This is a genomic window from Phenylobacterium deserti (assembly GCF_003254705.1).
Classification (GTDB): domain Bacteria; phylum Pseudomonadota; class Alphaproteobacteria; order Caulobacterales; family Caulobacteraceae; genus Phenylobacterium; species Phenylobacterium deserti.
This window is the reverse complement of record NZ_QFYR01000001.1, coordinates 493,912-549,170: the sequence shown is the minus strand read 5'-3', so window position 1 is coordinate 549,170 and position 55,259 is coordinate 493,912. Positions and strand designations below refer to the sequence as shown.

At 67.4% G+C, this 55,259-nt stretch carries 51 protein-coding genes and 1 tRNA gene (2 of these 52 only partly in view); 18 read left to right on the top strand and 34 right to left on the bottom strand.

What is annotated here, in order from left to right; genetic code table 11:
* On the bottom strand, window positions 1-316 hold the start of the coding sequence (locus DJ018_RS02710) for a 2-keto-4-pentenoate hydratase (RefSeq protein ID WP_111513346.1). It extends 560 nt beyond the left edge of the window; the window shows 316 of its 876 coding nt (coding positions 1-316); the start codon lies at window positions 314-316; its stop codon lies beyond the left edge, outside the window.
* A gap of 215 nt (window positions 317-531) precedes the next feature.
* On the opposite strand from DJ018_RS02710, the gene kduI reads away from it, so the two are divergent.
* Window positions 532-1,380 (top strand): 5-dehydro-4-deoxy-D-glucuronate isomerase, encoded by an 849-nt coding sequence (gene kduI, locus DJ018_RS02705; RefSeq protein WP_111513344.1) that lies wholly within the window; start codon window positions 532-534, stop codon window positions 1,378-1,380.
* Window positions 1,381-1,387: 7 nt separating this feature from the next.
* Window positions 1,388-2,146 carry a 2-dehydro-3-deoxy-D-gluconate 5-dehydrogenase KduD gene (gene kduD, locus DJ018_RS02700; RefSeq protein WP_111513342.1) on the top strand — a complete coding sequence of 253 codons (759 nt, stop codon included), beginning with the start codon at window positions 1,388-1,390 and terminating at the stop codon, window positions 2,144-2,146.
* A 111-nt stretch (window positions 2,147-2,257) separates the two neighbouring features.
* On the opposite strand, the gene DJ018_RS02695 is transcribed toward kduD, so the two are convergent.
* Window positions 2,258-3,832 carry a carboxylesterase/lipase family protein gene (locus DJ018_RS02695; RefSeq protein ID WP_111513340.1) on the bottom strand — a complete coding sequence of 525 codons (1,575 nt, stop codon included), beginning with the start codon at window positions 3,830-3,832 and terminating at the stop codon, window positions 2,258-2,260.
* 91 nt (window positions 3,833-3,923) lie between these two features.
* Between DJ018_RS02695 and DJ018_RS02690 the strand changes: the two genes are divergently transcribed.
* A complete protein-coding gene (locus DJ018_RS02690; RefSeq protein ID WP_420849489.1) occupies window positions 3,924-5,522 on the top strand; it encodes a pectate lyase in 1,599 nt (532 codons plus the stop codon).
* Here the strand turns inward: DJ018_RS02690 and DJ018_RS02685 are convergent, their stop codons facing one another.
* Window positions 5,523-6,494 (bottom strand): alpha/beta hydrolase, encoded by a 972-nt coding sequence (locus DJ018_RS02685; RefSeq protein WP_111513338.1) that lies wholly within the window; start codon window positions 6,492-6,494, stop codon window positions 5,523-5,525.
* 59 nt (window positions 6,495-6,553) lie between these two features.
* Here DJ018_RS02685 and DJ018_RS02680 point away from each other — a divergent pair, with 59 nt between their 5' ends.
* Window positions 6,554-7,531 (top strand): DUF885 family protein, encoded by a 978-nt coding sequence (locus DJ018_RS02680; protein ID WP_111513337.1) that lies wholly within the window; start codon window positions 6,554-6,556, stop codon window positions 7,529-7,531.
* On the opposite strand, the gene DJ018_RS02675 is transcribed toward DJ018_RS02680, so the two are convergent.
* The 3 genes from DJ018_RS02675 to DJ018_RS02665 all read right to left on the bottom strand — a co-directional run bounded on the left by DJ018_RS02675 (window position 7,528) and on the right by DJ018_RS02665 (window position 13,498).
* Complete coding sequence (locus DJ018_RS02675) at window positions 7,528-8,889, bottom strand: glycoside hydrolase family 28 protein (protein ID WP_111513335.1); 1,362 nt, start codon at window positions 8,887-8,889, stop codon at window positions 7,528-7,530. The genes DJ018_RS02680 and DJ018_RS02675 overlap by 4 nt on opposite strands.
* A gap of 1 nt (window position 8,890) precedes the next feature.
* Window positions 8,891-10,321, bottom strand: coding sequence for a glycoside hydrolase family 28 protein (locus DJ018_RS02670; protein ID WP_111513333.1), 1,431 nt, complete (start codon window positions 10,319-10,321; stop codon window positions 8,891-8,893).
* A 75-nt stretch (window positions 10,322-10,396) separates the two neighbouring features.
* On the bottom strand, window positions 10,397-13,498 hold the full coding sequence (locus DJ018_RS02665; RefSeq protein ID WP_165842777.1) for a TonB-dependent receptor: 3,102 nt from the start codon (window positions 13,496-13,498) through the stop codon (window positions 10,397-10,399).
* A 260-nt stretch (window positions 13,499-13,758) separates the two neighbouring features.
* Between DJ018_RS02665 and zwf the strand changes: the two genes are divergently transcribed.
* The 4 genes from zwf (at window position 13,759) to DJ018_RS02645 (ending at window position 20,208) form a co-directional block, all read left to right on the top strand.
* The gene (gene zwf / locus DJ018_RS02660) at window positions 13,759-15,204 is read left to right on the top strand and encodes a glucose-6-phosphate dehydrogenase (RefSeq protein ID WP_111514640.1); all 1,446 of its coding nucleotides are present in this window, start codon (window positions 13,759-13,761) and stop codon (window positions 15,202-15,204) included.
* Window positions 15,197-16,228, top strand: a complete 1,032-nt coding sequence (gene glk / locus DJ018_RS02655; RefSeq protein WP_240609434.1) for a glucokinase — start codon at window positions 15,197-15,199, stop codon at window positions 16,226-16,228. Before zwf ends, glk begins: the two co-directional genes overlap by 8 nt.
* A 113-nt stretch (window positions 16,229-16,341) precedes the next feature.
* A complete protein-coding gene (locus tag DJ018_RS02650; protein WP_111513328.1) occupies window positions 16,342-17,364 on the top strand; it encodes a LacI family DNA-binding transcriptional regulator in 1,023 nt (340 codons plus the stop codon).
* A 312-nt stretch (window positions 17,365-17,676) separates the two neighbouring features.
* Window positions 17,677-20,208 carry a glycoside hydrolase family 3 protein gene (locus DJ018_RS02645; RefSeq protein WP_111513327.1) on the top strand — a complete coding sequence of 844 codons (2,532 nt, stop codon included), beginning with the start codon at window positions 17,677-17,679 and terminating at the stop codon, window positions 20,206-20,208.
* A 57-nt stretch (window positions 20,209-20,265) separates the two neighbouring features.
* Here the strand turns inward: DJ018_RS02645 and DJ018_RS02640 are convergent, their stop codons facing one another.
* From DJ018_RS02640 to DJ018_RS02625, 4 genes are all read right to left on the bottom strand, one after another.
* Entirely contained in the window at window positions 20,266-21,210 is a 945-nt protein-coding gene (locus tag DJ018_RS02640; RefSeq protein WP_111513326.1) for a cation diffusion facilitator family transporter, read from the bottom strand.
* A 97-nt stretch (window positions 21,211-21,307) separates the two neighbouring features.
* Window positions 21,308-22,423 carry a Gfo/Idh/MocA family protein gene (locus DJ018_RS02635; RefSeq protein ID WP_111513325.1) on the bottom strand — a complete coding sequence of 372 codons (1,116 nt, stop codon included), beginning with the start codon at window positions 22,421-22,423 and terminating at the stop codon, window positions 21,308-21,310.
* 62 nt (window positions 22,424-22,485) lie between these two features.
* Window positions 22,486-23,865, bottom strand: a complete 1,380-nt coding sequence (locus DJ018_RS02630; protein ID WP_111513324.1) for a Gfo/Idh/MocA family protein — start codon at window positions 23,863-23,865, stop codon at window positions 22,486-22,488.
* Window positions 23,866-23,922: 57 nt separating this feature from the next.
* Complete coding sequence (locus DJ018_RS02625) at window positions 23,923-25,044, bottom strand: Gfo/Idh/MocA family protein (RefSeq protein ID WP_111513322.1); 1,122 nt, start codon at window positions 25,042-25,044, stop codon at window positions 23,923-23,925.
* 126 nt (window positions 25,045-25,170) lie between these two features.
* Between DJ018_RS02625 and DJ018_RS02620 the strand changes: the two genes are divergently transcribed.
* On the top strand, window positions 25,171-25,605 hold the full coding sequence (locus tag DJ018_RS02620; protein WP_111514639.1) for a cupin domain-containing protein: 435 nt from the start codon (window positions 25,171-25,173) through the stop codon (window positions 25,603-25,605).
* 35 nt (window positions 25,606-25,640) lie between these two features.
* On the opposite strand, the gene DJ018_RS02615 is transcribed toward DJ018_RS02620, so the two are convergent.
* Window positions 25,641-25,730, bottom strand: a tRNA-Ser gene (locus DJ018_RS02615).
* A 152-nt stretch (window positions 25,731-25,882) separates the two neighbouring features.
* Here DJ018_RS02615 and msrA point away from each other — a divergent pair.
* Window positions 25,883-26,536: a peptide-methionine (S)-S-oxide reductase MsrA gene (msrA, locus tag DJ018_RS02610; protein ID WP_111513320.1), complete on the top strand. Its 654-nt coding sequence runs from the start codon at window positions 25,883-25,885 to the stop codon at window positions 26,534-26,536.
* A gap of 7 nt (window positions 26,537-26,543) precedes the next feature.
* Window positions 26,544-26,879, top strand: a complete 336-nt coding sequence (locus DJ018_RS02605; protein ID WP_111513318.1) for an MmcQ/YjbR family DNA-binding protein — start codon at window positions 26,544-26,546, stop codon at window positions 26,877-26,879.
* Here DJ018_RS02605 and DJ018_RS02600 read toward each other — a convergent pair.
* The 8 genes from DJ018_RS02600 to lepA all read right to left on the bottom strand — a co-directional run bounded on the left by DJ018_RS02600 (window position 26,876) and on the right by lepA (window position 32,562).
* A complete protein-coding gene (locus tag DJ018_RS02600; RefSeq protein WP_111513316.1) occupies window positions 26,876-27,643 on the bottom strand; it encodes a DUF599 domain-containing protein in 768 nt (255 codons plus the stop codon). The two genes, DJ018_RS02605 and DJ018_RS02600, sit on opposite strands and share 4 nt — an antisense overlap.
* Before the next feature lies 1 nt (window position 27,644).
* Entirely contained in the window at window positions 27,645-28,958 is a 1,314-nt protein-coding gene (locus DJ018_RS02595; protein ID WP_111513314.1) for an MFS transporter, read from the bottom strand.
* A gap of 110 nt (window positions 28,959-29,068) precedes the next feature.
* Window positions 29,069-29,227 carry a DUF3309 family protein gene (locus DJ018_RS02590; protein ID WP_111513312.1) on the bottom strand — a complete coding sequence of 53 codons (159 nt, stop codon included), beginning with the start codon at window positions 29,225-29,227 and terminating at the stop codon, window positions 29,069-29,071.
* A 75-nt stretch (window positions 29,228-29,302) separates the two neighbouring features.
* On the bottom strand, window positions 29,303-29,698 hold the full coding sequence (locus DJ018_RS02585) for a DUF983 domain-containing protein (RefSeq protein WP_111513310.1): 396 nt from the start codon (window positions 29,696-29,698) through the stop codon (window positions 29,303-29,305).
* 87 nt (window positions 29,699-29,785) lie between these two features.
* Window positions 29,786-30,013, bottom strand: coding sequence for a hypothetical protein (locus tag DJ018_RS02580; protein ID WP_111513308.1), 228 nt, complete (start codon window positions 30,011-30,013; stop codon window positions 29,786-29,788).
* 61 nt (window positions 30,014-30,074) lie between these two features.
* Window positions 30,075-30,212 carry an entericidin A/B family lipoprotein gene (locus DJ018_RS02575; protein ID WP_111513306.1) on the bottom strand — a complete coding sequence of 46 codons (138 nt, stop codon included), beginning with the start codon at window positions 30,210-30,212 and terminating at the stop codon, window positions 30,075-30,077.
* Between the two features lie 33 nt (window positions 30,213-30,245).
* Entirely contained in the window at window positions 30,246-30,716 is a 471-nt protein-coding gene (locus DJ018_RS02570; protein WP_111513304.1) for a DUF5615 family PIN-like protein, read from the bottom strand.
* Between the two features lie 40 nt (window positions 30,717-30,756).
* Complete coding sequence (gene lepA, locus DJ018_RS02565; RefSeq protein WP_111513302.1) at window positions 30,757-32,562, bottom strand: translation elongation factor 4; 1,806 nt, start codon at window positions 32,560-32,562, stop codon at window positions 30,757-30,759.
* A 149-nt stretch (window positions 32,563-32,711) separates the two neighbouring features.
* Here lepA and DJ018_RS02560 point away from each other — a divergent pair, with 149 nt between their 5' ends.
* Window positions 32,712-33,392, top strand: coding sequence for a DUF1134 domain-containing protein (locus DJ018_RS02560; RefSeq protein WP_111513300.1), 681 nt, complete (start codon window positions 32,712-32,714; stop codon window positions 33,390-33,392).
* Here the strand turns inward: DJ018_RS02560 and DJ018_RS02555 are convergent.
* The 5 genes from DJ018_RS02555 to rpmI all read right to left on the bottom strand — a co-directional run bounded on the left by DJ018_RS02555 (window position 33,389) and on the right by rpmI (window position 38,261).
* Complete coding sequence (locus tag DJ018_RS02555) at window positions 33,389-33,967, bottom strand: hypothetical protein (RefSeq protein WP_111513298.1); 579 nt, start codon at window positions 33,965-33,967, stop codon at window positions 33,389-33,391. The genes DJ018_RS02560 and DJ018_RS02555 overlap by 4 nt on opposite strands.
* Before the next feature lie 53 nt (window positions 33,968-34,020).
* Window positions 34,021-36,444 (bottom strand): phenylalanine--tRNA ligase subunit beta, encoded by a 2,424-nt coding sequence (pheT, locus tag DJ018_RS02550; RefSeq protein ID WP_111513296.1) that lies wholly within the window; start codon window positions 36,442-36,444, stop codon window positions 34,021-34,023.
* Between the two features lie 13 nt (window positions 36,445-36,457).
* The gene (gene pheS, locus DJ018_RS02545) at window positions 36,458-37,567 is read right to left on the bottom strand and encodes a phenylalanine--tRNA ligase subunit alpha (protein WP_111513294.1); all 1,110 of its coding nucleotides are present in this window, start codon (window positions 37,565-37,567) and stop codon (window positions 36,458-36,460) included.
* A gap of 120 nt (window positions 37,568-37,687) precedes the next feature.
* A complete protein-coding gene (rplT, locus tag DJ018_RS02540; protein WP_111513292.1) occupies window positions 37,688-38,044 on the bottom strand; it encodes a 50S ribosomal protein L20 in 357 nt (118 codons plus the stop codon).
* Window positions 38,045-38,060: 16 nt separating this feature from the next.
* Complete coding sequence (gene rpmI, locus DJ018_RS02535) at window positions 38,061-38,261, bottom strand: 50S ribosomal protein L35 (protein ID WP_111513290.1); 201 nt, start codon at window positions 38,259-38,261, stop codon at window positions 38,061-38,063.
* Window positions 38,262-38,464: 203 nt separating this feature from the next.
* Here rpmI and DJ018_RS02530 point away from each other — a divergent pair, with 203 nt between their 5' ends.
* The gene (locus tag DJ018_RS02530; RefSeq protein WP_111513288.1) at window positions 38,465-39,196 is read left to right on the top strand and encodes a sialate O-acetylesterase; all 732 of its coding nucleotides are present in this window, start codon (window positions 38,465-38,467) and stop codon (window positions 39,194-39,196) included.
* Between the two features lie 59 nt (window positions 39,197-39,255).
* Here the strand turns inward: DJ018_RS02530 and infC are convergent, their stop codons facing one another.
* The 3 genes from infC to DJ018_RS02515 all read right to left on the bottom strand — a co-directional run bounded on the left by infC (window position 39,256) and on the right by DJ018_RS02515 (window position 42,035).
* The gene (gene infC, locus DJ018_RS02525) at window positions 39,256-39,777 is read right to left on the bottom strand and encodes a translation initiation factor IF-3 (RefSeq protein WP_111513287.1); all 522 of its coding nucleotides are present in this window, start codon (window positions 39,775-39,777) and stop codon (window positions 39,256-39,258) included.
* Window positions 39,778-39,885: 108 nt separating this feature from the next.
* A complete protein-coding gene (locus DJ018_RS02520) occupies window positions 39,886-40,872 on the bottom strand; it encodes a glycosyltransferase family 9 protein (protein ID WP_111513285.1) in 987 nt (328 codons plus the stop codon).
* Window positions 40,872-42,035: a glycosyltransferase family 4 protein gene (locus tag DJ018_RS02515; RefSeq protein WP_240609433.1), complete on the bottom strand. Its 1,164-nt coding sequence runs from the start codon at window positions 42,033-42,035 to the stop codon at window positions 40,872-40,874. Before DJ018_RS02515 ends, DJ018_RS02520 begins: the two co-directional genes overlap by 1 nt.
* Before the next feature lie 84 nt (window positions 42,036-42,119).
* Between DJ018_RS02515 and DJ018_RS02510 the strand changes: the two genes are divergently transcribed.
* Together DJ018_RS02510 and DJ018_RS02505 are read left to right on the top strand one after the other, a co-directional pair.
* Window positions 42,120-42,860, top strand: a complete 741-nt coding sequence (locus DJ018_RS02510) for an alpha/beta fold hydrolase (protein ID WP_111513284.1) — start codon at window positions 42,120-42,122, stop codon at window positions 42,858-42,860.
* Between the two features lie 20 nt (window positions 42,861-42,880).
* On the top strand, window positions 42,881-43,789 hold the full coding sequence (locus tag DJ018_RS02505) for a DMT family transporter (RefSeq protein ID WP_111513282.1): 909 nt from the start codon (window positions 42,881-42,883) through the stop codon (window positions 43,787-43,789).
* On the opposite strand, the gene DJ018_RS02500 is transcribed toward DJ018_RS02505, so the two are convergent.
* From DJ018_RS02500 to DJ018_RS02490, 3 genes are all read right to left on the bottom strand, one after another.
* Window positions 43,761-44,621: an SDR family oxidoreductase gene (locus DJ018_RS02500; RefSeq protein WP_111513280.1), complete on the bottom strand. Its 861-nt coding sequence runs from the start codon at window positions 44,619-44,621 to the stop codon at window positions 43,761-43,763. The two genes, DJ018_RS02505 and DJ018_RS02500, sit on opposite strands and share 29 nt — an antisense overlap.
* A gap of 3 nt (window positions 44,622-44,624) precedes the next feature.
* Window positions 44,625-45,836 carry an NAD-dependent epimerase/dehydratase family protein gene (locus tag DJ018_RS02495; RefSeq protein WP_111513279.1) on the bottom strand — a complete coding sequence of 404 codons (1,212 nt, stop codon included), beginning with the start codon at window positions 45,834-45,836 and terminating at the stop codon, window positions 44,625-44,627.
* Window positions 45,837-45,939: 103 nt separating this feature from the next.
* A complete protein-coding gene (locus DJ018_RS02490; protein ID WP_111513277.1) occupies window positions 45,940-46,809 on the bottom strand; it encodes a UTP--glucose-1-phosphate uridylyltransferase in 870 nt (289 codons plus the stop codon).
* A gap of 239 nt (window positions 46,810-47,048) precedes the next feature.
* Between DJ018_RS02490 and DJ018_RS02485 the strand changes: the two genes are divergently transcribed.
* Window positions 47,049-47,435: a hypothetical protein gene (locus tag DJ018_RS02485; protein ID WP_111513275.1), complete on the top strand. Its 387-nt coding sequence runs from the start codon at window positions 47,049-47,051 to the stop codon at window positions 47,433-47,435.
* A gap of 61 nt (window positions 47,436-47,496) precedes the next feature.
* Here DJ018_RS02485 and glmS read toward each other — a convergent pair whose 3' ends face one another.
* Window positions 47,497-49,317: a glutamine--fructose-6-phosphate transaminase (isomerizing) gene (glmS, locus tag DJ018_RS02480; RefSeq protein ID WP_111513273.1), complete on the bottom strand. Its 1,821-nt coding sequence runs from the start codon at window positions 49,315-49,317 to the stop codon at window positions 47,497-47,499.
* Between the two features lie 125 nt (window positions 49,318-49,442).
* Between glmS and glmM the strand changes: the two genes are divergently transcribed.
* On the top strand, window positions 49,443-50,795 hold the full coding sequence (gene glmM / locus DJ018_RS02475; protein WP_111513271.1) for a phosphoglucosamine mutase: 1,353 nt from the start codon (window positions 49,443-49,445) through the stop codon (window positions 50,793-50,795).
* Between the two features lie 174 nt (window positions 50,796-50,969).
* Window positions 50,970-51,125, top strand: coding sequence for a hypothetical protein (locus tag DJ018_RS19090; protein ID WP_165842776.1), 156 nt, complete (start codon window positions 50,970-50,972; stop codon window positions 51,123-51,125).
* A gap of 7 nt (window positions 51,126-51,132) precedes the next feature.
* Here the strand turns inward: DJ018_RS19090 and DJ018_RS02470 are convergent, their stop codons facing one another.
* The 3 genes from DJ018_RS02470 to pgm form a co-directional block, all read right to left on the bottom strand.
* On the bottom strand, window positions 51,133-52,437 hold the full coding sequence (locus DJ018_RS02470; RefSeq protein WP_111513269.1) for a UDP-glucose dehydrogenase family protein: 1,305 nt from the start codon (window positions 52,435-52,437) through the stop codon (window positions 51,133-51,135).
* A 76-nt stretch (window positions 52,438-52,513) separates the two neighbouring features.
* On the bottom strand, window positions 52,514-54,016 hold the full coding sequence (locus tag DJ018_RS02465; RefSeq protein WP_111513268.1) for a phosphomannomutase/phosphoglucomutase: 1,503 nt from the start codon (window positions 54,014-54,016) through the stop codon (window positions 52,514-52,516).
* Between the two features lie 85 nt (window positions 54,017-54,101).
* Window positions 54,102-55,259: the 3' portion of a phosphoglucomutase (alpha-D-glucose-1,6-bisphosphate-dependent) gene (gene pgm / locus DJ018_RS02460; RefSeq protein WP_111513267.1), read on the bottom strand. It continues 483 nt past the right edge of the window; only the last 1,158 of its 1,641 coding nucleotides appear in the window; its start codon lies off the right edge, out of view; it ends in the stop codon at window positions 54,102-54,104.

The following is a 55,259-nucleotide window of genomic DNA, read 5'->3' as shown; positions in this document are numbered from 1 at the left end:
CCGGGATGACCGGAAGGATGACGGGGCCATCGCCAGCCCGCCAGACGCGGCCCGGAAAGATTGGGCCGGCGACCCGCTCGGCGCCGAGCTCGGCTTGCAGGTCATCGGGAATCCGGCCGACTTTCCAGCCGGCGATCTCCTCGCCCCAGAGCCCGATCGCCACGTCCTGGCAGGCGTAGCCGGCGGCAAGGTCGGCTGGGATCTGGCCGCCCGGAAAGGCGTCGAGCGCCACGGCGGTGCGCCGCGCTTGCACGAAGGCGCGGGCGACGGAAGTCGGGTCAGGGGAGGGCGAGCTCGCCGCCGCTTGGAAGGTCACGCCTGGGTCGTTCCTCTATTCGTACCGAATAACTCTGGGTTATTCGGCTCTGTATTGGAAACCGGTGTCAGCGGCAAACCTGAGCGGAGCGGGTGATGACACGATCATGCGCCCCGACCTAAGCGGCCGAAACCGATTGCGCCATGATATGACACCGGTTACCTCGTTCCGCCAAGCCAACAATTCGACTACCGCGGACGCAGGGAGGAACGACCATGTTCAAGAAGACCTACCACGCGACCCACCCCGACATGATGAAGGGCGTGGACAACGACACGCTGCGCGATCGCTACCTGGTCTCCGATCTGTTCGCGGCGGGCGAGATCGTCCTCAACTACACCCACTACGAGCGCTTCGTGATCGGCGGCGCGATGCCGGTCGGTGGGCCTGTGCGCCTCCCCGACCAGACTGAGCCGGCCTCGGCGGCCGGCCATCCGTTCCTGGAACGTCGCGAACTGGGCGTCGTCAACGTTTCCGAGGGCGGCGGCAAGGTCACGGTGGACGGGCAGGTGTTCACCCTGGCCCCCAAGGACGGCCTCTACGTTCCGATGGAATCAAAGGAGGTCGTGTTCGAGTCCGACGACGCCGCGAACCCGGCCAAGTTCTATCTGGTCTCCACCCCGGCCCATGCCCGTTTCGAGGCCAAGCACATCTCGATCGCCGACGCCGTTCCGCTGGAGCGCGGCAGCCTGGAGACGTCCAACGAGCGGACCATCTACCAGTACATCGTGCCGGCGACCTGCCGCTCGGCGCAGCTGCTGCTCGGCCTGACGATCCTGAAGACCGGCAGCGTGTGGAACACCATGCCGCCGCACCTCCATGACCGCCGCTCGGAAGTCTACTTCTACTTCGGCCTGAAGCCGGACGAGCGCGTGTTCCACTTCATGGGCGAGCCGGACTCCGCCCGGCACATCGTCATGGCGAACGATGAGGCGGTGATGAGCCCGCCCTGGTCGATCCACATGGGCTCGGGCACGTCCAACTACGCCTTCATCTGGGCGATGGGCGGCGAGAACCTCGACTACACGGACATGAACGTCCTCGACATCTGTCAGCTGAAGTAGGACCGCCATGGCCAATCCCTTCAGCCTCGAGGGCAAGGTCGCCCTGGTCACCGGCGCCAACACGGGCCTTGGACAAGCGATCGCCGTGGGCCTCGCCGAAGTCGGCGCCGACATCGTGGCGGCGGGCCGCAGCGCTCCGGACGAGACGGCCGAACTGGTCGCCAGGACCGGCCGGAAGCTGCACGCCGTCAAGGCCGACTTCAGCTCCACCGGGCCGATCGCCGGGGTGGTGGAAGAAGCGTTCGCCAAGGCAGGTCAGGTCGACATCCTGATCAACAACGCCGGCATCATCCGCCGCGCCGACACCCTCGACTTCACGGAAGAGGACTGGGACGCGGTGATGGACACGAACCTGAAGTCCGTCTTTTTCCTGACCCAGGCCGTGGCTCGAAAGTGGGTGGCGGCCAGCCGCGGCGGCAAGGTGGTCAACATCGTTTCGATGCTGTCCTTCCAGGGCGGCATCCGAGTGCCGTCCTACACGGCCTCGAAGAGCGGCCTTGCGGGCCTGACGAAGCTCATGGCGTGCGAGTGGGCGTCCAAGGGCATCAACGTCAACGCCATCGCACCCGGCTATTTCGCCACCAACAACACCGCCGCCCTGCAGGCCGACGAGGAGCGCAATGCCGCAATCCTGGCCCGCATCCCTGCGGGTCGCTGGGGGGAGCCTTCGGACCTGGCAGGAGCCGCCGTGTTCCTGTCCAGCCGCGCGGCGGACTACATGCACGGGTCCATCGTCAACGTGGACGGCGGCTGGCTGGCGCGCTGAGGCTAAGTCCTCTCCTCTCCCCACGCGGTGGGGAGAGGCCGGGTGAGGGGCCGCTCGGCGGATCGCCCCTCACCTAACCTCTCCCCACCGCGTGGGGAGAGGGATTTCGGCCTAGGTGCCCGCCTGAACGAAGGGGACCTTCTCGAACAGCCGGCGCTCGGCGCCGCGCGGATCGTCGACCAGCTTCGACGGGACGTCGAACACCATGGTCGCGCGGCGGGGCAGGGTGAAGGCGTCCCAGCGCGGGATGGCCGCGCAGTTCGGATCACCCGTACGCGCAAAGGCGATGAAGGCCTCGCTCATCTGGTCGGCCATCGGCTGCGCCGTCGGGCCTTCCGCCGTGGCGCCGGGCTTGGCGATGTTGTCGAACACCAGCTGGATGTCGGACGCGTGGGGCGCGCCGAACCTGCCGCCGTCGCGGGGCGTGGCCCAGTCGAGCTGGTAGGCCCAGGTGGGGTGGCCGGCCTTGGCGCGCTCTTCCAGCTCGATGATCGCGCCGCGCCAGGATCGTGCGGCCGTTGTCGCGGCGAACAGCACGTCGCTCGGCGAATAGGCCGGGTAGAGCCGGCGGTATTCGGCGATCACGGTGGCGGGGTCGATGTCGACCCGCATGTTGGCCTGGCTGAGCTTGCCCGGCAGGTCGTCCCACGTCAGGGCGAAGTTCTTCGGATCGCCGCCCAGGAAGGCGCGGGTCTCGTCGCGCGTATTGCCGATGATCATCGGGATGCGCGCCGACTGGGCGGGCGCGTCGGGATAGAACGGGTGTCGCTTCAGACTGCGCTCGTCGAGCACCGGGCCGAAGTAGAGGCCGCCGAAGCCCAGAACCGGATCCTCGGCGGACAGAGCCTCCACCAGCCGCTCGGCCGGCAGGATCGCAAGCTCGCGCGCCTGCTCCGGCTTCAGCTTGAGGGCTTCGAGCCAGGCGAGGGTGCGACGCGTGGCGTTGCCGGGCCCGGACGCGGTGACCTGCTGGCCGCTCATGGTGGCGGCGCGGTGGAACAGGCCCGCGGCCGAGGGCATGGCCATTATGGTGGCGATCTTGGCGCCGCCGCCGGACTGGCCGAACACCATAACGTTGGAGGGATCGCCGCCGAACTCGGCGATGTTGTCGCGCACCCACTGGAGGGCCAGCACGAGGTCGAGCTGTCCGACGTTGCCGCTATCGGTAAGCTGCGGGACGAGGCGCGGCAGGTAGGCGTAGCCGAAGGCGTTCAGCCGGTGGTTCACCGTCACCACCACCACGTCGCCGCGCCGGGCGAGCCGTACGCCGTCGTAAAGCGGCGAGGAGCCGGAGCCGTTCGCATAGGCGCCGCCGTGAATGTAGAACATTACCGGTCGCTTGGCGCCGTCCCGGAGGGCGGGCGTCCAGACGTTGAGGAACAGACAGTCCTCGCTTGTCGGGCCGGCGTTGCGGTCGGGTTGGGGTGAGGCGGGGCCGTAGTCCGTGGCGTCGATAACGCCACGCCAGGGCTTTGGCGGCTGAGCCGGCATGAACCGGCGGCCGGTCGTGTCGGCGCCGTAGCGCACGCCCTTGAAGACCTTCACCCCGCCGTCGAGATAGCCACGAACCTGGCCGTGGCGCGTGCGGGCGACGGGGCTTTCGGCGGCGCCGCTTTGCGCGGCTGCGGCCGGCGCCGCAAAGCTCGCCGCGAGCACCCCGGCGGCGGTTCTGCGAGTGATCTCCAAGGCCGCTCCTCACCTCGATTTCTTCTTGCCGTCACCCTATGACACCGGTGGCATACGCGCTATCAAAAGGGAAAAGAACCAGGAGGAACGGATGGCTCTGAAGGCTGGAGCGGCGTTGATCGGCGCCCTTGCGCTGATGTTCAGTGGGAATGCGTCGGCGCAGGCGCCCAGCCGTGCGGAGGTCGCCCAGACCATGAAGCGGGCCACCGAGTTCATGGTGGAGACCGTCGCCTACAAGGGCGGGTACGTCTGGTCCTACCTGCCGGACTTCTCGCGCCGTTGGGGCGAACTCGAAGCCAAGCCGACAATGATCTGGGTGCAGCCGCCAGGCACGGCCACCATGGGGCATACGTTCCTGGACGCCTATCACGCCACGGGGGACGAGTATTACTACCGCGCCGCCGAGCAGGCCGCCGACGCCCTGATCTGGGGGCAGGACCCGAGCGGGGGCTGGAACTACCTGATCGATTTCGGCGGCGAGGCTTCGCTGAAGGACTGGTACGCCACCTATGGCCACAACGCCTGGCGTATGGAGGAATTCCAGCACTACTGGGGCAACGCCACCTTCGACGACGCCGGTACGTCCGAAGCCATGCAGCTGCTGCTGCGGCTCTACGTCGAGAAGCGTGATCCGAAGTACCGCCCGGCGCTGGAGAAGGCGCTGAACTTCGTGCTGGAGAGCCAGTACCCGATCGGCGGCTGGCCGCAGCGCTATCCCGTCAAGCCGGCGTTCACGGGCGACTACACCGGTCACATCACCTTCAACGACGACGTGGCCGGCGAGAACATCAAGTTCCTGATCATGGCCTACCAGGCGCTGGGCGAGACCCGGGTGCTGGACGCGATCAACCGGGCGATGACGAGCTTCATCGTCACCCAGCAGGGCCAGCCGCAGCCGGGCTGGGCGCTTCAATACACGACGGACCTGAAGCCGGCGGCGGCGCGCACTTACGAGCCGTGGGCGCTGGCCACGCACACCACCGCGGGCAACATCGCTCAGCTGATGAGCTTCTACGAGCTGACGGGCGACACCAAGTTCCTGGCCCGGGTTCCGGAAGCGCTGGACTGGCTGGAGAAGGTCCGCCTGGCCAAGCCGACGGCGGACGGGCGCACGCACCCGACCTTTATCGAGATCGGCACGGACCGGCCGCTGTATGTCCATCGCCGCGGGTCGAACGTGGAAAACGGCGCGTACTACGTGGACTACAATCCGGAGAAGACGCTCGGCCACTACGGGGCCTTCCGGAAGATCGACGTGGCCGGCATGCGCCGCCGTTACGAGCGGCTGAAGGCGAGCGACCCGGCCAAGGTAGCGGCGGACTCGCCGCTGATCGCGCGGAACGCCGTGCCGCTACCGCGCTTCTTCGCGACGCGCGACTTGGAAACCTCGGACCTGAACGTCCACGCGCAGAAGGACGCCGGAAACGCGCCGCCGGCCGACAAGGTCGCGGCGATGGTGCAGTCGCTGAACGCCCAGGGCTATTGGCCGACGCCGCTGGTCTCCACCAGCAATCCGTACACGGGGGCGAAGCCGCTTGCGAAGCCGGACGGCGACTATGCGACCGCCCATGTGGGCGATCGCACCGACACCTCGCCCTACCCCACGAAGACGCCGGTGATCGGCATCTCCACGGGAACCTACATTCAGAACATGACCTCCCTGATCGACTACCTCGATCAGGGTCGCTGATCAGGCGAGCAGGCCGTGGCGGCCAGCCCAGGCGAGGAACAGGTCCGGCCAGGCGGCGGCCGGCTTGCCCTGGATCAGCCGCAGCCCGAAGCCGTGGCCGCCTTCCTCGAAGATGTGCGCCTCGGTGGGGATTTTCGCGGCCTTGAGCGCGGTGAGCATGGCCAGGGTGTTCTCCACCGGCACAGTGGCGTCGTCGACCGCATGGACCAAAAAGGTCGGCGGCGTGGCGGCGCTGACCTGCTTCTGGGGCGAGCGGAGAAGGGCCGCTTCCGGCGCCGGGGCCTTGCCCAGGAGATTGTCCCGCGAGCCGCCGTGGGCCATCGGGCCCGTCAGGTCGACGACTGGGTAGATGAGGGCCGCGAGCGAGGGGCGGGCGTCCTGTCGGTCCGCGGCGTCCACCGGCGCATAGACCTGCGCGCCATGACGGGTCGCCAGCGAGCCCGCCACATGACCGCCGGCGGAGAAGCCCATGACGCCCACCCGGGCGGGATCGAGCCCGAACTGCGCGGCGCGCTCGCGGATCAGCCGAATGGCGCGCTGGGCGTCCTGCAACGGCGCGTCGGCGGCGTTGTCCCAGCCCTCCGCAGGAAGGCGATAGCGCAGCACGAAGCAGGTGATCCCCGCCGCGTTCAGCCGGCGGGCGGTTTCGAAGCCTTCCTTGTCGAGCACGATGCGGGCGTAGCCGCCGCCGGGGCAGATCAGCATGGCCGCGCCGTTCGGCTTCTGAGCACGGAAAACCACCAGCGCCGGCTCGAAGATCTGGTCCCAGTAGCGGTCCTGGAAGCCGGAGGTCGCCTGCCGGTCGGTGACCCGGGCGCCCTTGCGCTCGCCGCGCGCGCCCGGTGGACGGCTAGGCCAGAGCGTGATGGTCTCGGTGGGATCGGGCGGCACGGTCTCGGCTCCAGCAAGGCCCGGCGCGGCGGCGGCCAGGGCGGCCAGCCCCATCAGCACCCGGCGATCCACGTCACTCATCAACGTCCTCCCACTCACTTCTCAAGCGGTAGCACCCGCGTCGCAGGGGCCGCCAGACCATGCTGACCCGCCGCCACCTGATCCTCGCTGCGACAGCCGCGCCGCTCGCCGCCGGGGCCCAGGGCGGCGCCTATGCCGACCAGCTGTCGGACGCATTGGGCGCGCCAGTCGAACCCCGCGTGGCGCACAAGGAAGCCCTGGCGGTGATGGCGCAACTCCACGCCCGCGCCGACCGCCTGCTGCAGGCGCAGGGCCTGCGGCGCGGCTCGGTCGCCGAGCGACTGCGCGCGTTGGCGGCGAGGCCTCAACATCTCTACCCCGACGACAGCGCCGGACGGGATCGCGCCGTGGCGGACATGAACAAGCGGCTGGAGGCGCTGCGCCCGCGTCTTGTGCAGGCGTTTGGCGAGCTGCCCATGCCCGCTGGCGAGGTTCGGCGGATGAGCGCCGCGGACGAGGCGCGGGGCCGCGCCGGCTATCGCGAGCCGCCGGCCTACTATGTGGACCTGAAGGCCATCCGCACCCGGCCGGCTTGGACCCTGCCCAGCGTCGCCTTCCACGAAACGAATCCGGGCCACCTGCTGCAGATGGCGACCCAGCGCGCGGGGCTGGGAGGTCAACGCTACGCCTCGGTTTTCGGCGAGGCCTGGGCGACCTACGCCGAACAGCTGGCGGCGGATCTGGGCGCGTATCGCGCCGATCCGCTCGCGGAGATCGGGTTCCTGCAGTGGATGCTGTTCCGGGTTGGCCGGATCGTGATCGACACCGGGCTGAACGCCCACGGCTGGACCCGCGAGGCGGCCGTCGCGCGGATGCGGGAGATCCAGGGGCAGTCGATCGCCTTCATCACCATGGAGCAGGACGTGGAGCGGATGATCCGGTCGCCCGGCGGCTATGCGGCGCAAGGGCTCGGCGCGCTGGGGCTGATCCGCATGCGGCCGGCGGATCGGAGCCGCTGGCCGGCCTTCCACCGTGCGGTGCTGCAGACAGGCCCGGCGCCGTTCTTTGAAATCGAAGACGCGGTGCGCGCCCTCTAGCGCGGCAGGTCCAACGGCTGGCCTGCGACCGTGACGTTGTCGAGCTTTAGCCGTTCGACGTTCTCGAGAACGAAGGTCTTCTTGGCGCTTTTCAAAGTGACGTTCTTCAGCAGGACGTCGCGCAGCGGCGCCTGAGCCGGAGCGTGGGCGTCAAAGAAGGTCCCGACTTCGCCCACCTCGAAGTTCTCGAAGACGATGTCGCGGTAGGTCGAGGGGAAGTTCCCGCCGAGCTCGCCCGGGTAGTTGAGCTGGAACCAGAACAGCGTCCCGAAGTCCTCGACCTTGAAGTTGCGCACCCGGATGCGCTGCACGGTTCCGCCTCGGTCGAGGTTGGCCTTGAAGCGGATTGCGGACAGACCTTTGCGCAGGACGTTGTCGGTGAAGAAGACGTCGTGGATGCCGCCGCTCATTTCGCTGCCGAGCGCGATGCCGTCCTCGCCGCCCATGTCGTTGCGGCGGACCAGGACGTAGGCGGACGGCTTGCCGATGGTGCGACCGTCGAGGTCGCGTCCGGATTTGATGACCACCGAGTCGTCGCCGGTGCGGAACCAGCTGTCTTCCACCACCACGCGGGTGGAGGACTCCACGTCCACGCCATCGTTGTTGGGGAAGTGACTGTCGACCCGGATCTTCCGGACGATCACCTGGTCGGCATAGACGATGTGGTTGACCCAGAAGGGAGAGTTCTTCGCGGTGAAGCCTTCCAGCTTGATCCGCTGACCGCCGAACACCTGGATCAGGGGTGGGCGCAGGTGCGTGCCCTTGCCGAAGGTCCGCTGCGCCAGCGGCACGCCCTGAAAGCCCATGCGGCGCAGGCGCTGGAAGTCAGGCTCGGCGAGCTTGTGCCAGGCATGGAACTCGCTGGCGGCGTTGCCGTCGATCACGCCTTCGCCGGTGATGGCCACGTCCTCAACGTCGGGAGCGTAGATCAAGGGCGAATAGGTGAGGACCTCGGTGCCTTCCCAGCGGGTCTTCACCGCCGGCAGGTAGTGGTCGGCCACCGGAGAGAAGAGCAGGGTGGCGCCCTTCGCCAGGTGAAGGTCGATACGGCTCTTCAGGACCACGGGCCCTTTGACGAACCAGACGCCGGGTGAGAGCTCTACCCGCCCGCCGCCTGCCTTGGAGGCGGCGTCGATGGCGGCGCGGATGGCGGGCAGGGCGTCAGTCTTGCCATCGGCTTTGCCGCCGAAGGCCGTCGGAGAGAAGGCGCGGTTTGGAAAGCGCGGCTCAGCAATCTCGCGCGCCATTCGTTCGATGTCGGCCCACTCCTGAGGGGTGGATCCGGTCGGTTGGGCCAGAGCCGGCCCGGTCAGCAGGGCGGCGCCCATGGCCGCGGTCAGAAGGGTTCTGCGCAGCATGTCAGACGCTCGCCAGACTGTTCACGGGGCGACCGTTGACCTGCACGTTCTGCAGCTTCAGTCCGGTGACGTGCTTGATGATTGAGGACTCGGCGACGCCGCGGAAGTCGCAGTCGAGGAGGGTGATGTCGCTGACCTCGCCCTTAGGCAGCCCCTGGAGATCCACGGCGCGAGTGCTCTTTCCGCTGCGGACGTTCTCCACGACGACGTCCCGCAGCACGGGCCGGAATCGGCCGTTGGCGCCTTCCTCATAGTTGAAGTCGACCGTCACGACGGCCTTGCGCACCTGGCCGACTTCGATGTTGCGGATGCGCACGTGCTCCAAGGTCCCGCCGCGCAGGGCGTTGTTCTTGAACCGAATGGCGTGATCGAGATCCGGGCTGTCGAGGCGGCAGTTCTCGGCGAAGACATTGCGCACGCCCCCGCTGATCTGGCTGCCGATGGTCAAGCCGCCGTGGCCATCGGCCATGCGGCAGTTGCGGATGACCACGTTTTCGCACGGGGTCGCCAGCCGGCGGCCGTCCTCGTTGCGGCCGCTGTTGAGCGCGATGCAGTCGTCGCCCGTCGAGAAGAAGCAGTCCTCGATGAGCACGTCGCGGCAGGACTCCGGATCGCAGCCGTCGTTGTTCGGGCCATGGCTGTTGATGTCCAGCCGGCGGATGGTGACGTTCTGGCAGAGCACCGGGTGCACCTGCCAGAAGGGCGAGCGGCGCAGTGAGACGCCCTCCAGCAATACGTTCTTGCACCGGTAGGGTTGGATGAACGGCGGCCGCAGGTAGTGGCCTTCGCCGAAGATCCGCTGCTCGACCGGCACGCGCTCCTCGGCCATCTGAAAGAGCTTCGCCCGCGACGGGCGCTGGTTGGGCATGCCCTCGGTCCAGCCGTGCTGGTTCTGCTTCCAGGGCCCTTTCCAGGTCCACCAGTGCTCGCGGCTGCACTGGCCGTCCAGGACGCCTTCCCCGGTGAGCGCGATGTTCTCCTGCTCGAAGGCGTACACGAAGGGCGAGTAGTTCATCAGCTCGATGCCCTCCCACCGGGTGAACACCAGCGGAAGGTAGGCCTTGGGATCGGTCTTGAAGCGAACCGTCGCGCCCTTCTGAAGGTGAAGGTTGACGTTGCTCTTCAGGTGGATCGGACCGGTCAGCCACTCGCCTGGGCGCACCACCACGCGGCCGCCCCCGGCGGCGTTGCAGGCGGCGATCGCCTTGGCGAAGGCCTGGCTGGAGTCGGCGACGGCCTGCGGGTCGCCGCCGAAGTCCTCCAGGAAGAAGTCGCGATCGGGAAAGGTCGGCGGCTTGACGCGGGCGACGATGGCCTCCGCTTCGCGCCAGGCGTCAGCGTTGCGAGTGCGAGGTTGCGCAAGGGCAGGCGCGGCGAGAGCCAGGGCGGCTCCGGCGGTTGCACCAAACAGGACATCTCGGCGGGTCGACATGTCGGAACTCCGGCAAGGGTACGCGAGAAAGGAAAAGGCCGGGCGGTGGCCGCCCGGCCTTCTGATTGTCGGCGCCTAGAAGGTGTAGCGCAGGCCCACATAGTACTGCCGGCCGAAGTGGCGGTTATTCCAGACCCGCTCGGCCACGGTGTCGTTGTATTGCATCGCCTCTTCGTCGGTGAGGTTGATGCCTTCAAGGCTGACCTTGAGCTTCTCGGTGAGCTGATAGGACAGGGAGGCGTCGACCATGAAGGTCGCGGGCACCCAATCGGCGTCTTGGTAATCCTGCCGCCGGGTGCTGGTCAGATTGCCCTGGTTGGCCGATGGGATCGCCGTCAGGTAGTCGCCGCGATAGGAGCCGGACACCCGAGCGCTGAGCTTCTCGTCCTCGTAGAACAGGGTGACGTTGTAGGAGCCCTTCGAGACGTTCTGGCGGCGGCTCTCCAGCGGGATCGAGCAGACCCCGTTCACCGGCGTGGCGCCGCACGAGATCTGGGTGCCGGTCACGTAGGTGTAGTTGAACAGGCCGCCGAAGTTGCCCGTCCATTCCGGCATGCCGAAGTTGTCGCGCAGGAAGGTGAAGGGCATCTGGATGTTGAGCTCGGCGCCCTCGTAAGGCTCGCCGCCCGGCGCGTTGATCGTCGTCGAGAAGCTGGTCTCGTCGCTCGGCGTCCGGCCGGAGCCGGCGAGCAGAGCGGGATCAAGGCCGAAGGAGCTGAACGGGCCGGTCAGGCGCACGCTGCTGAAGTCCTGAGTGATCTCCTTACGGAACAGGCCCAGGGCGATCAGCGAGTTGCGCGTCGGGTACCACTCGAAAGACAGGTCGTAGGTGTTGGCCTCCTGCGGCATCAGACGCGGGTTGCCGGTGGAGACCGACAGGTTGCCGGTGGTGTTGACCGTGCCGCCGGGATTGAGGGCGCCCAAGCCTGGACGCACCATCACCTTGGCGGCGGCGCCGCGGATGAGGATGTCCGGAGTGACTTCCACGACCACGTTCGCGGCCGGGAGCCAGTTGTCGTACGAGTTCTCGACAGTCAGCTGCAGCGGAGCGCCAGCCGCGAAGGTGTAGCCCTCGGCTGTGGTGTCGGTGTCCACATAGCGTACGCCCACGTCGCCCCGGATCCGCCAGGGCAGGACGTCGGTGTCGAAGTCGAGCTGCACGTACCCTGCGCGGGACTCCTCGGTGATGGTCCGGAAGTTGCCGCGGGCGTTGGTGTTTTCGATCCCGAACAGGGCGAACGTGCCCTGGTTGCTGTAGATGTTCAGCGCGCTGGCGATGGCGTCGAAGTTCGGGACCACCCAGCCGTCGGGCAAGTCCGCATCCAAGCCTTTGCCGAACCCGGTGAGCTGCTCGGTGATGCTGGTGATGCTGGCGCCGGCAGGTAGGGCGGGAACCGCGAACTCCGTCTGGCGACGATATTCCTGGCCATCGTTGACGTACTTCTTCCAGACGGCGCCGGTGCGCAGGGTGAAGGTGTCGTTGATGCGCCATTCGATGTCGCCGACCACCTGATCGAAGCTGTTCTGCACGAACTGCGGACGGAGGCGGATCTCGCTCGGGCGCACCGTGCCGGTGGTGTTCGCGTTGGTGAAGGTGAAGGCGTTCGGGTCATTGACGTCGAAGCCCCAGCCGATCGAGGGCATCTTCGGGTTGTCGCGGGCGTCGAAAACCCAGTTGTCTTGGTTCGCACGGTCCAGGGTGATCGTGGTCTGGATTGGGTTCTTGAAGCTGGACTTGGAGGTGCCGATCAGGCCGCTGATCTTGATGTTGTCCGTCAGCTCATGGGTGCCGCTGAGCGTATACTGCGTGAAGATCGTTCGCAGTTCGTCTTCCCGGGCCTCCACGCGGATGTCGACGTTGTCGAACACGCCGTAGGTGAGGGTGCCGTTCGCGTCGGTCTCGAAGACACGCGGGATCATGTACGGCTTGCCGAATTCCGGAGAGGCGGCGCCACGGCTGAAGGAGATGCCTTCCAGGAAGCTTTCGCGCCGGTCGGACTTATAGTCCGCGTACAGATAATCGAAGTTGATCAGGGTGCGCGACGTGGGCTTCCACTGCAGCGAGCCGGTGATCCCCAGGCGCTCCGTCTCGTAGTCGAAGCGCAGATACCGCGGGATCCGCGGGTGCCAGCTGCCCGGGTCGGAGGCGCGCTGGTAAGTGGCGATGTTCTCGGGCGTGCCAGGCAGGCGCGGCTCGCCTGCTGCGCAGTTGGCGGCGGTGGCGCCGACAGCGGCGTTGGCGCCTGGGTTAAACTGCTGGCCGGCCGTAGCGGCGTTGGTGTCGAAGCCTAGCGGGCTGCACCAGCCGCCGTTGCTGGTGCCTTCGCCCCAACGAACGGTGTCCCAGCCTTCTTCGCGGACGTTGCGCTTGGAATGGGCGACCGAGACGAGGACGCCGACGGTGTCGTCGAGGAACTTCTTGCTGGCCAGCACGGCGAAGCGCGGGTCCCAGCTCTTCGAAAGGTCGTTGTACCCGGCCTGAGCGGACAGCACGAGCGACTGGTCCTGGCGGAAGTCGAAGGCGCGCGAGGTCTGCAGGTCGACTGTCGCCCCGAGCGAGCCTTCCTCGACGCTGGCCGACGGAGTCTTGCGGACAGCCAGGCTGTTGAAGAGCTCGGAAGCGAAGACGTTGAAGTCGAACTGGCGCGCACGGTTGGCGCCGCCGTCAGCGTCGGAGCCGCCGGTGGAGGCGAGGGCTTCCATGCCGTTGATGCGCACGCGAGTGGAGCCGGGGCCCAGGCCGCGCACCGTGATGTTGCGGCCTTCGCCGCCGGCGCGGGTGATGGCGACGCCAGGGATCCGCTGCAGCGATTCAGCTAGGTTGTTGTCCGGGAATTTGGCGATGTCCTCGGCCTTGATGGCGTCGACGACGCCGGCCTCGGCGCGCTTGACCGCGATGGCGCTTTCAATCGCCGCGCGGAAGCCGGTGACCACCACTTCGGACACTGTGCCTGCATCGCTCGGCGTCGTGCCGCCTGGCTGGGGCCCGTCGGCCACCGGCGAGGTGGTCTGCTGGGCGCCGTCGGGCAGCCGCGTGCCGGCCGGAGCGCCGCCCGGCGCGGTGGGTTGAGCTTCCTGCGCGAGGGCTGATCCGGCCGAAAGAGCCAGAACCATCGCCAGAGCCGCTGTAGACGCGCCGCTTTGCAGCCGGCGCAGGCGATCGCCGCCGTGCGTCATCCAAATTCCTCCCATGTCCACCGGTGTGTCCCGGTGCGTTTCGCCGCCTGAGGCGGTCGTGATTATGCCACCGGTGTCATAGTCGAGCGTGTCTTCGTGACACCGGTGTCAAGGGAGCTTAGATCGGTTAGCGGCAAATGCAAGCATCTCGGAGTTCTGCCAAAATCCGGCTTCTCGTCTGCGTAGCGCGCAGGCCACAGTGATCCGCTAGCGCCTGAGGAGGGTTGCGCGGGGCGGCGGGCTATGACAACGCTGTCAAAATGCATGCTGGATCGCAAGGCGCTGGCTGGGACGGGAGCCGAACCGCGTCGTCGCTGATCCTGGTCGGCGGCGGTGGCGACCTGTCCATGCGCATGCTGCTTCCCTCGCTCTATCTGCTCGAGGCGGACGGCCTGTTGCCGGACGCGCTGCCTATTCTGGCGATCGGACGCGATCCGGATGCGGAGGGCAGCTTCCGTCAGCGGGTGCAAGCCGGCGTGGAGCGGGCGCTGGGCGGGAAACCGGATGAGGAGATCTGGCGGCGGTTCCTTGCCCGGCTGAGCTACATTGCGACCGACGCCACGTCAGGCGAGGCGCTAGCCCGGCTGCGTCCCGCCGCGGGCGAGCGGCCGGTGGTCTACCTCGCCGTCTCTCCCGATCTTTATGGCTCGATCTGCATGGCGCTGGAGGCGGCCGGCTTGGCAGGGCGCGACTCGCGCCTCGCTCTCGAGAAGCCGCTCGGCCGCGATCTCGCCAGCTGCGAGGCGATCAACGAGGCGGTCGGCGCGGTGTATGCCGAGCGCCAGGTCTTCCGGGTCGATCACTACTTGGGCAAGGACACGGTGCAGAACCTTCTGGCGCTGCGCTTCGGCAACGCCCTGTTCGAGCCGCTGTGGAACCGCCTCAGCATCGACCACGTGCAGATCACGGTGGCCGAGACCGAAGGCGTCGGCGAGCGTTGGCCCTATTATGATCGCTACGGCGCCCTGCGGGACATGGTTCAAAACCACATCCTGCAACTGCTCTGCCTGATCGCTATGGAGCCGCCCGCCGAGTTCACCCCTGAAGCGGTTCGCGACCAGAAGGTGAAGGTGCTGCGTTCGCTGCGGCCGCTGGAGCCCCAAGAGGCGGCGCGTGGGCAGTACGTGTCAGGGGCGCTCGATGGCGCAAATGCGCCGGCGTACGCGGACGAGCGCGGCTCGCCCTCGGGCACCGAAACATACGTCGCCCTGACCGCTCGCATCGACAACTGGCGCTGGTCGGGCGTGCCCTTCTACCTGCGGACCGGCAAGCGCCTGCCCGAGCGGCGGACGGAGATCGTGGTCCAGTTCCGGCCCGTGCCGCACGCCCTCTTCAGCGGCGAGCTCGAGCCGAACCAGCTGGTGATCTCCCTGCAGCCTTCCGAAGAGATCTCCTTGCGGCTGATGCACAAGGCGCCTGGTCTGGCTCGCGACGGCATGCAAGTGCACGGACTTCCCCTGCGACTGGCGAGCGCGTCCGGTGGTCGGCGACGGATCGCCTACGAACGCCTGCTTCTGGACCTGATCAAGGGCGATCCGACGCTGTTCGTGCGTCGTGACGAGATCCAGGCCGCCTGGCGGTGGGTGGACGGCATCACACAAGGCTGGGAGCCGGGCTCTGCGCCTGATTCCTACGCCGCTGGAACATGGGGGCCGCAGAACGCCTCCGAAATGATCGACAGGGATGGGAGACGCTGGCGTGACTGAGGCGGAAATCCTGGGATTGAACGATCGCGTCGATGGCGCGGGTGCAGCGCGCGAGCGCAGGGCGAGCAGTTTCGGGCTGGTCGGCGACATCGGCGGCACCAACGCGCGCTTCGCGCTGGCGGAGATCAGCGCGGATGGGACGATCGCGCTCGGCGGCTACCGCAATCTCCTATGCCGGGACTACGCCAGCGTCACGGACGCCATCGCCGCCTACCTGAAGGATCTGGGCGTGGCCGAAGCGCCGGGCGCCTGCGTGACCGCGGTCGCGGGGCCCGTGACCAACGGCGCGATCCACATGACGAACTTCGTCTGGCGCTTCTCCGAAGCGGACCTGCGGGCGGTCGGCTTCCGGGCCGCACGCATCATCAACGACTACCAGGCCCTCGCCATGGGCGCGGCGGACTGCGGCGAGGCGGGTCTGCGCCACGTGGGCGGTCCCGCGGCCGGCATGGCCGAGCAGACCGTCGCCGTCCTGGGCGCCGGCACCGGGTTTGGCGTTTCTGCGCTGGCTCGCGATCCATTCGGTCAGGCGGTCATGGCGACCGAAGGGGGCCACGTCGCCTTTGCGCCCGTCGATGCGCTGGAGATCGAGATCCTCAAGCGCCTGATGGAGCTCTATGGCCGCGTTTCGGTGGAGCGCATCCTGTCGGGTCCGGGATTGGCTTGCCTGCACACCGTGATGGCCGAGATCCATGGTGAGACCGCTACGGAGCTCGCGCCCGAGGCGATCGCCCAAGGCGCAGCGGCAGGCGATGAGGCCTGCGCCCGCACGGTGGAGCAGTTCTGTGCGGTGTTCGGCAGCGTGGCCGGCGACCTGGCCCTGGCGCTCGGCGCCCGTGGCGGCGTTTACCTCGGGGGCGGCATCGCGCCGGGCGTCGCCGATCAGCTCGCCGCCAGCCGCTTCCGCGAACGCTTCGAGGCCAAGGGTCGGTTCCAGCCGTATCTGGCGGCGATCCCCACCTGGATCATCACTCATAAGCAGGCGGCGCTAATTGGCGCAGCCAAGGCGCTCTCCGACCTCTGAAAGCGGCGAGGGGGCCGGGCCCCCTTCTCATAGAGATGTCCGATGTCGGAGGGGCTTGCTAAGCGCAAGCGGCGCCTTAGCTTGGCGGCGCCACCGGCCATAACGGAACAGCCGTGCCTTCAGTCACTATCCACGACGTCGCCGAGCGCGCCGGGGTCTCGATCAAGACGGTCTCGCGGGTCCTGAACAAGGAGCCGAACGTCAAGCCCGAGACTCGCGACCGGGTGCTCGCGGCTGCCGAAGCCCTGCGCTATCGGCCCAGCGTGTCGGCCCGCAGCCTCGCCGGGTCGCGCTCTTACCTGATCGCGCTGTTCTACGATAACCCAAGCCCCGCCTACGTCAGCGACGTACAGCGAGGGGTAGTCACCACCTGTCGTGAGACCGGCTATCACCTGGTGGTGGAGCCGTTCGACTCCGCCGGGGCGGACGCGGCCGACCTGGTGCGCGCCACCATCGCCACTCTGCGGCCTGACGGCGTGATCCTGACGCCGCCGGTGTGCGACCGCCGCCAGATCCTGGACGCCGTCGACGAGACCCGCGCGCCCTATGTCCGAATCGCCCCCGACGGGCTGATCGACCGCGCGCCATACGTCTGGATGGACGACAAGCAGGCGGCCTACGAGATGACCGGGCACCTGCTGAAGCTGGGTCATCGGGACATCGGCTTCATCATGGGGCACCCGGAGCACGGGGCGGGCCACCTGCGTTTCGAAGGCTTCGCCCAAGCCATGCAGGACCAGGGCTGCCCCGTTCGGCCGGAGCGGGTGAAGCAGGGCTACTTCTCGTTCCGTTCGGGTTTCGACTGCGCCGAGGAATTGCTGGCGCCCAAGGACCGGCCGACCGCCATTTTCGCCAGCAACGACGACATGGCGCTGGGCGTGCTCGCCGTCGCCCACCGGCATGGGCTCACGGTGCCGACGGACCTGTCGGTGGCCGGCTTCGACGACACCCCGGCCGCAAGCACCGTCTCCCCTCAGCTCACCACCGTGCGTCAGCCGATCCTGGAGATGGCGCAGGCCGCGGCGGAGATGCTGATCGCCGGCGAATGCGAGTTGCAGCCGGGCGAGAAGCCGCCGTCGCGCCTGCTGCCCTTCGACATCATCCTGCGCGAGTCCACGGCACCGCCGCGAGGCTGACAGCCCTTTGGAAGGCGGGCCTGAGAACCACTTCCTGCACATGGGCGTTGACAGCGCTGTCAAGCTGAAGCAGGCTTAAGGAGACAACGGCTTGCCGCCAGAAGCGGGCCGGGGAGGATGGACATGACCAAGGTTCGCAAGGCGCGTTTCGCGCCCACAAAAGAATGCGTGCCGCCGTCAGTCTGAGCGTTTCGCTGCCGACAAGCCTTGCTGTGTCGGGCGGCCGCCTCCTAACATTCCCCTAGACTGGCGCGGCGGGGCTCGTCCCCGTCGCGCCCCTTCTTTATTTGCAACAAGCGGAGCTTGGCCCAGATGAACCGCCAGAACAGCCGCCGGGGCGCCCTGACCTTCGCCGCCGCCGCCGCGCTTCTGACCTACGCCTCCACCTGGACCGGCGCCGTCGCCCAGACCCCCGCCGCGCCGGCCGCCAACGCGGGCGTCGCCCATCCGGAGCTTTGGCCCGCGGCCAAGAGCCAGGGGCTGATCGATCCCAAGACGGAAGCCGCCGTCACCGAGCTGATGAGCAAGATGACCGTCGAGGAGAAGGTCGGGCAGCTGATCCAGGGCGACATCGGCTCCATCCGGCCTGAGGACCTGAAGCAGTATCCGGTGGGCTCGATCCTGGCCGGGGGCTCCAGCCCGCCGCTGAACTCGGACGACCGCTCGCCAGCCCAGCCCTGGCTCGACACCGCCCGCGCGTTCCGCGCCGCCTCCATGGAGGCCCGTCCGGGCCACACCCCGATCCCGGTGATCTTCGGCGTCGACGCCGTGCACGGAAACAATAACATCGTCGGCGCGACGCTCTTCCCCCACAACATCGGTCTTGGCGCGATGCGCAATCCGGCGCTGGTGCAGAAGATCGGCGAGGCGACCGCCATCGAAGCGGCGGCCACCGGCATCGACTGGGCGTTCGGCCCGACGCTTGCGGTGGTGCAGGACGACCGCTGGGGCCGCACCTACGAGAGCTATTCGGAAGATCCGGAAGTGGTCGCGTCCTACGCCGGTCCGATGGTGACCGGCCTGCAGGGCCCGATCTCGTCTTGGCCGTCCCTGGCTAACGGGCGCGTCGCGGCTTCGGCGAAGCACTTCCTCGGCGACGGCGGCACGCAGAACGGCCGCGATCAGGGCGACAACCGCTACAGCGAGCAGGACCTCGCTCGCATCCACGGCGCGGGCTATCCCCCGGCGATCAACGCCGGCACCATGACCGTCATGGCGTCCTTCTCCAGCTGGCAGGGCGTCAAGATGCACGGCAACCAGAGCCTGCTGACCGACGTGCTGAAGGGCCGGATGGGCTTCGACGGCTTCGTGATCAGCGACTGGGAAGCTCACGGCCAGGTGCCGGGCTGCACGGAGACCAACTGCCCGCAGGCGATCACCGCCGGCATCGACATGGTCATGGCGTCCAACAGCTGGAAGGGCCTCTACACCAACACCCTGGCGCAGGTGAAATCGGGTCAGATCCCGATGGCGCGGGTGGACGACGCGGTCCGCCGCATCCTGCGCGTCAAGTACAAGCTCGGCCTGTTCGGTCCGCGCCCGCTGGAAGGCAAGCTCGACCTCGTGGGTGCGCCCGAGCACCGCGCCATCGCCCGCCAGGCGGTCCGCGAGTCCCTGGTCCTGCTGAAGAACAACGGCTCGGTCCTGCCGATCAAGGCCGGCGCCAAGGTGCTGGTCGCCGGTGACGGAGCCGACGACGTGGGCAAGCAGTCCGGCGGTTGGACCCTGTCATGGCAGGGCACGGGCAATTCGCCCAAGGACTTCCCCGGCGCGACCTCGATCTACAAGGGCATCCAAGAGGCTGTCAGCCAGTCGGGCGGCAAGGCCGAGCTGTCGGCTGACGGCTCGTTCAAGACCAAGCCGGACGTCGCCATCGTGGTGTTCGGCGAGGACCCCTACGCGGAGTTCCAGGGCGACATCGCCAACCTCGACTACAAGGGCGCGGACCAGACGGACCTCGCACTGCTGAAGAAGCTGAAGGCGCAGGGCATCCCGGTCGTGTCGGTGTTCATCACCGGCCGTCCGCTGTGGGTGAACCCCGAGCTGAACGCGTCGGACGCTTTCGTGGCCGCCTGGCTTCCGGGCAGCGAGGGCGGCGGCGTGGCGGACGTGCTGATCGGCGACGCCGCCGGCAAGCCGCGCCATGACTTCAAAGGCAAGTTGTCCTTCTCCTGGCCCAAGCGCGCGGACCAGTACCGCCTGAACCGCAACGATCCCGGCTACGATCCGCTGTTCGCCTACGGCTACGGCCTGACCTATGCGGACAAGACCCGCGTGGCTCAGCTGTCGGAAGTCTCGGGCGTGACGGCGACCAGCAACAACCCGGATCGCTACTTCGTCGGCGGCCGCTTCGCCGCGCCTTGGCGCCTGGCGCTGCGTGACGCCGGCGGCGAGACGATCGCCACCACCGCGTCCGCTTCCAGCCCGCGCCGCGCCGTCTCGGTGGCGGCGGTGGACGCCAATGGCGTGCAGGAAGCCGGCCGGGCCCTGACCTTCACCGGCGCGGGCCAAGCGACCGCGGCGGTGACCGGCCCGTCCACGGACCTCAGCCGTCAGGCCAACGGCGACCTCGCCCTGCTGCTGCAGTACCGGGTCGACCAGAAGCCGACCGCGCCGGTGCAGCTGAACATCGGCACCGGCAAGGTGTCGCTGGACAAGGTGCTGGCGGACGCCCCCGTGGGTCAGTGGCAGACCGTTCGCGTGAAGCTGTCCTGCGTCCGCAGCCCGCTGGAAACGCTGACGGAGGTCACCACCCCGTTCGCCATCCAAACCAGCGGCCAGCTGAAGCTCTCGCTGGGTGAGGCCCAACTGGTGCCGAACCAGAACAACGCCATCTGCCCGTAAGAGCTGGCGACGCAGACGCGAGCTTTCAGGCCCTCCGGTTCGCCGGGGGGCCTTTTGCTATGCCTGGACGATGTCGAAGAACACGTGAGCGATGCGTGGGTCGGATCGGCGGGCCGCCGCTTCCAGCGCCGCCGCACCGTCTTCGACCTCGGCCCGGTCTAGCGCCAGGGCGAAGCGCCAGCGGATCGAGACGAGAATGTTCTGAGGCCCCAGGTGCAGAGTGCGCAGCTCGGCAAGTTCGCCCAAGTCGTTGCGCTCGCGCAGGCATTCCAGCACGCGCTCCACGATCACCGGGGCGGCCGCCTCGCCGGCGATCAGGCTGCGGGTCTCATTGGCCATGAACACCGCCACCGAGACCAGCAGCAGGCCGATGGCGATGGACGCAGCGCCGTCGGCCCAGGCGAGGCCCAGGAAGGTGGAGCCGATCACCCCCAGCGCCGCGAGCGCCAAGCCGACCAGAGCCGCGCCATCTTCCAGCAGCGTGGCGAAAACGTTCGGATCCTTGCTGCCGCGCAAAAAGGCGAACAGGCGGACGTTCCGGCCACGGACGATGTTCTTGTATTCCCTGTAAGCGGTGCGGAAGGACAGTCCTTCGAACAGGGCGGAAGCGGCGAGGACTCCAAGGCTGACCCAGGGCAGAGTGACCTCCTCCGGGTGCAGGATCTTCTCCGCGCCTTCCCAGATCGCCACCGCACCACCGGCCAGGAAGATCATCAGCGCAACGATGAAGGACCAGAAGTAGGTCTCCATGCCGTAGCCGAAGGGATGACGCTCGTTGGCGGGGCGGGCCGAGCGCCGCTGGGCGACCAGCAGCAGCACCTGGTCCGCCGTGTCGACCAGGGAGTGAATCCCCTCGGTCAGCATGGCTGTGGACCCGGTGAAAGCGAACGCCACGAACTTGGTGACGGCGATCGCCAGATTGCCCGACAGTGCGGCCAGCACGACCTTGCGGGCGCCGCTCACGTTCTGCGGCGAGGTGTGGGTCTTGATTGGCCGGCGCATGCCCGCTCCGCGGCTCCCGTTGCCGCTAGCAAAGCGCGCCGCGGGCGGAGCGTTCCCGGACTCAGTCGGCCGATTGAACGGTCGAGGGGGGCGACGCCTAGGTGAGCTTGACCGCGCGGCTCTCGCGAACCGAGCGGTAGATGGCCTCCATCACGCGTACGTCGCGCAGGCCTTCCTCGCCCGACACGATCGGCTCGCGGTTCGTCAGGATGCACTCGGCCATGTGATCGAGCTGGCCGGCGAACTGGTTCTTGCCGAGCGCGATCTCACGCGGCTGAGCCGGCTGGCCTCGCGGCGCGACACGCATCTGCTGGCCCGTGTAGGCGGTCGCCGGTTCCAGCTCGAACCAGCCGTTCTGCTGCACCACGCGGTAGCGGTTGTGGTTGCTGGTGTAGGAGGAGACGCAGTTCGCCACCGCGCCGGACGGGAACTTTAAGGCGAACAGGATGGTGTCGTCCACCTCGCGGAAGCGGATGTCCGAGCGATCGGTTTTCTCGATCGCGGTGACTTCAATCGGCTCCTCGCCAGTGAGGTAGCGGGTGGCGTTGAGGCTGTAGATGCCGATGTCCATCAACGCGCCGCCGCCGGCCAGCGAGCGCTTGAGCCGCCACTGGGTCGGATCGCCGATGTTGAAGCCGTGCTCGGCCAGGATCACGCGAGTCGGTCCCATCTCGCCGCCGCGGGCCATGCGGATGGCTTCGACGTTGTGCGCCTGGAAGCGGCTGCGATAGCCGATCATCAGCTTGCGGTTGGCTTGGCGGCAGGCGGCGATCATCTGCTCGCACTCGCGCACGGTGGGCGCCATGGGCTTTTCGCACATCACATGCTTGCCCGCCTTGGCGGCGCGGATCGAATACTCCGCATGCATGCTGTTGGGCAGGATCACGTAGACGACGTCCACATCCGGATTGTCCGCGATGCGGTCGAAGGTCTGGTAGGAATAGATGGACCGCTCGGGGATGCCGTACTGGGCCGCCAGGGTGCGGGCTTTCTCCGGACTGCCGCTGACCAGGGCCGTCAGTCGCGAGCGCTCGCTATTGACGAACTGCGGCATGATCTGGCGCGTGGCGTAGCTGCCCAGGCCCACGATGGCGTAGCCGATCTTGCGCCCGGCGGCCTGCGCCAGGGCTTGCGGCGACAGAACCGATGCCGCCAAGCCTGCACCTGCACCCAGGATCAGGCCGCGGCGGTTGAGACGCGATCCATCCGTCATCGTTCGACCTCCCAGTTTTAAGGCTGCACCTTGGCGCAGGTACGCGCCGTGCGATAGCGGCGTCAGACGTCGAAGCCGTGACCCTTGCGCATGGGGCGGCTCAGCCAGCTGTTCGCCTCGTCGTCGCCGATGAACCGTTCCGCAGCGGGATCCCAGCGCAGCCGGCGGCCCGCCTTCATGGCCATGTGGTGCAACAGGCAGGTCGAGCACGCCCGGTGGCCGATCTCGATGGGCGAGATGGGCTCCTTGCGGGTGAGCACGCTGTCCAGCCAGTTCCCGTGCTGGTCGTCGCTCTTGTAAAGGTGGATCTCGTTCGGGCCGATCACGCTGGCGAGGATCTTGGGATCGCTGGCGGTGAGCGGCGGCGACGGCGGGCCGGCGTTCGGATCGCTGGCGGTGACCGGCGCGTCCCGTGTGACGAAGATCCAGCCCTTTGTGCCGATGAACTTGATGCCGTTCGGGTAGTCGCCGCTGATCGCCATGGTCACGCCGTTGGCGTAGCGCGCCTCGGTCTTGAACGGACCGTGGACGTTCCACAGGCCGCTGGTGGGGAACTGAGCGTTACCCCAGATCTCAACCGGGCCGGTCAGTTCGGTGTCCATGCCCCAGTGGGCGATGTCCACGTGGTGCGCCCCCCAGCCGGTGATCATGCCGGCGCCGAACTGTTCGCAGCGCAGCCAGCCGGGCCTGTCGAACGAGTTCTGCGGGTGAACCCGGATCTCCGTGTAGTAGACCTCGGGCGTGGTCCCCAGCCAGGCGTCGTAGTTCAGGTTGGGCGGGATTGGCATCTGCGGGGCTTCCGGCCCGGACGGGTCGCCTGGCAGTCCGATCTCCACGTGGCGAAGTTCGCCGATGCGGCCATTGCGGACCAATTCCGCGGCGCGGTGAAACTGCTTCCAGGAGCGCTGCTGCGAGCCGATCTGCAGGATGCGCCCGGTGCGCTTCACCTCGTTCGACAGGAAGCGGCCCTCGGCGATGGTCAGAGACGCCGGCTTCTGGAGATAGACGTCCTTGCCCGCGCGCACGGCATGGACGGCCGGCACAGCATGCTGGTGGTCGGGCGTGGAAATCAGGACCGCATCGATGTCCTTGTTGGCCAGCAGTTCGCGATATTCGGTGTAGGCGCGCACGCCGTCGTAGGCGGGCCGGTTGAGCTTCTTGGCGTAGGTCTCGTTGACCAGCACCCGCCCGGCTTCGGCCCGCTTCGCGTCCACGTCCGCCACCGCGATGATCTGGGCGTGGTCGAACTTGCAAGTTTCCGGCATGTCGTGGATACGCGAGATGCGGCCGACGCCGATGGCGCCCACGTTGATCCGATTGCTGGGCGCGTTCTGGCCGAACACGGTCGAAGGCACGATCGTCGGGAAGCCCGCCGCCGCGCCCGCCGCAGCGGCTTTCTTCAGGAACGATCGGCGGCTGGCGCCCGGCGTCTTGCTGCTCATCGGCGTATCTCCCCTGGCGCTGCGCCTCTCCCCGGGCGCAGTCGCGGTTGCCTTGTGTCAGGCGGTGATGGTGAGGCGGCTGGCGTTCTTCTGCGCCGTAAGCACCAGTTCGGCGGCCAGGAGGGCCTGCTCCTGGTCTTGCGCGACGGAGGTGCGGTTGACGATGTCGGCCACGAATTGCGGGCCGAAGGGCAGGGCGACCTGACTGCAGTCCATGTAGGTCGTCTGCTTGCGGTCCACGAGGATCAGGTGGTTGCCGCCTTTGCGACCCGCCACGTCCACATACTTGCGCAGCTCGATGTAGCCTTCGGTCCCCAGGATGAAGAGCCGCCCGTCGCCCCAGACGCCCAGGCCATCGGGCGTGTACCAGTCGACGCGGATATAGCCGGTGCCGCCGTCGCCCGTCGCGGTCATGTCGCCGAAGTCCTGAAACTGCGGCCGGTCTTTGTGTGACACGTTGCCAACCTGCGAGGCGACGACCTTGGCCGTCTTCGAGCCGGTGTAGAACAGGAATTGGTCGGCCTGGTGGGAGCCGATGTCGGTGAGGATGCCGCCGTACTTGGCGGGGTCCCAGAACCAGTCCGGTCGGGTGGTGTTGCGCACCTGGTGGGGCGCGAGATTGACGGTCTGCACGACCTTGCCGATCGCGCCGGCCTGCACGAGCTCGCCAGCCTTCACCGCAGCCGGCACCTCGAGCCGCTCGGAGTACATGATCGCGAACTTGCGCCCGGTCTCCTTCACCGCCTTCCGGACGTCGGTCAGCTGCTCCAGGCTGATCACCGCCGGCTTGTCGCCGAGGAAGTCCTTGCCGTTGCGCATGGCCTTGATGCCCAGCGGCGCGCGCAGATGCGGCACCGGAGCGCCGGCGATCAGCTGAATGGATCGATCCTCGAGGATCTCGTCTTCGCTGCGGGCCAGCTTGATGTCGCCGAACCTCTGGCGGAAGTCGGCGATGTGCTTGGGGTCGGTGGCGTAGAAGGCCACAAGCTCGCCCCCGCCGCGCTGCACGGCCTGGGTCATGCTCATGATGTGGTAGTGGTCGAGCCCGATCACGCCGAAGCGGATCTTGTGGGTCGGCTTGGCCTGGGTGGGCTGAGCCTGCACGTGAACCGCGCCCACCAGGGCGGCGGCTCCGACACCGGTGGCAAGCAAGAGGTTGCGGCGGCTGACGTCGTCCATGGTTTCCTCCGGTGTCGTGAAGCAGGGCGCGTCGGCTCGCGCCTCTTGTGTCCGCTGACGCTATCTAACAACGTGCGCCTGTAAAGTGGTATGAGCATTGGTCAGACCAACCCCGGGAGGGTGATGATGCTTCGAGTTCGTGATGCGGTGATCGCGGTGGCGGCCGCGCTTATCGGTGGCAGCGTCGTTGCGGTCGTCCAGGCTCAACCGAACCTGATCGGCCCGTCGGTCTACGACTGGACCAAGATGAGCGCCACGGCCACGCCGCACGGCACACACCGGCAGGTGATGCGCGGCCCGACGAAGGCCCTGGCCGAGCTCGAAGTGCACGTCACGACCCTGAACCCGGGCCTTTCCTCTCACGCGCCGCACACGCACGAGAACGAAGAGCTGGTGATCATCCGGGAAGGCACGGTGGAGGTGCTGAACGACGGAGCCTGGAAGCGTCTCGGCCCCGGCTCGATCATCTTCAACGCGTCGAACTCGCCGCACGCCCTGCGCAACGTCGGCTCAAACCCCGCCGTCTACGACGTGGTGAACTGGACCCCGCCGAAGCGGTAAGCGGACTGTCGGGAAGGTCGCCCCTCAGGGGCGGATGGCGGTGAGAGAGGGATTCGAACCCTCGATAGAGTTTCCCCTATACACGCGTTCCAGGCGTGCGCCTTCAACCACTCGGCCACCTCACCACACACCGTCTCGGGGAGCGGCGTCCCGAGCGGAACGGGGGAGATATACTGCCCCGGCTCATGGGGCAAGCGGCGCGTGTCGCCCGCTCCGGGCGAGGTGCAAAAGGCGCACGGGGCTCCTATATCCTGGGGCAAATCCCAAGGAGTTCAGAATGCTCTTCGCCAAGAAGACCCTCGAGCTGCCGACGCCCGAGACGGCGCTGCCCGGCCGCCCGAACCCGATCCCCACCGCCGAGACCCACTTCGTCAATGGCCGCCCGCTGAAGGGTCCCTATCCGGAAGGCCTGGAGGAGGCGGTGTTCGCCATGGGCTGCTTCTGGGGCGTGGAGCGCATCTTCTGGAAGCTGCCGGGCGTCTATGTGACGGCTGTCGGCTATGTGAACGGCCTGACGCCGAACCCGTCGTATGAAGAGGTTTGCAGCGGCCGCACGGGCCACACCGAAGCGGTGCTGGTGGTCTATGACCCCAAGGCGATCACCTACGGCGACCTGCTGAAGGCGTTCTGGGAAAACCACGATCCGACCCAGGGCATGCGCCAGGGCAACGACATCGGCACGCAGTACCGTTCGGGCATCTACCCGATCAACGAGGCGCAGACTCGTGAGGCTGTGGCGTCGCGCGCGGCCTTCCAGTCGGCGCTGGCGGACAAGGGTTTTGGCGAGATCACCACGGAGATCGCCGAACCAGGTCCGTTCTACTTCGCCGAGGACTACCACCAGCAGTATCTGGCCAAGAACCCGAATGGGTACTGCGGCATCGGCGGCACGGGCGTGACCTGTCCGATCGGCGTCGGCGTCGAGGCCTGATCGGCCGATGACGCGGGGGGAGGTCGAGGCTGTCGCGCTGGGCCTGCCGGCCACCGAAAAGGTCGTCCAGTGGGGCGACCATGACGTGTTCAAGGTCGGCGGAAAGGTGTTCGCCATCAGCGGCGAGGACAGTCTCTCCTTCAAGGCGACCGAGATCGGCTTCATGGCCCTGACCGAGGGCGGTCCCGGTCGCCAGGCGCCCTATCTGGCCAAGGGCCAGTGGGTGAACGTCGCCTTGGCCGATGCCGGCGAAGACGAGGTGCGGGACTGGATCCGCACCTCGTATGACCTGATCGCGGCTAAGCTGACGCGAAAGGCGCGGGCAGAGCTCGGGATCGCCTAGAGGACCTCGCCCGAGCCTTTCTTGGCGGCCACGATGCCGACAGCCTCCAGCTCCCCGGAAATGATCCGTGCGTCGGTCTCCTCGGCGAGGCGACGGAATTCGCTGATTGCGCGCGCCGACCGTGAGCGGTGTTGGCGCGTCAGCAGCAGAAGCACCGCTCCGCCCGTGGCCACCATGAACGGGATCGGGCCGAACAACCACGCCGCCGCCGCAAGGGCGAAGTAGTAGCCGCGAACGCCCTGATTAAACGACGACAGGGCCGGGTTGAGCACGCGCGAGGCGAGCTCGCCGAGCTGGCGCAGCACCGTGGGGTCGTCCGTCAGCGGCACGGCGCCCACCGCGGCGATGCAATAGTTCATCTGCCGGATCGACCAGATGAAATCGAGCAGGCCGCGCGCCAGGGTGATCAGCACCAGGGCGATCTGCCCCTCGAACAACAGGCGCGAGGAGGTGCGGATCACCTCCAGGCTTGAGGCGCTGCGGAAGGTGGTCTCGCCGCCGAACAGCGCGCCGGCCGCCGCCGCGATCAAGATCAGGTTGGAGGAAGCGAAGAACGAGGCCGAGTTCAGGGCGTGGCCGAGCAGCTGGCCGTCCATCAACCGGTTTTCGCGCAGGGCCATGTTCCGCATCCAGATGGCGCGGATGACGGTCATGTCCGTGTTGATCACGCGGCCGCGATGCTTGGCCAGGGCATGGAGCAGCGGCTGGTAGCCGAGCCAGCAGAGGAAGAAGAAGCAAAGAGCTGCGATGTTCAGCGGGCTCACCTCAGTCCTCCTCGATCAGGCTGGTGCGGTTAGTGTTGCGCAGGCGCGCAGCGATCACGCAGGCCATGGCCATCGCTAACGACACGTAAATGTAGAACAGCTTCTCCTGCCCGGCGGCCTTCAGGCTGAGCGCCACCGACTCGGCGGTGCCGCCGAACAGGGCGTTGGCGAGGGCGTAGGGGAGGGCGACGCCGAGGGCTCGCAGGCGGGCCGGAAACAGCTCGGCCTTCACCGCGGCGTTCACCGCCGCATAGCCGGTGTGGATCAGCATCAGCAGCAGCACCAGCCCGAACGCGGCCAAGGGCGAGCCGCCGGCGGCGATGGCGCTCATCACCGGATAGGTCGCCGCGGCGCCGAGGCCGAAGCCGACGGCCATGGTGGTCTTGCGGCCCACATGGTCCGACAGCCAGCCCATCAGCGGCTGCGCCAGCATGTAGATCACCAGAGCGCCGGCCATGATGCCCGCACTGACGCTCTTGTCGTAGCCGGCCGTGTTGACCAGGAACTTCTGCATGTAGGTCGTGTAGGCGTAGAAAGAGAGCGAGCCGCCTGCCGTCAGGCCGAGGATCGCCCAGGTCTCCCGCGGATGGTCGCGGAACAGGGCCAGGGTCGATCGGCGCTTTGCTGCATCAGTTTGCGCCTTGGCGTTGAGGAACGATCGGCTCTCTTCCAGGCCCGCGCGGATCCAGAAGACGACGATGGCCAGCAGGCCGCCGATGATGAAGGGGATGCGCCATCCCCAGCTGTCCAGCGCTTCTTGACCCAGCAGATGCTGGACGACGATCAGAACCAGCAGGGCCAACAGCTGTCCGCCGATCAAGGTCACGTACTGGAACGACGACCAGAAGCCGCGCCGCCGGTGGCCGGACATCTCGGCCAGGTAGGTGGCGCTCGCGCCGTACTCACCCCCCAGCGAAAGCCCCTGAACCAGACGTGCCGCGAACAGCAGGACGGGCGCCAAGACGCCGATCTGCGCATAGGTGGGGATCAGGGCGATGGCGAAGGAGCCCGCGCTCATCAAGGCCACGGAGGCGGTCAGGGCCGCGCGCCGGCCGGCCCTATCCGCGTAGAGGCCCATCAGCCAGGCGCCCACCGGGCGGGCCAGGAAGCTCACGGCGAAGACGGCGGAGCTCTGCAGTTGCTGGGCTGTAGTGTCGCCCTTCGGAAAGAAGTGCGGGGCGAAGTAGAGGGCGAAGGAGGAGTAGGCGAACCAGTCGTACCATTCGACCAGGTTGCCGGCCGACCCGCCCAGGATCGCGCGCACCCGCGCCAGAGGGGTGAGCGCCTGCGTCTGCTGTCTGGCCGCGTCGTCCATGCATCCCCCGGTGACCGTCCGGCACGGATGCTATGTCAGTTCGGCCCGAAAACACGAGAGCCCCTGGCATGGCCAGGGGCTCTCGCGCTGAGCGGCTCTTGCCGCTCGATCTATAGGCGTCCCAGCAAAACCAGGATGATGATGATCACCAGAACCAGGCCCAAACCGCCGCTCGGGAAGTAGCCCCAGCCGCGGCTGTAGCCCCAGTTCGGAAGAGCGCCGATCAGAAGCAGGATCAGCAGGATGATCAGGATGGTGCCAAGGGTCATGGACGTATCGCTCCCAAACCGTCCCCCGACCTACGCCGTGGGAAACGACAAGCTTGGGCGTGAGTTCCGGGCTCGCTAGTCGGCGGCGTCGGCCGTATGCAGCTTGTGGTCGGCGTCCTTGACGCCCAAGGCGTACATCAAGCCGATCCAGCCGCCCTTCACGCGCGGCAGGATCAGAAGCGTCAGCACCGACAGGGCGCCCAGCAGGATCGGGACCGAGAGCCAGGCCGAAGACTCCCAGACAATCGGGAAGAAGAACAGCGGAGCCACGATCAGGTGGCCGACCAGCAGGATGGTCACATAGGCGGGGCCATCGTCGGCCGGGTAACGCGCAAGGTCATGGTCGCAGGCCTCGCAGCGCCCGTTCACCTTGAGGTACTTCCAGAAGAGCTTGCCCTCGCCGCAGTTGGGGCAGCAGCCCTTCAGGCCGCGCAGCAGTGACGGCATCAGCGGGTGAACGATCTCGGCCATGGCTGCGATATGTTCCTTCACGGCAGCGAGCGGAAGAGCGTGAGCCCTTCCGCCGCAGGTCTCGAACCGGAGACTAGGGCCGGAGCCCTAAGGGTGTGTTCGCTCCCGCTCCAGCGGCGTGGGCGAACCCAGTCCGTCGGTCTCGTTGGGCGTGTCGCCTTCTTCGGTGTTGGTGGCGCCCTCCCGCAGGATGTGCGGATCCTCGCCGGAGATGGTCGTGCCCTTGGAGGCGCCGATACCCGGATCGTCTTCCAGGTCGTCGCGCGGGAGGGTGGTGGGCGTGTGGCCCGACAGGTCGTGTTTGGAGCTGCTCATGAGGGGTCCTCTTGGCTTCCCATGAGTTTCCGAACCCGTCGGGCTGCGTCCCGTTCCTAGGCTAGCGCTTGGCGTCGGACGCGGTGCTGGTCACGGCCGAACCGACCGCCTGCACGTCGCGGCCAAGCCCTTCGACCGTGTTGCAGGCCGAGACGGCCAGCGAGGCCAGGGCGGCGCCCAGAACAATGAGTTTGCGCATGGGAATCCGCTCCGTTGATCTTCGACGGCAGCTCTATAGCAGAGCTTGGGGCGGCTTTTGGGCGAGGCTTTCCAGACGCGCGGCCATGCGCTTCACATGGCTGCCTGGCCAGTAGACGCGGCCGCACGTGGGGCACGCCCGAAAGGGCCCGTTCATCTGCGACGCCTCCGGCGGCATGCGCGCGAGGTCTTCATCTGTGGCGTCGCGCAGCGCCGTGTTGTCCATGACGCAGCGCGTGAACGGAGCAAGGCTCCAATCGAGGGGCAGATGAGCAGAAACCATCTGAGCCTCTTCGTCCGGACCGCGACCCTCCACGGCCAAAGCGCGGGGATGAGCCCGGCGCGCCAAGGCCTTGTCGCGTGTCAGCAGGACGCGGTTGTCCTCGCGGGCGAGCGCCAGAAGCTCGTCGTCGCTCTGGCCGCCCGAGGCAAGATAGGTGTCATAGCCTGCGGTGCGCAGCAGGCGCGCCAGGCGGACCAGCATCTCGTCGCAAAGGAAGCGCATCGCGCCACGCAAATGGCGCGATGGCCTCCGGCGTTCCGGATCAGTCGGCGTCCATCTTCAGGGCGGCGATGAACGCCTCCTGCGGGATCTCGACCTTGCCGAACTGGCGCATGCGCTTCTTGCCCTCTTTCTGCTTGTCGAGGAGCTTGCGCTTGCGGCTGGCGTCGCCCCCGTAGCACTTGGCCGTCACGTCCTTGCGCAGGGCGCGCACGGTTTCCCGCGCGATGATCCGCCCGCCGATCGCCGCCTGGATCGGGATCTGGAACATGTGCGGCGGAATCAGCTCCTTCATCTTCTCGACCATGCCGCGGCCGCGCATCTCGGCGCGGTTGCGGTGGACGAGCATGGACAGGGCGTCCACCGGCTCGGCGTTGACCAGGATCGACATCTTCACGAGGTCGCCCTCGCGGTACTCCTCGATGTTGTAGTCGAAGGAGGCGTAGCCCTTGGAGATCGACTTCAGCCGGTCATAGAAGTCGAACACGACCTCGTTCAGCGGCAGGTCGTAGACCACCATGGCGCGTGCGCCGACGTAGGACAGCTCCTTCTGCTCGCCGCGGCGGTCCTGGCAGAGCTTGATGATCGAGCCGAGGTACTCGTCCGGTGTGAAGATCGTCGCCTTGATCCAAGGCTCGGAAATGCTCTCGATCTTCACCGGGTCCGGCAGGTCCGCCGGGTTGTGCAGGTCGATGACCGTGCCGTCGGTCATCTTGATCTTGTAGACGACGCTGGGCGCCGTCGCGATCAGGTCGAGGTTGAACTCGCGGCTCAGACGCTCCTGGATGATCTCCAGGTGCAGCAGGCCCAGGAAGCCGCAGCGGAAGCCGAAGCCGAGCGCCGCGCTGGTCTCCATCTCGTAGGTGAACGAGGCGTCGTTCAGGCGCAGGCGACCGATGGCTGCGCGCAGGTCCTCGAACTCGGCCGCGTCCACGGGGAAGAGGCCGCAGAACACCACGGGCTGCACTTCGCGGAAGCCGGCCAGCGGGGTTTCGGCCTGGCGACGCTCGTCCGTGATGGTGTCGCCGACGGCGGCGTGAGCCACTTCCTTGATCTGGGCCGTGATGAAGCCGATCTCGCCGGGGCCGAGCTCGTTCAGGTCGGTTCGCTTGGGCTTGAAGACGCCAATCTTGTCGATCTGGTAGGTCGCGCCCTGCTGCATCATGCGGATGCGCTGGCCGGCCTTCAGCGTGCCGTCAAACACGCGCACCAGCACCACGACGCCGAGGTACGGGTCGTACCAGGCGTCGACCAGCAGCGCCTTGAGGGGCGCGTCAGGGTCGCCCTTGGGCGGGGGCAGGCGTTCAACGACCGCTTCCAGCACGTCGCGGATGCCGATCCCGGTCTTGGCCGAGCATTCCACGGCGTCGGACGCGTCGATCCCGATGACGTCCTCAATCTGCTGACGGACGCGCGCAGGTTCGGCGGCCGGCAGGTCGATCTTGTTCAGGACCGGGACGATCTCATGGTTGTTGTCGATCGCCTGGTAGACGTTGGCCAGCGTCTGGGCCTCGACACCCTGGGAGGCGTCCACCACCAGGATCGAGCCTTCGCAGGCGGCAAGCGAGCGCGAGACCTCATAGGCGAAGTCCACGTGCCCGGGCGTGTCCATCAGGTTCAGGATGTAGGTCTCGCCGTCCTTGGCCTTGTACTCGAGGCGGACGGTCTGGGCCTTGATGGTGATGCCCCGCTCGCGCTCGATGTCCATGTTGTCGAGGACCTGTTCGGTCATCTCGCGCTGCGTCAGCGCGCCCGTCTCCTGAATGAGGCGGTCGGACAGGGTGGACTTGCCGTGGTCGATGTGCGCGACGATCGAGAAGTTGCGGATGCGCGAGAGCGGGGTAGTCATGGGGCGTGCGTCTACCACATTCCGCGCCGCTTTCGAGGCGCGCGGCGCCCTGTCGCGGCGATCACGGTTAATCCGCCATTAAACTGCGAACGCGCATTGACTGAGCCCTGGGCGGGAGCAGGTCGAACTTGGAGAGGAATAGAGCGCCCATGGACCGTCGCACCCTTATCGTTTCAGGCCTCATGACGCTCGGCTCCGCCGGGCTGGCGCAGGCCCAGACCCAGTTGCCGCCGGCCCAGCCGCGCGATGGGTCCGTGGAGGGTCCGCCGCCTCCGGCGACGCCGTCCCCATCCTATCCTACGACCCAGCCGAGGCTCGCGCCGAACCAGCCGGCTCCAGGCGGCGCCCAGACCTACTCTCAAGACGAGATCATCCAGGGCGTGTCCGACTTCATGGGCGTGACGGCCGAGGCCGCCGGCGGCGCGGTCGAGAGGCTCTTTGCTCAGAACGGCCGCCCCACCGGCTACATCGCCGGCGAAGAAGGCTCCGCCGCCATCGTGGTTGGCGGCCGCTACGGCCGCGGGCTGCTCTACATGAAGGACCGCGAGCCGCTGGAAGTGTTCTGGCAGGGGCCGTCAGTCGGCTGGGACTTCGGCGGCAACGCCAGCCGCGTCTTCACCTTGTGCTACGACCTGCAGGTGCCGGACGCGATCTTCCAGCGCTTCCCCGGCGTCGAAGGTTCGGCCTACTTCGTGGGCGGCCTTGGCGTGAACTACCAGAAGGCCAGCGGCATCACGCTTGCGCCGATCCGTGCGGGCGTCGGCCTGCGCCTGGGCGCCAACGTCGGCTATCTGGCCTATACTCGTAAGCGCAACTTCCTGCCGTTCTAGTTCGCGAGAGCGGACCGCCAGTCGAACCCGGCCGCTGCGATGCGCTCGCGCGGCGGCCGGTGGTCGTCGTCATACTCTGAATAGGGCAGGGCCAAGCCCGCGCCGCCGTGCGGGAAGAGATCGGGCCGTTCCGCCCGGCTGAAGAAGCCGCCCCTGGGCGAGAAGACGTGGCTGGCCAGGGTGCCTGGCTCCACGATGGCCACCGGACAGTTCCAAGCGGCTGACAGCGCTGTGAACAGGGCCCGGTTGCGCGGGGTGTCCCAAGCGTCCGGCCTTCTCGGATCTGGGCACACGTTCACGACGCCCGGCCAGATCTCCACGTTGTCCATGGTGACCAGGAACCCGCAGTCGGGTGGGAACAGTTCGGGGGGCAGCAGGTCCTCGGACCTGCGCCAGAAGCAATGGTAGCGTTTGCAGGAGGGCGGATGCTCGCCCCAGATGGCGCAACCGGGCTGATCGGCGCGCTGATGAGTGCAACGGCCCCACGGCAGCTTGTCCAACTCGCGGATCTGCAGGGTCGTGCAGCACATGTCGCAGCCCGCGCAGCTGCGGGAGAGCGGCGGCTCCAGGTTCATGGAGCCGCCATCACCTTGTTCGCCGGCGCTGGCAACGCGCCGGTCGTTGCGGCCTAGGCGCGCAGCTTGGCCCCGACCGCCTTCTCGGCCGCCGCGACGATGCGAGCCGACAGAGCCTCGATCTCCGCGTCGGTCAGCGTCTTCTCGCGCGGCTGCACCGTCACTTCGACCGCCACCGACTTGGAGCCTTCCGGCACCCCAGGACCCTGGTAGACGTCGAAGATGCGGGCGTCGGCGATCAGCGCCTTGTCAGCGCCGAGGATCGGACGGACCACCTCGCCCGCCGGCGTGTCTGCGCTGACCACGAACGCGAAGTCGCGGCGCAGCGGCATCAGGGCCGACAGCTCGAGCGCCGCCTTGGTTTTCACCGCCTTGCGCTTCGGCTCGGGCAGGGCGTCGAGGTTTAGCTCGAAGCCATAGATTGGACCCTGTGCGTCCAGCAGCTTCAGGATGCGGGGATGCAGTTCGCCGAACTCAGCCACCACGTTTTTGGGACCGAGCTGAAGGCGAGCCGAGCGGCCCGGGTGCCACCAGGATGAGGCCTGGCCTTGCACGGTCTGCAGCGGGGGTGCGCCAAGCTCCTCCAGCAGGCCCATCAGGTCGGACTTCAGAGCGAACAGCGCGTCCGGCTTCTGGCCGTCCCAGCGGCGCGGCGCGTGCGCCGCAACGATGGCTGCAATCGTGGTGACCTGATCCGCCGGCTGGTCGCCCTTGAAGGTCGGACCGATCTCGAACAGTGCCGCGTCCGCGAAACCCTTGCGGGCGTTCCGGGCTGCCGCTTCGACCAGGTTCGGCAGGATCGACGGGCGCATGGTGGACAGATCCGAGGCGATCGGATTGCTCAGCACCAGCTTGGGATCCCCGCCGCCGAACGCTTCAGCCCACTCCCGGCGCATGAAGCTCCAGGTGACGGCTTCCGAATAGCCAGCGTCCGCCAGCGCGCGGCGCGCATTGCGCACCCGCGCCTGGCGGATGGTCAGAACGCCCGCGGACGAAGCGGTGATCGGAGGCAGAGGCTCGGCGGGCAGAGCGCCATAGCCTTCGATCCGCGCGACTTCCTCCACGAGGTCCGCCGGACCATCAACGTCCCGCCGCCAGGTGGGCGGGGTGACCTGATCACCGGCCACCTCGAACCCGAGCTTGCCCAGGATCTCGTCGATGCGGGAGGCTGGCAGGTCGACGCCAGACAGCTTCTTCACGTACGAGCGGTCGAAGACGATCGCGGAAGGCGGCGCCGGCGCCTGACCGGCCACGCGGATTTCCGACGCCTCGCCGCCGCACAGCTGAAGGATCAGCTGGGTCGCGAGTTCGATGCCGGGGACCAGCGACTGCGGATCGACGCCTCGGGCGAACCGGTACTGGGCGTCCGAGGTGATGCCGGTGTCGCGACCGGTCTGGGCCGTGCGGATCGGGTCGAACCAGGCGGCTTCCAGGAACACCTCGGTGGTCGTCTCCGAGCAGCCGGTGGACTCGCCGCCCATGATTCCGCCAAGGCCGATCGGTCGGTTGCCGTCGGCGTCGGCGATGACGCTCATCTCGGGCGAGATGTCATAGGTCTTGCCGTCCAGGGCGATCAGCTGCTCGTCCTTATGAGCGGCCGGCGAGGCTTCGTGCGCGGGGCTGGGCTCGGCGGGGCCGCGTCCCAGGCGCGCCTCGATCACGTTCCCGACCAGCAAGGCGCGGTCGTAGACGTGCAGCGGGCGGGCGCGATCGTAGGTCAGCAGGTTCGTGACATCGACCAGCGCGTTGATCGGGCGCAGGCCGACGCTGGTGAGGCGCTGCTGCAGCCAGGCCGGCGAGGGGCCGTTCTTCAGGCCGCGAATGACGCGTCCGCCGAACACCGGACAGGCGTCGCCGTCGACGCGGATCTCGATGGGGCAGGGGAAGGCGCCTTCGACCTTAACGTCGGTCTCCGCCTTCAGCGTGCCAAGGCCAGCGGCGGCGAGGTCGCGGGCGATGCCGCGGACGCCGAGCCAGTCGGGACGATTGGGCGTGACCTCGAAGTCGATGACGGCTTCCAGGCCGAACGCCTCGGCCGCGCTTACACCCACCGCGAGATCACCGGAAAGCTCAACGATGCCGTCGCTCTCTTCCGCGACTTCCAGCTCCTTGGCCGAGCAGAGCATGCCGTTGGAGACGACGCCTCGGACGGGGCGGGCCTCCAGGGTGATGCCGCTGCCGGGCACATAAGCGCCGAGCGGGGCGTAGATGGTGGTCAGGCCCGGCCGCGCGTTGGGCGCGCCGCAGACGATTTCCTTGCGGCCGTCCTTGGTGTCCACCTGGCAGACGCGCAGGCGATCGGCGTTGGGGTGCTGGACCGCCTCGACGATCTTGGCGACCGAGAAGGCGGCGAGCTTGGAGGCGGGATCCTCCACGTGCTCGACCTCCAGGCCGGCCATGGTCATGGCGTCGACCACCTCCTGGACGGTGGCGGTCGTGTCGAGGTGCTCCTTGAGCCAGGAGAGGGTGAACTTCATCTCGTCTCTCTCCTTAGCTCAGGCCGGTCGCCGGGTTGGGCGCCTGGAAGGCCGAGAAGCCGTAGTGCTCCAGCCAGCGCACATCGGCCGCGAACATGTCGCGCAGGTCCGGCATGCCGTACTTCAGCATCCCCAGGCGATCCACGCCCAGGCCGAAGGCGAAGCCCTGCCACTGTTTCGGATCGAGGCCGCAGTTCTTCAGCACGTTGGGATGCACCATCCCGCCGCCCAGGATCTCCAGCCAGTCGGAGCCTTCGCCGATCTTCACCGCGCCGCCCGAGCGGTCGCACTGTACGTCCATCTCCGCGCTGGGCTCGGTGAACGGGAAGTGGTGCGGGCGGAAGCGGGTGACCACGTTGTCGGTCTCGAAGAAGCGCTTGGTGAAGGTGTCCAGCGTCCACTTGAGGTGACCCATGTGGATGTCGCGGCCGATCACCAGGCCTTCCAGCTGGTGGAACATGGGCGTGTGGGTGGCGTCGCTGTCCGAGCGGTAGACGCGGCCCGGCACGATCACGCGGATCGGCGGCTCCTGACCATTCGCGATCCAGGTCGGCAGCTTCTCGTTGAGCTTCTGCATGACGCGGATCTGGACGGGGCTGGTGTGCGTGCGCAGGACCTTGCGCTCGCCGTTCTCGTCCTCCGGCAGCCAGAAAGTGTCGTGCATCTCCCGCGCCGGGTGCTTGGGCGGGAAGTTCAGGGCGGTGAAGTTGTGGAAGTCGTCCTCGATGTCCGGACCCTCCGCCAGGCCGAAGCCCATGTCGGCGAAGATGGCGACCATCTCGTCCATGACCTGCATGGTCGGGTGCACGCGGCCCTTGCGGCGCGGCGGGGCGGGCAGGGTGAGGTCGACGCGCTCGGCCGCCAGCTTGGCTTCGAGCTCGGCGGCTTCGAGCGCCGCCTTCTTTTCGGCGATGGCGGAGCTGATCCGGTCGCGCAGGCCATTGATCTGCGGCCCGCGTTCGCGACGCTCGTCGGGGCTCATCTGGCCCAGGGTCTTCAGGAGGTCCGAGATGGAGCCGGACTTGCCGAGCGCTGCGACGCGCACCGCTTCGAGGTCGGCCGGCGTAGCGGCGGCGACGACGCGGGCCGAAAGCTCGGCTTCGAGTTGAGAAAGGTCGGTCATGACGGCCGTTGCTCTAGATGAGGTTGGAAGGGCGTGGAAGCGGCCGGACAGCAAAAAGCCCCCCGGCTGGTTCGGCCGGGGGGCTCTTCAGTGTTCTAGGATCTAAGATCCCGGAAGCTCTTAAGCCAGCGCAGCGCGAACCTTGTCGGCGATGGCCTTGAACGCAACCGGATCAGAGGCGGCGACCGCCGCCAGGACCTTGCGGTCCATTTCGATCCCGGCCTTGTCCAGGCCGAAGATAAACTGCGAGTAGGTGAAGCCTTCCAGGCGGGCCGCAGCGTTGATGCGCTGGATCCACAGCGAACGGAACGTGCGCTTGCGGACCTTGCGGTCGCGGTAGGAGTACTGGCCGGCCTTGTCCACCGCGGCCTTGGCGGCGCGGATGGTGTTCTTGCGGCGGCCGTAGAAGCCCTTGGCTTGTTCCAGGACCTTCTTGTGCTTGGCGTGGGCGGTGACGCCCCGTTTGACGCGAGCCATCTGTCAGATCTCCGGATTAAAGGCCGTACGGCAGGAACTTCTTGATGATCTGAGCGTCGGCTTCGCTCATCACCTTGGTCCCGCGGTTCTGACGGATGTACTTGGAATTGTGGCTGATCAGGCGGTGGCGCTTGCCGGCGACGCCGGCTTTCAGCTTGCCGGTCGCCGTCAGTTTGAAGCGCTTCTTGGCGCCCGACTTCGTCTTCAGTTTCGGCATTTCACGTCGGAGCCTAAGCCCCGTCCTCTGGGCGTGTTGATGGACCGCCATGGCATGCCTTGTCGGCCAGGCGGTCCCGAAGGGGCGCGTCATTACGCCAAACAGCGCCACGATGCAAGGCGCAGCCCCCAGGCGGCGGGCGCAAGGCGGCGGACACGGGGGCGCCTCGCCGCGGCCACCGGGCTGTGGCACGAAGAGCGCCGATGATCGAGCTCGTCGTCTTCGCCGGCCAGTCCAACGCCGTGGGCTTTCCCAACAACTCCGCAACTCTGCCGGCGGAGATGCGCGCCGCCGATCCCGACGTGCGGATTTGGAAGAATGGCGCCTGGGTCGTCCTGCAGCCCGGGGTCAACAGCGGCGGTGCCAACCAGCCGCAGCTCTGGGGGCCGGAAGTCGCGTTCGCCAGACGCTGGCGGGCCGACCACCCGGCCGACGTGCTCTATATCGTCAAGGTGGCCAAGGGCGAGACGGCGCTGGCGGCTGGGCCCGGCCTGGACTGGAGCCCCGCAAGCCAGGGCGAACTGTTCGCGCAGACGAGCTCGACGATCGGTGCGGCCCGCGCCGCCTTGGCGAGGCAGGGTCTCAAGCCTAGGGTGGGCGCGATCTTCTGGATGCAGGGGGAGCAGGACGCCGTGACGCCCACGGCCGCTCGCGCCTATCGAGGCAACCTGAAAGCCTTCTTCGAGCGCGTGCGAACCGCCTGGGGCGGACTCGACGTTCCGATCGTCTACGGCCGCATCGCCGATGAAGCGGGCTTGCCGTTTCGCGAGCAGGTGCGATCGGCCCAGACGGCGCTGCGTTCCGAACGGGGAGTCGCCATGGTCGACACCGACCGCTTCCCCATGTTCGACGACAAGCACTTCTCCGCCGCAGGTCAGCTCCAGCTCGGCGGCGCCTTTTATGAGGCCTGGACAGCGGCCTTGACCGCGCGCTGAGCCCAAACGCAAACGGCCGCCCCGGAGGGCGGCCGTCGCATAACTCGAAGAGATCGGATCTAGCGCGGCGCCAGGATCATGATCATCTGCCGGCCTTCCATGCGCGGCTCGTACTCGACCTTGGCGACCGGTTCGAAGTCGGCCTTCACCTGCTGCAGCAGCTTCATGCCAAGTTCCGGGTGGGCCAGTTCGCGACCACGGAAGCGCAGGGTGACCTTCACCTTGTCGCCTTCTTCAAAGAAGCGGTGCATCGCCCGCGCCTTCACTTCGTAGTCGTGGGTGTCGATGTTCGGGCGGAGCTTGATCTCTTTGATCTCCACCACCTTCTGCCGCTTGCGCGCCTCGTTCTTCTTCTTCTGCTCCTGGAACTTGAACTTGCCGTAGTCCAGGATCTTGCAAACGGGCGGATCCGCGTTCGGAACGATCTCGACGAGATCGAGGCCCGCCTCTTCGGCCGCTTCGATGGCGGCGGAGGTGGGCATCACGCCTTGCTTCTCACCGTGCTGGTCGATGAGCAGGACGCGAGGGACGCGGATGTCTTCGTTCATGCGCGGACCGTCTTTGACGGGCGGCGCTTGCATGGGGCGGCGAATAGGCGGGGCTCCGTGGGTTGTTTCAACGCAAAACGCCGGCGCGCATCGGACGCTCCGGTCGTAGATGTCAGTATATGATTGAGGGGGCGCCCGGTATCAAGCCGCGCCAGCGCCCTCGGACCTAAGAGAAATGGCGGTCTGTGCCACCGTAGCCACAGGCAGGTCGGACAGGCGGGCGGCCTGCAGCACCGCCACCCGGCCGCGCGGCGCCGACAGGGCTGGGTCTGAAGCGCCGGAAAACAGCACCACGGTGGGCGCGCCTGCGGCAGCCGCCAGGTGCAGCGGACCGGTGTCGTTTCCAACTGCCAACGCCGCCTTAGCGCCGAGGATCGCGATGCGGCCGAAGTCGGTGCGGCCTGTCAGGTCGCGGGCGCGCGGCACATCGCGCTGAATCATGTGGGCCAGCGGCGTCTCCTGCGGTCCGCCGATGATCACGATGTCCAGGCCCTTGGCGTAGAGGATCCGGGCCAGCTCGCCGTACTTCTCAACGGGCCAGCGCTTCTCCGGCCGATGGGCCGAGCCGCCCGGCACGAGCATGGCGTAGGGGCGCGGCTTGACCCCGCCCGGCACGGGCCGGTCGGAGGGCATGTTCTTCCAGATCCAGGACAAGTCGGGCCCAGGCGCCGCGCCCGGCGCAGTCGGCGCATCAGGCCAGATTCCGGCGTACATCAGCTGGTCGGCCTGACGCTCCAGGGTGTGCATGGAGTCGCGCAGCGGGTTCTTGTGCGGAAGGGCGCAACCGAAGGCGATGCCCGACCACGCCGGCGGGTTCGGCCGCAGGGCCTGGAAGATGCGGTTGGAGTGGGCGGATGTCTGCAGGTCGTAGACCCGGTCGAAGTTCGCCGCCTTGATCCGCTTCCGCAGAACCATCCATTGGGCGAAGTTCTCCGGCCGTCCATCCGTCTCGACCGCGTTGAAGTAAGGGCAGGACTTCGCCAGCGCTTCGAAGGGCGGCGTGGTCAGAAGGGTGATGTGCGCCTTGCGGTGCGCCTCACGGATCTTCTTCATGGCCGCGAGCGCCAGGACAAAATCGCCCAGGGCGGACAGCTTGATGACCAGGATCTTCTCGACGTGACGGGCCATCAGCTGTGGGCCTCCAGCACCCGCTCGTAAGCGGCGAGGGTGGCGGCGCACATGGCGTCCACCGAGTAGAGCCGGCGCGAGCGCTCGGCGCCCGCCTTGCCCATGCGAGCGCGCCCGTCGGGGCCGAGGGCGATCGCCTGCCGAAGGGCGACGGCCCAGGCCTCGGCATCCCCCGGCGCGGCGAGCCACCCCGTCACCCCACCGACAACGGTTTCGGTGGTGCCGCCATGGCTGGAAGCGATTACCGGACGACCCATGGCTTGCGGCTCGACAGCCGCGCGGCCGAACGACTCCGGCACGATGGTCGGCAGGATGGCCAGGTCGCTGAGGAGGTAGGCCGCGGGCATGTCCGAGCAATGCCCGACAATCCTTATTTCCTGCTGAAGCCCAGCCGCTGCAATGGCACTGATGAGCTCCTGCCGGTACTCGACACGCCCCTGATCATCGCCGGCGAACAGGATCACGAAATCGCTCAAGCCTTGCGCTTTCAGCTTCGCGGCGGCCTCGATGATCGTCAGGTGGCCCTTGATGCGCGTCAGCCGTCCGGCCAGCAGGATCTTGGTCCGCGCGTCGCTGGCCGCGAGCCCCCAAGCCCGCTGCAACTCGGTGACCCGCTCGTCGCTAACCTGGGCTGGATCGAACCGTTCCAGGTCCACGCCGCGTGGGATGGTGACCATCTTCGCCGGATCGAGGCCATGCTCGGCCAGGATGTGGTCGCGCGTGTATTCCGAATTGGCGATCACCAAGTCGCCGCGGGTCATGACGGCGTTGTACCAGCGCTTCAGCGCGCTCTTCGCCTTGTAGACGCCGTGGTAGGTGGCCACGAACGGCGTCCCGGTGGCCCGCGCCGCCCACAGGGCCGAGAACGCCGGCGCCCGCGAGCGGGCATGGACGATGCTGACCTTCTCGCGCCGGATCAGCTGGGCCAGCCGCGCCGCGTTTCCGACCATCCGAAGCGGGTTCTTGGTCTGCATCGGCAGTGCGATCAGCTGCCCGCCGTCGTTCTCGAGCCGGGCCGCCATGCGGCCCCCACGCGAGGCCACAAGCGCCTTGCCGCCGGCCGCGATCACTGCGCGCGCGACATCCAGCGTCGTCTGTTCGGCCCCGCCCGTCTCGAGCTCGGGAACGACCTGCAGCAGGGTGAAATCAGGAGGAAGCGCCACGACCCCTGCATAGCCCGAAACGCGGCTGCGTAAAGGCGAGCGGAAGCCCTGGCGCGCTCGGTCGCAGCCGCTATGAGAAGGGTCATGAGTGAGACGAGCGGATTTCTGTCCCGGCCCGACGGCGAGCGGCTGGCCTGGCGGCGTGTGGAGGGCGCGGGTCCCACGGTGGTGTGGCTGGGCGGCTTCCGCTCCGACATGGCGGGCAGCAAGGCCCAGGCGCTGGCCGAGTGGGCGCAGGCGAGCGGCCGCGCCTACGTGAGGTTCGACTACTTCGGACACGGCGAGTCGAGCGGCGACTTTGCGCAAGGAACCATCACCCGCTGGCGCGAGGACGCCCTGGCGGTCCTGGACGAGCTGACCACCGGCGAGGTGGTTCTGGTGGGCTCGTCTATGGGCGGCTGGATCGCAAGTCTTGCAGCCATGGCGCAGCCGGAGCGGATCCGGGCTCTGGTTCTGGTGGCTCCCGCCCCAGACTTCACCGAGAAGCTGATGGAGATCCCGCCCGAGGGCCATGTGGCCCTGAAGGCCGACGGCGTCTGGATGCGCCCCTCCGAATACGGGGAGCCTTACCCGATCAGCCAGTCTCTGCTGGATGACGGCGCCCGCTGGTCCATCCTGCCGGGCCCCGTCGCCATCGAAGCGCCGGTCCGCATTCTCCAAGGCGGCGAAGATCCCGACGTGCCCTGGACCCATGCCCTGGAGCTCGCCCAGGGCTTGAAGAGCCGAGACGTGGTGTTCAGCCTGATCAAGGACGGCGACCACCGGCTGTCGCGACCGCAGGATCTGCAGCGCCTTGTCGCCGCCGTGGCGGAGGTCTGCGCCTGAAACCCTCCGTTTTCGCGCCGATGTGGCGCAACGGCCCGCTGCTGCTGGCCGCGACCATGCTGTTCTGGGCCGGCAACTCGATCGCCGGACGGGCGCTGGCGGGCGTGACGCCGCCGATCACTCTGGCCTTCTGGCGCTGGACCCTCGCCCTCCTGCTGGTCACGCCCCTTGCCCTGCCGCACTTGCGGACCGACGGCGCAGTCCTGGTGCAGCGGTGGCGCACCGTGCTCGCGCTTTCGGTGACAGGCGTCGCGAGCTTCGGCGCGCTGCTTTACGTCGGTCTGCATCAGACCACCGCGCTCAACAGCCTGCTGATGCAGGCGGCGATTCCACCGCTGATCCTGCTCTTCGCCTGGGTCGCTCTGCGCGAGCGGACCACCCGATGGCAGATCGGAGGCGTGGCGCTGTCCCTGCTTGGCGTGTTGGTGGTGGTCTCGCACGGCCGCCCCTGGGACCTGTTGCACCTGGATCTGAACCGCGGCGATGGGATCATCTTCCTGGGCGTGGTGCTCTATGCGGTCTACTCGCTGATCCTGCGGCGACGCCCGCCGGTGCACCCGTTCAGCTTGCTCTGGGCGACCTTTCTGACGTCGATGGTGCTTCTGGGACCGCTCTACGGGTGGGAATTCGCCGGCGGCGCGCGGATCCACCTGACAGCACCTGCCATGCTCGGAATCGGCTACGTCGCCCTGTTCCCTTCCTTCCTGGCCTACTTGTTCTTCAACCGCGGGGTGGAACTGCTCGGACCTGGATCGGCAGGGCATTTCCTGCACCTGCAGCCCTTCTTCGGCGCGATCCTGGCCGTCACCGTGCTCGGGGAAGCGTTCCGTCCGTTCCACGCCGCGGGCTTGCTGCTCATCGCGGCGGGCATCGGCCTTTCATCGTTCGTGGCCGCCCGGCTCAGCCGCCCGCCGCCAGGGTCGCCTTGAGTCCCTCGCGGTAGGTCGGCAGGGCGGGGCGCCAGCCAAGCTCGGCCTTCGCTCGGGCGTTGGAGACGCGCTTGCTCTCCGCATAGAACCGCTGGGCCGGACCGGTCAGTTCGGCCTGGGTGATCGCCACCTCGGGGGGCGGCTCCACGCCCAGCAGCCCGGCTGCGAAGGCGACCACCTCGCTGTTCGGCGCGGGCGCATCATCACAAAGGTTGTAGACGCCGCCGGCTCTGGGCCTGCGGATTGAGGCCTCCAGGCCCGCGGCCAGGTCCTCGACATGGATGCGTGAAAAGACGTGGCCGGGCAGCGCGATGCGCTTGGCTCGCCCGTCGCGCAAGCGATCGAAGGTGGAGCGGCCGGGGCCATAGATGCCGGGCAGGCGAAAGACGGTGACGGTCAGACCCATGCCGCGTCCGACTTCCAGCCAGTCGCGCTCCGCTCCGACCCGCCGGGCGCCTTCAAGGGATTGCGCCGCCAGACGACTGTTTTCGTTGACCCAGCCGCCGCGCCGGTCGCCGTAGACGCCGGTGGTGGATAGGTAGCCGATCCAATCGGGAAACGCCTCGCCCTGCGCCAGCGCCGGTACGAGCACCGGCAGGGCGGGGCAGCCCGCTTCCGTCGGGGGCGCCGTGATCAGGACCGCCCGGCTTTGCGCCAGCGCTGCAGCGATCGCTGCCCGATCGTCCAACGCCACAGGCAGCACGCCCTCTGCGGTAAGCTCCGCAGCGCGTTCCGCCGTGCGGGCCGTGGCGACGATGTTCCAGCCCTGTGGTCGAAGCCTGCGGGCGAGCGCTTTGGCGGAAAAGCCGTAGCCGAAAACGAACAGCCGCAAGCGCTACTCCGCAGCCGCCACGGCAGCTGGGCCGGCGTCCTGCGCGGCCGCACGCTCGGCGTTCCAGCAGGAGACGCAGGGGATCTTCGAGCGGTCGACGCGGTCGGAATAGGCGCGGGCGATTTCCGTCACTTCCAGCAGCAGCCCTTCTTCCAGGGTGATCGGCTGCAATCCATAGCTCATCAGCCGTTGGTTCTCGACCGCCAGGTCGTTCTCATCGGCCTCCTGACGCGGGTTGGGCAGGTGCGCGACCTGAGCTCCGGTCAGGCGGGCGACCATGTCGGCGAGGTCACGCACACGCCAGCACTCGGTCATCTGATTCATGACCTTGACCCGCTCGCCCCGTGCCGGCGGGTGCAGCAGCGCCAGCTCAACGCAGCGGACCGTGTCCTGGATATTGATGAAGGCCCGCGTCTGTCCGCCGCCGCCGTGGACGGTGAGCGGGTATCCGACAGCCGCTTGCATCAGGAAACGGTTGAGGACGGTGCCGTAATCGCCGTCGTAGTCGAAGCGATTGACCAGCCGCGGATCACGCCGCGTCTCCTCCGTCTGGGTCCCCCAGACGATGCCCTGGTGCAGGTCGGTGATCCGCAGCCCGTCGTTCTTGGCGTAGAACTGAAAGAGCAGGGCGTCTTGCGTCTTGGTCAGGTGGTAGATCGATCCGGGATTGGCCGGATAGAGGATTTCCCGCGGCTCCCACCCGTCCGGGGTTTCCACCTTCACAGTGAGATAGCCTTCCGGGATCGCAACGCCCGCCGTGCCGTAGCCATAGACACCCATGGTGCCCAGGTGCACGAGGTGGACGTCCAGCCCGCTGTCGACGATGGCCGCCAGGACGTCGTTGGTGGCGTTCAGGTTGTTGTCGATCGTGTAGCGCTTGTGCCGCGCGGACTTCATCGAATAGGGCGCGGCCCGCTGCTCAGCGAAGTGGACGATGGCGTCTGGACGCAGCTCGTGCAGCACCGCCAGCAGCGCCTCGTATTCCTTGCCGACCGTCAGGTGGTGGAAGTCGATCGTCCGGCCCGACACTTCGCGCCAGGCGTGAAGGCGCATGTCGACCGGCGCGATCGGCGTCAGGGACCCTGCGCCCAGCTCCTCGTCGATGCGCCGCCGCGAAAGGTTGTCCACGATGGCCAGCTGGTGGCCGCGCGCGGACAGGTGCAGGGCTGTGGGCCAGCCGCAAAACCCGTCGCCGCCGAGGATCAGTACGCGCATCGCTCCTCCGAACGTTCGCCTTTCCCCGACAAACCAATGGCTAACCTAGGAACGTGGCGTGCGGAAGGGCGGCCTTCGCAAAGAAGGCCGCCGCGTCCGGCGTCTAGAGCAGTTCCTGAATGGCTTGCCGCGCGGCGTCCGCGAGGTCCGGCCGGCGCAGCGCGAACGCCACGTTTGCGCGCAGGAGGCCGATCTTGTCGCCGCAGTCGTAGGTGACGCCCTCGTACTCGAGCGCGTGGAAGTCCTGCTTGGCCATCAGGTTGGCCATGCCGTCGGTGAGCTGGATCTCGCCGCCGGCGCCGCGCTCCTGGGTTTCCAGGATGTTGAAGATCTCGGGCTGCAGGATGTAGCGGCCCGAGATGAACAGGTTCGACGGCTCGGTGCCCGGTGCGGGCTTTTCCACCATGCCGGTCATGCGGTTCAGGCGACCGTCCTGCCCGTCGAGGGCCACGATGCCGTACTTGTGGGCCTCGCCTTCAGGCGCGGGCTCCACCACCACGATGTTGCCGCCGACCTTCTCATAGGCGTCCACCGCCTGAGCCAGGGCCGGGCGCTCGGTGGCCATCAACATGTCCGGCAGCATCACGGCGAAGGGCTCGTCGCCGATCACGTCCCGGGCGCACCACACGGCGTGGCCAAGGCCCAGCGGCGCCATCTGGCGGATGAAGCTCATCTCGCCCGGCTGCGGCAAGTCGCGGCGGACCTCCTCGAGGATCGAAGTCTTCTTCTTGGCTTCCAGCGCCTGCTCGATTTCGGGGCTGGAGTCGAAATAGTCCTCGATCGCGTTCTGGCCGCGGCCGACGATGAAGACGAAGTGTTCGATGCCCGCAGCGCGGGCCTCCTCAACGATGTAGGACAGGATGGGCCGGTCCACGACGTTGAGCATGTTCTTCGGGGTGGTTTTGGCCCCCGGCAGCACACGGGTCCCAAGGCCTGCCACCGGCAGGACCGCCTTACGCACACGTTTCGTCATCACCCCTCCGAGCACATGGGCCACGGCTCAGCTTTGAGCTCTGGCAGGCGCCAAAACGTCCGGGCGGGCGTTTCGATCCGTGGACCCAGGTTCTTTGTTGCTAAAGAAGCCTTGGCTCAGAATCCACACAGGCCTGCGACAAAAATTAGCGCAGACCATCAGATCACAATTCCGGGATCTCACGGCGGCGTGTACGCTTACCTTGATCGGGGGGATTTCTGTTTTCCAGGGAGCCTACGATGAAGATGCGTATCCTGACCTCGGTGGCCGCGGCCGCCGTGCTGGCCGCCGGTCTTTCGGCTTGCGGCAACAAATCGGACACCGCCGCGACCGGCGCCGCCACCGACACGGCCGCGACCGCTCCGGCTGACGCCGCCACCACCACCACGCCTCCGGCTGGCGCCGGCGCCATGGGCACGACCACGACCGATCCCGCCGCTGCGGGCGCGATGGGCACGACCGGTGACACGGGCGCCATGGGCGCTACGGGTACGACGGGAACCACGGGCGCGGCGGGCGCCGGCGGCGCGACCGGCACGATGGGCTCCAGCACCACGGGCGCGACCGGCGGCACGACCGGCTCCACCGGCACGGGCAGCGGCAGCGGCACCGGCACCACTCAATAAGATCTGCGACCTTCGGGTCTGCGGCGGCGGCCGTTCTGCGGCCGCCGCTTTTCTTTGACCGCTACTCGACCGTGACGGACTTAGCGAGGTTGCGGGGCTGGTCGACGTCCGCCCCCTTGCAGACCGCCACGTGATAGGCGAGCAGCTGCACGGGCGCCGATAGGACCAGCGGCGCGATCAGCGGATCACACTTGGGCGCGGTGACCACCACGCGAGCTCCGGCCGGCGCATGTCGCTCGCCTTCGGGATCGGTGATGAAGATCACCTGGCCCCCGCGGGCCATGACCTCCTGCATGTTCGAGGCGGACTTCTCGAAATAGCTGTCGAAGGGCGCCAGGATCACGATCGGCGTCTGCTCGTCCACTAGGGCGATGGGGCCGTGCTTCAGCTCGCCTGCGGCATAGCCTTCAGCGTGAATGTAGCTGATTTCCTTCAGCTTCAGCGCGCCTTCCAGCGCGAGCGGGTACATCGGCCCGCGGCCGAGGTAGAGCACGTCACGCGCGCGGGAGACGTCCAGGGCGATGCTGCGGACCGCCTCCTCCAGCTTGATGGACTCGGCGATCAGCCGCGGCGCTTCCAGCAGCACACGGACGAGGCGCTGCTCCTCGGCTTCGTCGATCCGGCCTCGGGCGCGGGCTGCGGCGACAGCCACGGCGGTCAGGACGCTTACCTGGGCGGTGAAGGCCTTGGTGGAGGCCACGCCGATCTCCGGCCCGCAGTGGATCGGCCAGACCACGTCCACTTCACGGGCCATGGTGGACTCCACGGCGTTCACCACCGCGGCGGTCATCATGCCCTTGGCCTGACAGAAGCGCAGGGCCGCGAGGGTGTCGGCCGTCTCACCCGACTGCGACATTGCGATAGCCAGGGCGTCCTTGCGCAAGGCGGGCTGGCGGTAGCGGAACTCGGACGCGATCTCGACGTCCACCGGCAGGTCGGCCAGCTGCTCAATCAGGTACTTGCCCATCAAGCCGGCGATGTAGGAGGTGCCGCAGGCGACGATCTGCACCCGCTCCAGTCGCGCCCAGTCAACCTCGCCCGGAATAGCAGTGTGCGCCGTCAAGGTATCCACATAGGCCGCGATGGTGCGCTGGCACCCTTCCGGCTGGTCGTGGATCTCCTTTTCCATGAAGTGGCGGTAGTTGCCCTTCTCGACCAAGGCGGCGGAGGCGGCGACTGTCTGGATCTTGCGCTCCACCGGCTGGCCGGCCTCGTCGAAAATACGCGCCGAGCCATGGTTGATGGCGACGTAGTCGCCTTCGTCCAGGTAGGAGATCCGGTTCGTGAATGGGCCGACCGCCAGGGCGTCGGAGCCTATGAACATCTCGCCCTGGCCGTAGCCCACCACCAGGGGGCTGCCGCGGCGCGCGCCCATCATCAGCTCGTCTTCGCCCTGCACCAGAACCGCCAGCGCATAGGCCCCGGTCAGCTTGTCGAGGGTCGCCTTGAACGCCTCCAGCGGGGCCTTGCCCGTGTCGAGCTCGGAGTCCAACAGCTGGGCGATCACTTCCGTGTCGGTGTCGCTTTCAAAGCTGCGGCCGTGGGCCCTCAAGGCTTCTCGCAGCTCTGCGTAGTTCTCGATGATGCCGTTGTGCACCAGCGTCACTCGCCCGGCCTTGTGCGGGTGGGCGTTGCGCTCGGACGGCGCGCCATGGGTGGCCCAGCGGGTGTGGCCGATACCAACGGTCGCTTGCAGCGGGTGCTCGGACAGCACCTCTTCCAGGTTGCGGATCTTGCCCTGAGCCCGGCGGCGCTCGAGCTGTCCGCCCACCACGCCTGCGATGCCCGCGGAGTCATAGCCGCGGTATTCGAGGCGCTTGAGGCTATCGATGAGGCGCTCTTGGACTGACTGCGTCCCGACGATGCCAATAATGCCGCACATTGGGCTGGGCTTCCTTTGTGGTAGAGGCGGGCCGTCCGGCTCCGGCTTGACGGTGCGGCTTTAGCATCTGGCAAGCGGGCGTCGACTAAATCTGGGTTTCGGATCGTTTCGAGAGCAATCGCACCATGAGCAAGCGCGCTTACTTCGGCACGGATGGCATCCGCGGTCAGGCGAACCGCTACCCCATGACGGCGGAAGTGGCCCTGCGCGTCGGCATGGCCGCCGGCAAGCTGTTCATGTCCAAGGACGAACGGCGCCACCTCGTCGTGATCGGCAAGGACACGCGGCTTTCGGGCTACATGATCGAGCCGGCGCTGGTGGCCGGCTTCACCAGCGTGGGTATGGACGTCCGGCTGTTCGGGCCGCTGCCGACGCCCGGCGTCGCCATGATGACCCGCAGCCTGCGCGCCGACCTCGGCGTGATGATCTCCGCCTCCCACAACGTGTTCTCTGACAACGGCATCAAGCTGTTCGGCCCGGATGGCTACAAGCTTTCCGACGAGCGCGAGCTCGAGATCGAAGCGTTGATGGATCAAGGCCTGCAGGAAGGGCTGGCGTCGCCTTCGAAGCTCGGCCGCGTGCAGCGCATCGACGACTCGCAAGCGCGTTATGTGGAGATCGCCAAGGCGACCTTCCCGCGGCGTCTCAGCCTGTCGGGCATGCGGGTGGTGATCGATTGCGCCAACGGCGCCGCCTACAAAGTCGCGCCTACCGCACTGTACGAACTGGGCGCCGAGGTGATCCCGATCGGCGTGGCGCCGGACGGCTTCAACATCAACGACGAGGTTGGCTCCACCCAGCCGGCGCTGATGCAGAAGATGGTCAAAGAGTACCGCGCCGATATCGGCATCGCCCTGGATGGCGATGCGGACCGGCTGGTGATCTGCGACGAGAAGGGCCGGGTCGTCGACGGCGACCAGATCATGGCGCTGATCGCCGACCACTGGGCCAAGCGCGATCGCCTGGTGGGTGGCGGCGTGGTGGCGACGGTGATGTCGAACCTTGGCCTCGAGCGATTCATGGCAACTCGTGGCCTAAAGCTGGAGCGCACGCAGGTGGGCGACCGCTACGTCATGCAGCGGATGCGGGAAGGCGGCTTCAACCTCGGCGGCGAGCAGTCGGGTCACATCATCCTCCGCGAGTTCGCGACCACCGGCGATGGCCTGTTGGCCGCCCTGCAGGTGCTCGCGGTGCTGAAGGACTCCGGCAAGCCAATGAGCGCTCTGGCCCGGCAGTTCGAGCCCGTTCCGCAGTTGCTGGAGAACGTCCGCTTCGCCTCCGGCAAGCCGCTGGAAGACAAGCAGGTCAAGGAAGCCATCGCCGATGCCGAGGCGGCCCTGAACGGCTCCGGCCGCATTGTGGTTCGCGCGTCCGGGACCGAGCCGCTGATCCGGATCATGGCCGAAGGAGACGACGAGAGCCTGGTGCGCAGGGTGGTCGGCGAGATCGCCGGCGTCGTCAAGAAGGTGGCGGCATAGCCGCGAACCCGCCTCAACCCCAAGACTGTTCTGAGTTTGCCAGACCCGGCTCGCCCCGCGAGCTGGGTCTTGCTTTTTGACACTTGCGCGAAGCCGCGACGCGCCAACAGGATGCCGAAAAATCGGCGCTGAATCGCACGGCCGGTGAGGCGCCCGGAATACTCGGGAGGAACTATGCGGCGCGCGCCCACAACGGGTTCGGCCCGGCGGCCGGCGATCACGCCGCCGAAGCTGAGCTCCCTCGCCACCATGGTCGTGCTGTCCACGGTGCTATGGGCCGGCCTCCTGTGGCTGGGCGCCCTGCTGGTGCGCCTCAACCACACGGCCTAGGGCAGGATCAGGCGCGTCCGACGCTGGTGTAGTCGAAGCCGCGCGCGCGGATGTCATCCGGCTTGTAGATGTTGCGCAGGTCGACCAGCACCGGCTTGTTCATCAGCAGCTTGATACGATCGAGGTCGAGCGCGCGGAACTCGTCCCACTCGGTGATGATCAGCAGGGCGTCGGCGCCTTCGGCCACGTCGTAGGGATCGTCCTTGAACTGGACGTGCTTCAGCATGTGCTTGGCCTCGTGACCTTCCGGATCGAAAGCCTGCACCGAGGCGCCCGCCGCCTGCAGCGCCGGCACGATGTCCAGGCTGGGCGCATCGCGCATGTCATCGGTGTTCGGCTTGAAGGTCAGGCCCAGCACGCCGATCGTCTTGCCGGTCAGATCCTGGCCGTCGACGGCTTTGATGACCTTCTGGGCCATCGCCTTCTTGCGCTCGTCGTTGACCTTCACGGTGGTCTCGATGAGCTGAACCGGAGAATTGGCGTCGCGCGCCGTCCGCACCAAGGCCAGGGTGTCCTTGGGGAAGCAGGAGCCGCCGTAGCCAGGGCCTGCGTTCAGGAACTTCGAGCCGATGCGGCCATCCAGGCCGATGCCGCGGGCCACCTGCTGGACGTCCGCGCCCACCGCCTCGCACAGGTCGGCGATCTCGTTGATGAAGGTGATCTTCATGGCGAGGAAGGCGTTGCCGGCGTACTTGATCAGCTCGCTGGTCCGCCGGCCGGTGAACTGGATCGGCGTTTCGTTCAGGTACAGCGGCCGGTAGAGCTCGCGCATCACCGCCCGCGCCCGCTCGTCGTCGGTGCCGACCACAACCCGGTCCGGACGCTTGAAGTCTTCGATGGCCGCGCCTTCGCGCAGGAACTCGGGGTTGGAGACCACCGCCACGTCGGCGTCAGGGCGCACGCGGGCAATGATCTTCTCGATCTCGTCGCCGGTGCCGACCGGCACGGTCGACTTGGTCACAACGACCGTAAAGCCGTCCACCAAGCCGGCGATCTCTTCCGCCGCTGCATAGACGTAGGACAGGTCCGCATGTCCGTCGCCACGACGAGAGGGCGTGCCCACGGCGATGAACACGGCGTCGGCGTTCTTCACCGCTTCGGCAGCTTCCGTGGTAAAGAACAGACGGCCGGCCTCGACATTGCGCGCAACTAGCGCGTCCAGACCCGGCTCATAGATCGGAATGCCGCCGGCCTTCAGGCGCTCGATCTTGCCGGCATCCTTGTCGATGCAGGTCACCGTGTGGCCGAAGTCGGCGAAACAGGCCCCGCTGACCAGCCCCACATAGCCGGTCCCGATCATCGCCACGTGCATGAATAGCCCCCGAAAAGCTTCCGGCTGCGCTTTGCCACGCAGCCGGTTTCTTCGCTAGCGAACTAGCGCAACACTTCTAGATTTCTTGGTTATACGCGCCGACTTCCGGACGTTTGCCCAGGCGCGGCTTCACTTCTTCACGGAACAGGCGCCGCATGTCGTCTTCGGACTGCGTGCTTTCCACCACCACGACGATCTCGGGCTTGTTGGAAGAGGCCCGGACCAGAACCCAGGACCCGTCCTCCAGCGCGACCCGCACGCCGTTGACCGTGATCAGATCTATGATCTTGCGACCGAGGATCGTGCCGCCAGCATCGCGCATGGCCGTGTACTCGGCGACCACGTCGTCGACGACCTTGTACTTCACCTCGTCACCGCAGTGCGGGCTCATGGTCAGCGAGGTGTAGGCGAGCGGCAGGGCCCTCTTCAGATCTGAGAGCTTCTTGCCGGGATTGCGATCAAGCATGGACAGAATGGCGGCGGCGGCCACCAGGCCGTCGTCATAGCCGCGTCCGATCGGAGCGTTGAAGAAGAAGTGCCCGCTCTTCTCAAAGCCCGCCAAGGCGCCGAGTTCGGCGGTCTTGCGCTTGATGTAGCTGTGGCCCGTCTTCCAGTAGACGGTGTTGGCGCCGTTGCCCTTCAACACCTCGTCGGTCGCGAAGAGGCCGGTCGACTTCACGTCGACGATGAAGGTGGCGTCCTTGTGCAGGTCCGACAGGTCTCGCGCGAGCATCAAGCCGATCTTGTCGGCGAAGATCTCCTCGCCCTCGTCGTCCACCACGCCGCAACGATCGCCGTCGCCATCGAAGCCCAGGGCCACGTCCGCTCCATGCTCGCGCACCGCCGCGGCCATGGCGTGCAGCATGACGCTGTCTTCTGGGTTCGGATTGTACTTGGGGAAGGTCCAGTCGAGCTGGGTGTCCATCTCGATGACCTCGGCGACGCCCATCTTCCGCAGGGCCTGAGGCGCGAAGGCGCCGGCCGTGCCGTTGCCGCAGGCCGCGATGACCTTCAGCGGGCGGGTCAGCTGAGCGCGCGCGGCCACGTCGACAATGTAGCGCTCCGCCACGCCGTCGATGTGGGCGAGAGTGCCGCCGGGGCGCTGCCGCCACTCACCCTTCAGCACGATCTCCTTCAGGCGGCCCATCTCGTCGGGTCCGAAGGTCAGCGGCTTCTGGGCGCCCATCTTCACGCCGGTCCAGCCGTTCTCGTTGTGGCTAGCCGTGACCATGGCCACGCACGGCGCGTCCAGATCGAACTGAGCGAAATAGGCCATTGGCGAGACCGCCAGACCGATGTCCAGCACCTCGCAACCGGCCGCCACCAGGCCAATGGTCAAGGCCTGCTTGATGGACAGCGAGTAGGACCGGAAGTCGTGGCCGACCACGATGCGTCTCTGGCCCAGTTCATGGATGAAGGTTCCCAGCCCTAGCCCGAGCGCCTCGACGCCAAGCAGGTTGATCTCGGAGCCGAACAGCCAGCGGGCGTCGTACTCGCGAAAACCCGTCGCTTTCACCAGCGGCTGGGTTTCGAACTCGAAGGTGTTCGGAACGAGGTCGGCGCGAGGAATAGGCAGCATCAGAACTCCGGAACTTCTATGGACGCAGGTCTTCTATAGGAGCACTGCGTGACACTAGAAACCGCAGTTCTCTGGCGCAGGCGGATCAGCCTGACAATGCTTCGGCTACAACACCGCGCGCTTCATCCTGCACCTTCCGCAGGTGGTCTTCGCCCAGGAAGGACTCTGCATAGATCTTGTAGACGTCCTCGGTGCCGGACGGCCGGGCGGCGAACCAAGCGTTCTCGGTGACGACTTTCAGACCGCCAATCGGTTCGTTGTTTCCAGGGGCCTCGGTCAGGACGTGGGTGATCGGCTCGCCCGCCAAGGTGTCGGCGGCCACGTTCTTGGGGCTCAGAGCGCCAAGCTTGGCCTTCTGTTCGCGGGTCGCTGGCGCGTCCACTCGCGCATAGGCCGGCGCGCCGTGGCGGGCGGCGAGCTCGGTGTAGTGCTCGCTGGGGCTCTTGCCCGTGGCGCCGGTGATCTCGGCGGCCAGCAACGCCAAAAGGATGCCGTCCTTGTCGGTGGTCCAGACCGAACCGTCGCGCCGCAGGAAGCTGGCGCCGGCCGATTCCTCGCCGCCGAAGCCGATGGATCCGTCCAGCAGGCCCGGCACGAAGTACTTGAAGCCGACAGGCGTCTCAAAGAGACCTCGCCCGAGACCAGCCGCCACCCGGTCGATCATCGATGACGACACAAGCGTCTTGCCGACAGCGACGTCGTGGCCCCAGTTCTCGCGATGCCGGAACAGGTAGTCCACCGCGACGGCAAGATAGTGATTGGGGTTCATCAGGCCGCCGTCGGCGGTGACGATGCCGTGGCGATCCGCGTCCGCGTCGTTGCCCGTCGCGATCTGGTAAGAGCCCGATCCCTTCATGATCTGGATCAGGTTGGCCATCGCGGAGGCCGAAGAGCAGTCCATCCGGATCTTGCCGTCGGTGTCGAGGGGCATGAAGGCCCAACGGGGGTCCACCGTGGCATTGACGATCTTCAGGTCCAGCCCGTGCCGGTCGGCGATCTCGCCCCAGTAGCCGACGCTCGCGCCGCCGAGTGGATCGGCGCCGATCTTCACCTTGCCCCGCCGGATCGCTTCCAGATCCAGAATGCTTGGCAGGTCGTCGACGTACTGGCCGACGAAATCGTAGCGGCCGGCTTTTGCGAGGGCCTGCTCGAACGAAACCCGCCGAACGCCGGCGAGACCTTCGGTCAGCAAGGCGTTTGCTCGCGCGGCGATCGCCGAAGTCGCGGCTGAACTGGCAGGCCC

What these genes read in the sequence shown, in the direction of transcription:
- kduI (WP_111513344.1), top strand. Translation starts at nt 532, where the DNA reads ATGTTCAAGAAGACCTACCACGCGACCCACCCCGACATGATGAAGGGC.
- kduD (WP_111513342.1), top strand. Translation starts at nt 1,388, where the DNA reads ATGGCCAATCCCTTCAGCCTCGAGGGCAAGGTCGCCCTGGTCACCGGC.
- DJ018_RS02690 (WP_420849489.1), top strand. Translation starts at nt 3,924, where the DNA reads ATGGCTCTGAAGGCTGGAGCGGCGTTGATCGGCGCCCTTGCGCTGATG.
- DJ018_RS02685 (WP_111513338.1), bottom strand. Translation starts at nt 6,494, where the DNA reads ATGAGTGACGTGGATCGCCGGGTGCTGATGGGGCTGGCCGCCCTGGCC.
- DJ018_RS02680 (WP_111513337.1), top strand. Translation starts at nt 6,554, where the DNA reads ATGCTGACCCGCCGCCACCTGATCCTCGCTGCGACAGCCGCGCCGCTC.
- DJ018_RS02675 (WP_111513335.1), bottom strand. Translation starts at nt 8,889, where the DNA reads ATGCTGCGCAGAACCCTTCTGACCGCGGCCATGGGCGCCGCCCTGCTG.
- DJ018_RS02670 (WP_111513333.1), bottom strand. Translation starts at nt 10,321, where the DNA reads ATGTCGACCCGCCGAGATGTCCTGTTTGGTGCAACCGCCGGAGCCGCC.
- DJ018_RS02665 (WP_165842777.1), bottom strand. Translation starts at nt 13,498, where the DNA reads ATGACGCACGGCGGCGATCGCCTGCGCCGGCTGCAAAGCGGCGCGTCT.
- zwf (WP_111514640.1), top strand. Translation starts at nt 13,759, where the DNA reads ATGCATGCTGGATCGCAAGGCGCTGGCTGGGACGGGAGCCGAACCGCG.
- DJ018_RS02645 (WP_111513327.1), top strand. Translation starts at nt 17,677, where the DNA reads ATGAACCGCCAGAACAGCCGCCGGGGCGCCCTGACCTTCGCCGCCGCC.
- DJ018_RS02640 (WP_111513326.1), bottom strand. Translation starts at nt 21,210, where the DNA reads ATGCGCCGGCCAATCAAGACCCACACCTCGCCGCAGAACGTGAGCGGC.
- DJ018_RS02635 (WP_111513325.1), bottom strand. Translation starts at nt 22,423, where the DNA reads ATGACGGATGGATCGCGTCTCAACCGCCGCGGCCTGATCCTGGGTGCA.
- DJ018_RS02630 (WP_111513324.1), bottom strand. Translation starts at nt 23,865, where the DNA reads ATGAGCAGCAAGACGCCGGGCGCCAGCCGCCGATCGTTCCTGAAGAAA.
- DJ018_RS02625 (WP_111513322.1), bottom strand. Translation starts at nt 25,044, where the DNA reads ATGGACGACGTCAGCCGCCGCAACCTCTTGCTTGCCACCGGTGTCGGA.
- DJ018_RS02620 (WP_111514639.1), top strand. Translation starts at nt 25,171, where the DNA reads ATGCTTCGAGTTCGTGATGCGGTGATCGCGGTGGCGGCCGCGCTTATC.
- msrA (WP_111513320.1), top strand. Translation starts at nt 25,883, where the DNA reads ATGCTCTTCGCCAAGAAGACCCTCGAGCTGCCGACGCCCGAGACGGCG.
- DJ018_RS02605 (WP_111513318.1), top strand. Translation starts at nt 26,544, where the DNA reads ATGACGCGGGGGGAGGTCGAGGCTGTCGCGCTGGGCCTGCCGGCCACC.
- DJ018_RS02595 (WP_111513314.1), bottom strand. Translation starts at nt 28,958, where the DNA reads ATGGACGACGCGGCCAGACAGCAGACGCAGGCGCTCACCCCTCTGGCG.
- DJ018_RS02590 (WP_111513312.1), bottom strand. Translation starts at nt 29,227, where the DNA reads ATGACCCTTGGCACCATCCTGATCATCCTGCTGATCCTGCTTCTGATC.
- DJ018_RS02585 (WP_111513310.1), bottom strand. Translation starts at nt 29,698, where the DNA reads ATGGCCGAGATCGTTCACCCGCTGATGCCGTCACTGCTGCGCGGCCTG.
- DJ018_RS02580 (WP_111513308.1), bottom strand. Translation starts at nt 30,013, where the DNA reads ATGAGCAGCTCCAAACACGACCTGTCGGGCCACACGCCCACCACCCTC.
- DJ018_RS02575 (WP_111513306.1), bottom strand. Translation starts at nt 30,212, where the DNA reads ATGCGCAAACTCATTGTTCTGGGCGCCGCCCTGGCCTCGCTGGCCGTC.
- DJ018_RS02570 (WP_111513304.1), bottom strand. Translation starts at nt 30,716, where the DNA reads ATGCGCTTCCTTTGCGACGAGATGCTGGTCCGCCTGGCGCGCCTGCTG.
- lepA (WP_111513302.1), bottom strand. Translation starts at nt 32,562, where the DNA reads ATGACTACCCCGCTCTCGCGCATCCGCAACTTCTCGATCGTCGCGCAC.
- DJ018_RS02560 (WP_111513300.1), top strand. Translation starts at nt 32,712, where the DNA reads ATGGACCGTCGCACCCTTATCGTTTCAGGCCTCATGACGCTCGGCTCC.
- DJ018_RS02555 (WP_111513298.1), bottom strand. Translation starts at nt 33,967, where the DNA reads ATGAACCTGGAGCCGCCGCTCTCCCGCAGCTGCGCGGGCTGCGACATG.
- pheT (WP_111513296.1), bottom strand. Translation starts at nt 36,444, where the DNA reads ATGAAGTTCACCCTCTCCTGGCTCAAGGAGCACCTCGACACGACCGCC.
- pheS (WP_111513294.1), bottom strand. Translation starts at nt 37,567, where the DNA reads ATGACCGACCTTTCTCAACTCGAAGCCGAGCTTTCGGCCCGCGTCGTC.
- rplT (WP_111513292.1), bottom strand. Translation starts at nt 38,044, where the DNA reads ATGGCTCGCGTCAAACGGGGCGTCACCGCCCACGCCAAGCACAAGAAG.
- rpmI (WP_111513290.1), bottom strand. Translation starts at nt 38,261, where the DNA reads ATGCCGAAACTGAAGACGAAGTCGGGCGCCAAGAAGCGCTTCAAACTG.
- DJ018_RS02530 (WP_111513288.1), top strand. Translation starts at nt 38,465, where the DNA reads ATGATCGAGCTCGTCGTCTTCGCCGGCCAGTCCAACGCCGTGGGCTTT.
- infC (WP_111513287.1), bottom strand. Translation starts at nt 39,777, where the DNA reads ATGCAAGCGCCGCCCGTCAAAGACGGTCCGCGCATGAACGAAGACATC.
- DJ018_RS02520 (WP_111513285.1), bottom strand. Translation starts at nt 40,872, where the DNA reads ATGGCCCGTCACGTCGAGAAGATCCTGGTCATCAAGCTGTCCGCCCTG.
- DJ018_RS02510 (WP_111513284.1), top strand. Translation starts at nt 42,120, where the DNA reads ATGAGTGAGACGAGCGGATTTCTGTCCCGGCCCGACGGCGAGCGGCTG.
- DJ018_RS02505 (WP_111513282.1), top strand. Translation starts at nt 42,881, where the DNA reads ATGTGGCGCAACGGCCCGCTGCTGCTGGCCGCGACCATGCTGTTCTGG.
- DJ018_RS02495 (WP_111513279.1), bottom strand. Translation starts at nt 45,836, where the DNA reads ATGCGCGTACTGATCCTCGGCGGCGACGGGTTTTGCGGCTGGCCCACA.
- DJ018_RS02490 (WP_111513277.1), bottom strand. Translation starts at nt 46,809, where the DNA reads ATGACGAAACGTGTGCGTAAGGCGGTCCTGCCGGTGGCAGGCCTTGGG.
- DJ018_RS02485 (WP_111513275.1), top strand. Translation starts at nt 47,049, where the DNA reads ATGAAGATGCGTATCCTGACCTCGGTGGCCGCGGCCGCCGTGCTGGCC.
- glmS (WP_111513273.1), bottom strand. Translation starts at nt 49,317, where the DNA reads ATGTGCGGCATTATTGGCATCGTCGGGACGCAGTCAGTCCAAGAGCGC.
- glmM (WP_111513271.1), top strand. Translation starts at nt 49,443, where the DNA reads ATGAGCAAGCGCGCTTACTTCGGCACGGATGGCATCCGCGGTCAGGCG.
- DJ018_RS19090 (WP_165842776.1), top strand. Translation starts at nt 50,970, where the DNA reads ATGCGGCGCGCGCCCACAACGGGTTCGGCCCGGCGGCCGGCGATCACG.
- DJ018_RS02470 (WP_111513269.1), bottom strand. Translation starts at nt 52,437, where the DNA reads ATGCACGTGGCGATGATCGGGACCGGCTATGTGGGGCTGGTCAGCGGG.
- DJ018_RS02465 (WP_111513268.1), bottom strand. Translation starts at nt 54,016, where the DNA reads ATGCTGCCTATTCCTCGCGCCGACCTCGTTCCGAACACCTTCGAGTTC.